Consider the following 57671-nt stretch of genomic DNA (forward strand, 5'->3'; position numbering starts at 1 on the left):
CATGGACGGCAAGATGCTGAATGAACTTTCTCAAGAAGAGCTTTCTCATGTGGTGGAGGATGTGTATGTATTTGCCCGCGTTTCCCCTGAACATAAACTAAAAATCGTAAAAGCCTATCAGGAGAACGGGCATATTGTGGCGATGACGGGAGACGGTGTCAATGATGCTCCTGCCATTAAACAAGCTGATATCGGCGTCTCTATGGGCATTACCGGGACAGATGTGGCCAAAGAAGCATCATCTCTTGTTCTCGTAGATGATAATTTTGCGACGATTAAATCAGCGATAAAAGAAGGCAGGAACATCTACGAAAATATCAGGAAGTTTATCAGATACCTGTTGGCGTCTAACGTCGGAGAAATCCTTGTCATGCTGTTTGCGATGCTGCTCGCCCTTCCTTTACCGCTCGTTCCGATTCAGATTTTGTGGGTCAACTTGGTGACGGACGGGTTGCCGGCAATGGCGCTCGGCATGGATCAGCCGGAAGGAGACGTCATGAAGCGCAAGCCCCGTCATCCGAAAGAAGGGGTATTTGCCCGCAAGCTAGGATGGAAGGTCGTTTCCAGAGGATTTTTAATCGGAGTTGCCACTATTTTAGCGTTTATCATTGTGTACCACCGCAATCCGGAAAACTTGGCTTATGCCCAGACGATCGCGTTTGCCACATTGGTGCTCGCTCAGCTTATTCACGTGTTTGACTGCCGCAGCGAAACTTCTGTTTTCTCTAGAAATCCGTTTCAAAACCTGTATTTAATCGGCGCGGTATTGTCATCTATTTTGCTGATGCTTGTAGTAATCTACTATCCGCCGCTTCAGCCGATTTTCCATACTGTAGCCATCACGCCGGGGGACTGGATGCTCGTCATCGGTATGTCCGCCATCCCTACTTTTTTGCTGGCGGGGTCACTTTTAACAAGAAAAAAATAAATTCATATGATATAATCTTAGGGGTAATAGCGTGTCTATTGCCCTTTTATTATGAGAACAGGGAAGAATTGGGTGTTTTAAAATGATACGAAGTATGACAGGCTTCGGCAGTGCAAGCAAAACACAAGACGATCTCTCTGTAAGCGTTGAACTTAAATCTGTGAACTACAGATTTAAAGAAGTGAACGCTCGTTTGCCAAGGCCTTTGCTATATTTTGAAGATAAGCTGAAACAGACCATTCTGCAGCATATTCAGCGCGGAAGAATTGAGCTTTTCGTATCCGTTGACAGCGATATGCTTGTTGAGAAAAGGCTTGAAATTGATTGGCCGCTGCTCGATGAGTTTGTCGCAGCCGCGAGAGATATGAAGAAGCGGTATCAATTGTCTGCAGAGCCCGATGTAATGGATTTCTTTAAGCTTGATCATGTCGTCCAGGTTCATGAAGAACAGACGCAAAATGACAAGCTGGAGGCATTGATCATCGATGCTGCAGAAGAAGCGGTAAAAGGTCTCTGTGAAATGCGTGAAAAAGAGGGGCTGCTCTTAGCGAAAGACTGCCTGATGCATATTGATCAGCTTGAAGAGCTGGTGAGAGAAACTGAATTGCTGGCTGCAGATGTCGTATCTCGTTATCGGGAACGGCTGTACGCCAGAATCAAAGAATGGACTGAAGACGTATTAGACGAGAGCCGGCTTGTAACAGAATGCGCTATTTTTGCAGATCGCTCTGATATCACTGAAGAGATTACAAGACTGAAGAGCCACTTCGCTCAGTTTCGTGATATATTAGCTAGTGGCGGAGCTGTTGGGCGCAAACTCGACTTTCTTGTTCAGGAGCTCAATCGGGAAGCAAATACGATCGGCTCAAAAGCAAATGATCATCAGATCACAAAGCTTGTCGTTGAAATGAAAAGTTCTATTGAAAAAATAAAAGAACAAGTGCAAAATATAGAATAGTGACTGTGCGTATTGTTTACAGACGGTCTTACTAGGCTAAACTAGAGACGTCTATTTTACAGGGGGAACGTAGAAGATGACGATTAAACTGATTAATATCGGATTTGGCAATATCATCTCCGCCAATCGGATGATTTCGATTGTCAGCCCGGAGTCTGCGCCAATCAAACGGATGATTCAGGATGCAAGAGACCGCGGAATGCTAATTGACGCTACATACGGACGAAGAACCCGTGCAGTTGTCGTCATGGATAGTGATCACATTATCTTATCTGCCGTCCAGCCTGAGACAGTTGCACACAGACTTTCTGTTAAAGAAGAAATTATGGATGAAGGGCAGGGGTAATTGCCGCATGAAAGAAAGAGGGTTATTAATCGTTCTCTCAGGTCCCTCAGGAGTTGGTAAAGGAACGGTTCGACAAGCGATCTTTTCGCAGGAAGACACAAAATTTGAATATTCGATTTCAGTAACCACAAGAAGTCCAAGAGAGGGCGAAGTGAACGGAGTCGATTATTTTTTCAAAACAAGAGACGAATTCGAGCAAATGATTGCGGACAACAAGCTGCTTGAATGGGCAGAGTATGTCGGCAATTATTACGGCACGCCAGTCGATTATGTTGAACAGACGCTTCAAGATGGAAAAGACGTCTTTTTAGAAATTGAAGTTCAAGGGGCTCTTCAAGTGAGAAATGCTTTCCCGGAAGGCCTGTTTATTTTCCTTGCGCCTCCAAGCCTTTCTGAACTGAAAAACAGAATCGTGACACGAGGCACAGAAACAGACGCTCTGATTGAAAATCGAATGAAAGCCGCAAAAGCTGAGATCGAAATGATGGATGCTTATGACTATGTCGTTGAAAACGATAATGTCGAAACGGCTTGCGATAAAATCAAAGCAATCGTTCTTGCTGAACATTTGAAGCGTGAACGCGTTGCACCAAGATATAAGAAAATGCTGGAGGTTGAATAATCAATGTTAGATCCGTCAATTGATTCTTTAATGAATAAATTAGATTCAAAATATACGCTCGTGACTGTTTCTGCGAGACGCGCCCGTGAAATGCAAATCAAAAAAGACCAAATGATTGAACATACGATTTCACACAAATATGTAGGCAAAGCTTTAGAAGAAATTGATGCAGGCCTGCTTTCGTTTGAAAAGGAAGACCGCGAATAGTAGCACAAGTAGCAACCTATATCATGTAGGTTGTTATTTTTTTCCGTGCGGTTTTGTAAAGTGCAGAGGGGGAGAATTCATTGCTAAACAATCGAAATGTGTTACTTTGCGTGAGCGGAGGCATCGCAGTTTATAAAGCCTGTGCGTTAACGAGCAAGCTGGTTCAGGCAGGAGCAAATGTCAAAGTGATTATGACTGAATCCGCTTGCCGATTCGTTTCACCGCTGACATTTCAGGCATTGAGCCGCCACGAAGTCTATACAGATACATTTAAAGAACAAAATCCAAGCGTTATTTCTCATATTGATGCCGCAGACTGGGCCGACTTGATTATTGTAGCGCCGGCTACGGCTAATGTGATTGGAAAACTGGCAAACGGCATCGCTGATGATATGCTGACGACAACATTGTTGGCAGCAACGGCTCCCGTTTGGATCGCGCCGGCAATGAACGTTCATATGTATGACCACCCGGCAGTCAAACGAAACATTTCTGTTCTTTATCAGGACGGTTATCGTTTTATTGAGCCAAGTGAGGGCTATTTAGCATGCGGTTACGTAGGAAAAGGCAGATTGGAAGAGCCGGAAAACATCGTAAAGCTGGCCGAAAAACATTTTGCTGAAGAAACATCCGCTCCTTTAGAAGGCAAGCATGTGGTCATTACAGCCGGCCCAACGCGGGAAGCGGTTGATCCTGTCCGGTTTTTTACCAATAAATCGACGGGCAAAATGGGCTACGCACTAGCGGAGGCTGCTGTTCAGCTCGGCGCACGGGTAACCTTAATTTCTGGGCCTGTTTCACTTGATCAGCCTAAAGGCCTTGCTGAGTTTATCCCTGTTCAATCGGCTGCGGATATGCGCGAAGCTGTGCTCTCTGTGTATGACGCAAGCGATATAGTCATTAAAACAGCTGCAGTAGCCGATTTTACGCCGAAAACAGTATTTGACCATAAAATAAAAAAACAAGACGGCGGCATGACCTTAGAACTGAAAAGAACAGTCGATATTTTGAAAGAATTGGGCGAGAAAAAGAAAGAGCAGATTTTGGTTGGATTTGCCGCCGAAACACAAGACATTGAACACTATGCACGTAAAAAGCTCGCCGCTAAAAACCTTGATTTGATTGTGGCAAATGATGTGAAGGCAAATGGGGCCGGTTTTGGTGCTGATACGAATATCGTGACAATCTTTTTCAAAGACGGGCATAAACGCGAACTTCCGATCATGTCTAAGCTCGATGTTTCTTTTGAAATCCTTCAGGAGATCGCAGCCCTCTCAAAACAAACCGGAGAGCGCTCATGAATTTTGCAGAAGTCATTGTTGATGTCAGCACCAAAAATATAGACAGGCCTTTTGATTATAAAATCCCAGACCATCTCAAGGGCATGATCAAAACGGGGATGCGGGTCATTGTTCCGTTTGGCCCCCGTAAGATTCAAGGGTTTGTGACAGCAGTCAAAGAAGCATCTGACCTATCGGGAAAATCTGTCAAGGAAGTAGAGGATTTATTAGATCTTACACCTGTTCTGACAGAGGAGCTTATGGATCTGTCATCATGGCTGTCAGACAAAACGCTGTCTTTTAAAATAACGGCGCTTCAAGCAATGCTGCCTGCCGCCTTAAAGGCGAAATATGAAAAAGAATTAAAAATTGCACACGGCGCCGATCTTCCGCCGCAAGTGGAACGGCTGTTTTCTGAAACAAAGACGCTGTTGTATTCAGATATACCCGATCATGAGACGCTGAAACTGATTCAAAGGCATGTTCAAAAAGGGGACATTGACGTGACGTATAAAGTCGCGCAAAAAACCAATAAAAAAATGGTCAGGCATATTCAGGCAAATGCGAGTAAAGAAGAGCTTGCTAAGCAGGCTGAGGGATTGTCCCGCCAAGCAGCAAAACAGCAGGCGATTCTTCACTTTCTCATCTCTGAGCCGGAAGGTGTGAAAATTCCTGCGGCAGAATTGTGCAAAAGAACGGACACGAGCTCTGCAACCATCAAAACCCTTATCCAAAAAGGGCTTTTGAAGGAAAGCTATGAAGAGGTTTACAGAGATCCCTATCAGGACAAAATGTTCAAAAAAACAGAGCCCCTGCCGCTGACAGACGAACAGAGGGCTGCCTTCGAGCCTATACGCGAGACATTGGACAGCGATGAGCATAAAGTGTTCCTCCTTCACGGCGTGACAGGAAGCGGAAAAACGGAAATTTATCTGCAATCAATTGAAAAAGTACTGGCGAAAGGAAAAGAAGCCATCGTCCTCGTACCGGAAATATCGCTGACGCCGCAAATGGTCAACCGCTTCAAGGGCCGCTTCGGCTCCCAGGTGGCAGTCATGCACAGCGGTTTATCCACAGGAGAAAAATATGACGAGTGGCGTAAAATCCACCGGAAGGAAGTACGGCTTGTCGTCGGTGCCAGATCCGCCATTTTTGCTCCGTTTGAAAGTCTCGGAATGATAATCATCGATGAAGAGCACGAGTCTTCCTATAAACAGGAAGAAATGCCGCGCTATCATGCGAAAGAGGTGGCAATCAAGCGGGCTGAGCATCACAGCTGCCCGGTTGTATTAGGGAGTGCTACGCCGACATTAGAGTCATATGCAAGAGCTCAAAAGGGCGTATACGAGCTTCTTTCACTGAAGCACCGTGTTAACCATCGGGTGATGCCTGAGGTTTCGCTTGTCGATATGAGAGAGGAGCTTAGAAACGGCAATCGCTCGATGTTTTCAGTTGAATTGATGGAAAAGCTTGAAGAAACGATTGCCAAGGGTGAGCAGGCGGTGCTGTTTTTAAATAAGAGGGGCTATTCTTCCTTTGTGATGTGCAGGGATTGCGGCTATGTCCCGCAATGCCCGCACTGCGACATTTCCATGACGTATCATCGTTACGGCCAAAGGCTGAAATGCCATTATTGCGGACATGAAGAGCCTGTTCCGCACACTTGTCCTGAATGCGCAAGCGAGCATATCCGCTTTTTCGGAACGGGAACACAGCGAGTGGAAGAAGAGCTGACAAAGGTGCTGCCAAGTGCGAGAGTGATTCGGATGGATGTTGACACGACATCACGGAAAGGCGCTCATGAAAAATTACTGTCAGCTTTCGGAGAAGGAAAAGCGGATATTCTTCTCGGAACGCAAATGATCGCGAAAGGGCTTGATTTTCCTAATGTCACGCTTGTCGGAGTGTTAAGTGCTGATACAACACTTCATATTCCTGATTTCAGAGCGGCTGAAAAAACATTTCAGCTGTTAACGCAAGTCAGCGGCCGGGCAGGCAGGCATGAAAAGCCCGGCCATGTCATCATTCAAACGTATACACCGTCTCATTACAGTATCCAGCTGACGAAAACACACGATTATGAAACGTTCTATCAGCATGAAATGGCGCACAGGAGAGAGCAATCCTATCCGCCATACTACTATTTGGCTCTTGTGACTGTTTCTCATGAGGAAGTGGCGAAAACAGCGGTTACAGCTGAAAAAATCGCTCATTTTTTGAAAGCAAACTGCGGAGCTGACACGAAAATTCTCGGACCAAGCGCGTCGCCGATAGCCAGGATCAAAGATAGATATCGCTATCAATGCGTGATAAAATACAAACAGGAAACCCAGTTATCCGCTTTATTGAAGAAGATACTGGAACATTATAAACGCGAAATTGAACAAAAACATGTAATGATTTCAATTGATATGAATCCTTATATGATGATGTAAGATCTCACGTCTTGGAGGGTAACAAATTGGCAGTAAAAAAGGTCGTCACACATCCTGCGGAGGTTTTGGAAACACCTGCGGAAACCGTGACTGTTTTTGATAAAAAGCTAAAAAAACTGCTTGATGATATGTACGACACCATGCTTGAAATGGATGGTGTCGGACTGGCAGCGCCGCAAATCGGCATTTTAAAAAGAGCGGCCGTTGTAGACATCGGGGATGACAGAGGGAGAATTGATCTCGTTAATCCTGAAATTTTAGAAAAAAGCGGCGAGCAAACCGGAATTGAAGGATGCTTGAGCTTTCCTGGCGTCTATGGTGATGTCACACGTGCCGATTATGTCAAAGTGCGTGCGTTTAACCGTCAGGGAAAACCGTTCATTCTGGAAGCGCGAGGCTTTTTAGCAAGAGCCGTGCAGCATGAAATGGACCACTTAGACGGTGTGTTGTTTACATCTAAAATAAGTAAATACTATACAGAAGATGAACTAGCGGATATGGAAGGATGATTTGATGACGAGAATCGTATTTATGGGAACGCCAGATTTTTCAGTTCCTGTTTTAAGAACCCTGATTGAGGACGGATATGAGGTAGTGGGGGTCGTCACACAGCCGGACCGTCCGAAGGGCAGAAAAAAAGTACTGACACCTCCTCCGGTCAAGGAAGAGGCATTGCGCCACGGCATCCCGGTTCTTCAGCCGGAAAAAGTTAGATTGACAGAAGAAATTGAGAAAGTGCTGGCATTAAAGCCTGATCTTATTGTAACGGCGGCATTCGGACAAATTTTGCCTAAAGAGCTTCTCGACAGTCCAAAATACGGCTGCATTAACGTTCACGCATCCCTTTTGCCGGAACTGCGCGGCGGTGCTCCGATCCATTATTCCATTCTGCAGGGAAAGAAGAAAACCGGGGTTACCATTATGTATATGGTAGAAAAATTGGATGCCGGAGACATGATCTCAAAAGTGGAAGTGGATATTGAAGAAACCGACAATGTCGGAACACTGCACGATAAATTAAGCGCGGCTGGCGCGAAGCTGTTGTCTGAAACGGTTCCAAACGTCATTGCCGGCAGCATTTCACCTGAAAAGCAGGATGAAGAGAAAGCGACGTACGCGCCTAACATTAAAAGAGAGCAAGAGCTGCTCGATTGGTCCAGAACGGGCGAAGAGCTTTACAACCAGGTCCGCGGCTTAAATCCTTGGCCTGTTGCCTATACGACGCTTAATGGACAAAATTTGAAAGTGTGGGAATCGAAAAAAACACCCGCACGAACAACAGCTGAGCCAGGCACAGTCGTTGCGGTTGAAAAGGAAGGGATTATCGTTGCCACAGGTAACGAGACGGCTCTGTTATTAACCGAACTCCAGCCGGCAGGCAAAAAACGAATGAAAGGCGAAGACTTTGTGCGAGGCGCTCATGTTGAAGCCGGTGATGTGTTAGGAGTAAACAATGAAAAAAACTAGTGTTCGTGACATCGCCCTTGAGGCGCTGATCAAATTAGAACAAAACCAGGCATACAGCAACCTGCTGCTGAAATCGGTCATTAAATCAAATGAACTGAGTGATCAGGACAGAGGGCTTTTGACTGAACTTGTCTATGGTACATTACAAAATAAGATCGCGCTTGATTATATGCTTAAACCGTTTATCAATAAGCCTCAAAAGGTAAAGCCGTGGGTGATTCAGCTTCTTCGCCTATCCTTATATCAAATGGAGTATTTAGAGAAGATTCCAGACAGGGCAGCCATCCATGAAGCGGTTGAGATTGCTAAAATCCGCGGACACAAAGGCATTGCTTCATTTGTCAACGGCGTGCTCCGTTCTATTCAGCGCGAAGGTGTTCCATCTTTTGACTCGATCGAAGATCCTGTACGCCGGCTGGCGACAGAAACAAGCCATCCGGAATGGCTTGTGAAAGAGTGGGCGGATGCGTATGGATTTGAAGCTGCGGAAAAGATTTGCCGCATCCATCTCATTCCGCCGAAGCAGACGCTGCGTGTCAATGAAATGAAAGTAGACAGAGCTGAGCTGCTTGACCAAATGGCTGCTGAGGGAATCGAAGTTGAAAAAGGCGACCTCGCTGAAGATGCTGTGAAGCTCTTAAAGGGAACAATTGCCGGAACTCATTTCTTCCAAAACGGCGAAGTTTCCATCCAGGATGAGAGCTCCATGCTCGTCGCCCGCGCCCTTGACCCTAAGTCAGATGAAACAGTGCTTGACGCGTGTGCGGCGCCTGGCGGAAAGTCGGCTCATATCGCAGAATTAATGAAGAACAAGGGGAGCGTTACGTCGCTTGATCTTCACAAACATAAAGTGAAGCTAATCAAAGAAGCGGCAGACCGGCTTGGCCTGACAATCATTCATGCGGAAACAATGGATGCGAGAAAAGCGGGGGAAACGTTTGAAAACGAACAGTTTGACCGGATATTGGTTGATGCCCCATGCTCAGGCTTCGGTGTTATCAGAAGAAAGCCGGACATGAAATACACGAAAAAGCCTGTCGACAGTGCGCGGCTTGCTGAAATCCAGCTGTCGATTTTAAGGGAAATCGCTCCATTAGTAAAAAAAGGTGGCACTCTTGTCTACAGTACGTGTACAATGGACCGGACAGAAAATGATGAAGTAATACATGCGTTTATACAAGAACATCCTGATTTTGAACCCGATTTGTCTCTTGAAAAGCGGCTGCCTGAAAAGGTGAGACCCTTTGTTCGGGATGGAAGGCTTCAAATCCTTCCTCATTATTTCGGAACAGATGGTTTCTTTATTTGCAGCATGAGAAAGAAGGGATAAGCAATGGCAGAACTTAATAAAACAAAAGTAAGAAAAGAATTGCGGACAGAGCGTCCGTCTATTTATTCTTTTGAATTAGATGAAATTAAACAATGGCTGACAGACAACGGAGAGAAACCGTTCCGTGCGGCTCAGATCTTTGAATGGCTATATGAAAAACGCGTATCTTCTTTTGAAGAAATGACAAACCTCTCAAAGGATCTGCGTGAGAAATTAAACACTCACTTTGTGTTAACAACGCTGAAAACGGCTGTTAAACAAACCTCTCAAGACGGTACGATGAAGTTTTTGTTTGAGCTTCATGACGGTTATACCATCGAAACCGTTTTAATGAGACACGAGTATGGCAATTCTGTATGTGTAACGACACAAGTCGGCTGCCGTATTGGCTGTACATTCTGCGCGTCAACGCTTGGAGGCTTAAAACGAAACCTTGAAGCGGGGGAAATTGTCGCTCAAGTAGTCAAAGTGCAAAAAGCTCTTGATGAAACGGATGAACGCGTCAGCTCTGTCGTGATCATGGGAATCGGCGAACCTTTTGATAACTTTAACGAAATGCTCGCTTTCTTGAAAATCATTAACCATGACAAGGGCCTGAATATCGGTGCTCGCCATATTACGGTCTCTACGAGTGGAATCATCCCGAAAATTTACGAATTTGCTGATCAGCAAATGCAGATTAACTTTGCAATTTCTCTGCACGCGCCGAACACAGAAATCAGAAGCCGTTTGATGCCGATTAACAGAGCATATAAACTGCCTGATCTAATGGAAGCCGTTAAATATTATATTAATAAAACAGGACGCCGTATCAGCTTTGAATACGGGCTGTTCGGAGGCGTAAACGACCAGGTGGAACACGCTGAAGAGCTTGCCGACTTGCTGGAAGGAGTCAAATGCCACGTGAACTTGATTCCGGTAAACTACGTGCCTGAACGGGACTATGTGCGCACACCGCGTGATCAGATTTTTGCTTTTGAAAAAACGCTGAAATCCCGCGGAGTAAATGTCACAATCCGAAGAGAGCAAGGACATGACATTGACGCAGCCTGCGGTCAGCTTCGCGCAAAGGAGCGTCAAGACGAGACGAGGTGATGAGGGTTGTTAACAGCCTTAAAAACAGATACAGGAAAAATCCGCCAGCATAATGAAGATGATGCGGGGATATTCAAGGGGAAAGATGAATTTGTATTAGCGGTTGTCGCTGATGGCATGGGCGGCCATCTTGCTGGAGATGTTGCGAGCAAGATGGCTGTGAAAGCCATGGGGGAGAAATGGAATGAAGCAGAAACGATTCCAACTGCGCCCTCGGATTGTGAAAAATGGCTCATTGAACAGATTCTTTCGGTAAACAGCAAAATATACGATCACGCTCAAGCCCACGAAGAATGCCAAGGCATGGGGACGACGATTGTATGTGCGCTTTTTACGGGAAAAACGGTTTCTGTTGCCCATATCGGAGACAGCAGATGCTATTTGCTTCAGGACGATGATTTCGTTCAAGTGACAGAAGACCATTCGCTTGTAAATGAACTGGTTCGCACTGGAGAGATTTCCAGAGAAGACGCTGAACATCATCCGCGAAAAAATGTGTTGACGAAGGCGCTTGGAACAGACCAGTCAGTCAGCATTGACACCCGTTCCTTTGATATAGAACCCGGAGACAAACTGCTTCTATGTTCTGACGGACTGACGAATAAAGTGGAAGGCACTGAGTTAAAAGACATCCTGCAAAGCGATTCAGCTCCTCAGGAAAAAGTAAACCTGCTTGTGGACAAAGCCAACCAGAATGGCGGGGAAGACAACATTACAGCAGTTTTGCTTGAGCTTGCTTTACATGTTGAAGAGGGTGAAGATCAGTGCTAATCGGCAAGCGGATCAGCGGGCGTTACCAAATTCTCCGCGTTATAGGCGGCGGGGGAATGGCCAACGTCTATTTAGCTGAGGATATCATTCTAGACCGTGAAGTCGCAATTAAAATCCTGCGGTTTGACTATGTAAATGACAATGAATTTATCAGGCGTTTCCGCAGAGAAGCCCAATCCGCATCAAGCCTCGATCACCCGAATATTGTCAGCATTTACGATTTGGGCGAGGAAGATGATATTTATTATATTGTCATGGAATACGTTGAAGGCATGACGCTTAAAGAATACATAACAGCAAATGGGCCGCTTCACCCTAAAGAAGCGCTGAACATCATGGAGCAAATTGTCTCAGCCATCGCTCATGCCCATCAAAACCAGATTGTTCACAGAGACATCAAGCCGCATAACATTTTGATTGATCATATGGGAAATATCAAAGTAACGGATTTTGGAATTGCGACGGCACTAAGTTCGACCACAATCACCCATACCAATTCAGTTCTGGGCTCGGTCCATTACTTATCACCTGAACAGGCCCGAGGCGGCTTAGCCACAAAAAAATCGGATATTTATGCGCTTGGAATCGTTCTATTTGAGCTTTTAACCGGCCGCATTCCGTTTGATGGAGAGTCAGCAGTCAGTATCGCCTTGAAGCATCTTCAAGCGGAAACTCCTTCGACAAAAAGGTGGAATCCATCAGTCCCCCAAAGCGTTGAAAACATCATACTCAAGGCAACTGCCAAAGATCCTTTTCATCGCTACGAAACGGCTGAAGACATGGAAGCAGACATAAAAACAGCTTTTGATGCCGACAGACTCAATGAAAAGAGATTTACGATTCAAGAAGATGAAGAAATGACAAAAGCGATACCTATCATTAAAGATGAAGAACTCGCTAAAGCTGCTGGCGAAAAAGAAGCTGAAGTGACAACCGCACAAGAAAACAAAACAAAGAAGAACGGCAAAAGAAAAAAGTGGCCGTGGGTTTTGCTCACGATATGCCTCGTTTTTATCACAGCTGGAATTCTTGCTGTCACTGTTTTTCCGTCGCTTTTCATGCCTAAGGATGTCAAAATACCTGATGTCTCCGGAATGGAATACGAAAAAGCCGCAGGGCTCTTGGAAAAAGAAGGTTTACAGGTTGATTCCGAGGTGTTGGAAATCTCAGATGAAAAAATTGAAGAGGGCCTGATGGTAAAAACGGACCCTAAAGCGGATACCACAGTCAAAGAAGGCGCCACGGTCACTCTTTATAAGAGCACCGGAAAAGCAAAAACGGAGATCGGTGATGTGACAGGCCAAACGGTCGACCAGGCAAAAAAAGCGTTGAAGGAGCAAGGGTTTAAACATGTAACGGTAAATGAAGTGAATGACGAGAAAAATGCGGGCACTGTCATAGACCAAAATCCTTCAGCAGGGACTGAGCTTGTCCCGAGTGAAGATCAAGTCAAACTTACAGTCAGTATCGGACCCGAAGACATTACGCTTAGAGACTTGAAAACCTACAGTAAAGAAGCAGCGTCTGGATATCTGGAAGACAACGGATTGAAGCTTGTAGAAAAAGAAGCATACTCAGATGATGTTCCAGAAGGACAGGTTGTCAAACAAAAACCAGCAGCAGGTACGGCAGTAAAGCCGGGAAACGAAGTTGAAGTGACATTCTCTCTCGGACCAGAGAAAAAACCTGCGAAAACAGTGAAAGAAAAGGTCAAGATCCCCTACGAACCAGAAAATGAAGGGGACGAGCTTCAAGTGCAAATCGCGGTTGACGATGCGGATCACAGCATCTCTGACACTTACGAAGAATTTAAGATAAAAGAGCCGACTGAACGAACGATCGAACTAAAGATTGAACCCGGCCAAAAAGGGTACTATCAAGTAATGGTAAACAATAAAGTTGTCAGCTACAAAACCATTGAGTATCCGAAAGATGAATAACAAGGAGGGAAAATATGCCTGAGGGCAAAATTATTAAGGCGCTAAGCGGCTTTTACTATGTACTGGATGAATCAGAGGATTCAGATAAAGTAATACAATGCAGAGGAAGAGGCATTTTCAGAAAAAACAAAATTACCCCTCTTGTCGGTGATTACGTTGTGTATCAAGCTGAAAATGACAAAGAAGGATATCTAATGGAAATTAAAGAAAGAACCAACGAGCTTATCAGGCCGCCAATTTGCAACGTTGATCAAGCGGTCCTGGTTTTCTCAGCGGTTCAGCCTTCTTTCAGCACGGCATTGCTCGACCGCTTCCTGGTTCTCGTTGAGGCCAATGATATTCAGCCGATTATATGCATTACTAAAATGGATCTGATTGAAGATCAAGATACAGAAGAAACGATACAAGCCTATGCAGAAGACTATCGGAATATTGGTTATGACGTATACCTTACCTCCTCTAAGGACCAAGACAGTTTAGCGGACATCATCCCGCATTTCCATGATAAAACAACGGTATTTGCCGGTCAGTCCGGTGTTGGAAAATCCTCGCTTCTCAACGCGATCAGTCCGGAGCTCGGATTGAGAACAAACGAGATTTCCGAGCATTTGGGCCGCGGGAAACACACAACCCGCCACGTGGAGCTGATTCACACGTCCGGAGGCTTGGTTGCAGATACACCGGGATTCAGCTCGCTTGAATTTACAGACATTGAGGAAGAAGAGCTGGGCTATACCTTCCCTGATATCAGAGAAAAAAGCTCTTCATGCAAATTTAGAGGCTGTTTACATCTGAAAGAGCCGAAGTGTGCGGTGAAACAAGCTGTTGAAGACGGGGAATTAAAGCAGTATCGCTATGACCATTATGTTGAATTTATGACGGAGATTAAAGACAGAAAGCCGAGGTATTAGCATAATGATAAAGGTTGCACCATCTATTCTTTCCGCTGATTTTGCCGCTTTAGGCAATGAGATTAAAGATGTAGAAAAAGGCGGAGCCGATTGTATTCATATTGATGTTATGGACGGCCATTTTGTCCCGAATATCACAATCGGTCCGCTGATTGTAGAAGCAGTCCGGCCGGTAACGGATCTGCCGCTTGATGTCCATTTAATGATAGAAGAGCCGGATCGTTATATCCCGGCTTTTGCGAAAGCAGGCGCAGATATCCTGTCTGTGCATGCTGAGGCATGTCCGCACCTGCACCGTACCATCCAGCTCATTAAAGAGCAAGGAGTGAAGGCCGGAGTAGTTCTAAACCCGCATACCCCTGTACAAGTCATCGAGCATGTTTTCGACGATCTCGATCTTGTTCTTTTAATGACGGTGAACCCGGGCTTCGGCGGGCAGAAATTTATTCATTCAGTCCTTCCTAAAATAAAAGAGGTTAAGCGAATGGCGGATGAAAAAGGAAAAAAAGATCTGTTAATTGAAGTAGACGGCGGCGTCAACAAAGAAACCGCTCCGCTCGTCATTGAAGCGGGCGCAAATTTACTCGTTGCCGGTTCAGCTGTTTATGGCCAGTCTGACCGCAAAAAAGCAATTTCTGAAATCAGAGGAAGTAAATAAGCAGCTTTAGAAAAGAGCTGGGCATACAATAGCCTAAGCTCTTTTTCCTGTATGCAGAGAAAGGAATCAGAGATGAAAAAAATTAATATCGTTGCGGGAGGCCCGAAAAATCTCATTCCCGATCTAACCGGCTATACGGAGGAACACACGCTTTGGATCGGTGTTGACAAAGGCACCGTCACTCTCTTAGATGCCGGGATCATTCCTGTTGAAGCCTTCGGAGATTTTGACAGCATAACAGAGCAAGAACGCCGGCGAATAGAAAAAGCCGCTCCCGCCCTTCATGTGTATCAAGCAGAAAAAGATCAAACAGATTTAGACCTCGCCCTTGATTGGGCGCTGGAAAAGCAGCCGGATATTATTCAGATTTTCGGCATTACAGGCGGCAGAGCTGATCATTTTTTAGGAAACATTCAGCTTCTGTATAGAGGTGTAAAAACGAACATAAAAATTAGGCTGATAGACAAACAAAATCATATTCAAATGTTCCCTCCTGGTGAATATGATATTGAGAAGGATGAAAATAAGCGATATATCTCCTTCATACCGTTTTCCGAAGACATACATGAGCTGACCCTGACCGGTTTTAAATATCCTCTAAATAATTGTCATATTACGCTCGGTTCAACACTATGTATTAGTAACGAACTCATTCATTCACGAGGTACTTTTTCGTTTGCAAAAGGCATATTAATAATGATAAGAAGCACGGATTAAGCATGTGCTTTCATTCAATTGCTGAAAACAATGAACAAGGCGGTTACGGGACGTTATAGGAGGGGACAAAAAATGAAATTTTACACCATTAAATTGCCGAAGTTTTTAGGAGGAATTGTCCGGGCGATGCTGGGCTCATTTAGAAAAGATTAATGCCCAGGGGTTCAAAGCCCTCTTTCACCACATAAAAACGCCTGCCACATATCGGGGCAGGCGTTCATTTTGTTATACACGCTCAACTTTACCGGATTTCAAAGCTCGAGCAGATACATATACTTTTTTAGGTTTTCCGTTCACAAGGATACGAACCTTTTGAAGATTCGCGCCCCAAGTGCGCTTAGAAGCGTTCATTGCGTGAGAACGGTTATTCCCAGCTGTTGTTTTTTTACCTGTGATAACGCATTTACGTGCCATTTGTTTCCCTCCTCACTTGCACAAAACATCTACTTTTTAACATTCATATAATCTTAGATGCTTTCGATATGGATACTTTAAATAATTTACCACAGCTAAAAAACGTTTGCAACTATTGTTTCATCATCTTTCAAGAAAATTCACTTGACATCTTGCGGAAACAGCAGCGCTATAGTATATGTAGAGGTACGGCCAGCGATTATTGCCTGGTCTTTTCATAATGGAAACCATATAGTAGAATAGCTGTAACTCTATGCATTCGAAGGAGGAACTAGTGTGTCCATTGAATTAAGAACGAAGTACGGACAGATTGATATATCTAATGAAGTCATTGCGATGGTTGCAGGAGGCGCGGCGGTTGACTGTTACGGCATTGTCGGCATGGCCTCTAAAAACCAGATTAAAGACGGACTGACTGAAATCCTTCGGAAAGAGAATTTCAGCAGGGGTGTCCAAGTTCGCCAAGAAGGAGAACAGATACATATCGACATGTATATCATTGTCAGCTACGGCACGAAAATTTCTGAAGTGGCACATAATGTCCAAACAAAAGTAAAGTACACAGTAAATCAAACCATCGGACTGGCAGTGGATTCTGTCAATATTTATGTCCAAGGCGTACGAGTGACGAACCCGTAGTTAGGAGGAGTAGGATTGTCTATCAGAACATTAGACGGCAGAACCTTTGCCGAGATGATTCTTGCGGGAGCGCAGAATCTGTCTCAAAACGCCAGTGCAGTTGATGCACTGAACGTGTTTCCGGTGCCGGACGGTGATACGGGAACAAATATGAACCTGTCGATGACTTCCGGAGCAAGAGAAGTTGAACAAATGGATACGGATGATATCGGGAAGGTGGGCTCCGCGTTATCTAAAGGGCTGCTCATGGGAGCACGCGGAAATTCAGGAGTTATCCTATCCCAATTGTTCCGCGGATTTAGCAAAAGCATTGAAACGAAAAAAGAAATTAATGCACTTGAGTTTGCCGCTGCGCTGCAAGCAGGTGTAGACATGGCGTATAAAGCTGTCATGAAACCTGTAGAGGGCACCATTTTAACAGTTGCAAAAGACGCTGCAAAAAAAGCAATGATCTTAGCAGAAAAAGAAACCGATATCACTGCGCTGATGACTGCAGTGACAGAAGAAGCAGAGGCGTCTTTAAACCGCACCCCTGAATTGCTACCTGTCCTAAAGGAAGTAGGAGTTGTCGATAGCGGGGGCAAAGGCCTGCTCTGTGTGTATGAAGGTTTCCTTGCTTCATTAAAAGGTGAAACTGTACCTCAGAAAGCAGTTCTTCCGTCACTTGACGACATGGTCAGCGCAGAGCATCACAAGAGCGCGCAAAGCATGATGAATACCGAAGATATTGAATTTGGATTCTGTACCGAAGTGATGGTTAGGCTTGATCAGACAAAAAGAGAGTTCGACGAAGGTACGTTCAGGCAAGACCTCAGCCAGTTCGGAGATTCTCTGCTTGTGATTGCGGATGAATCGCTGGCGAAGGTTCATATTCATGCTGAAGAGCCGGGAAACGTGTTAAACTACGCCCAGCATTACGGTGAATTGATCAAAATAAAAATAGAAAATATGAGAGAACAGCATACCTCTATCATCAGTCAAGAAAGCAAACCTGCAGACAACGAAACACCGCCGGCAAAACAGCCGTATGGCATTGTGACTGTGGCGATGGGAGAAGGAATTTCAGACCTGTTCAAAAGCATTGGCGCTTCTGTTGTGATCGAAGGCGGCCAGACCATGAACCCAAGCACTGAGGATATTGTTGATGCCGTGAAGTCTGTAAATGCAGATACGGTATTTATCCTGCCTAACAACTCCAACATTATCATGGCTGCTAACCAAGCGGCCAGTGTAGTGGATGAACAGGTTTTTGTCATTCCTGCTAAAACGGTTCCGCAAGGGATGTCAGCCCTGCTGGCTTTTAACCCGGATCAAGAAGCTGAAGCGAACGAGGCCAATATGCTAAGTGCCATTCAGCAAGTAAAAAGCGGACAGGTGACATTCTCAGTCAGAGATACTCATATTGACGGTAAAGATATTAAAAAAGGCGACTTTATGGGCATTCTGAATGGAACGATTATCGGCACTTCTGAAAATCAGCTGTCAGCCGCGAAAATGCTGCTGTCAGAAATGATCGGAGAAGATGATGAAATCGTGACCATTCTATATGGTGAGGATGCGTCTCAGGAAGAAGCTGAGCAGCTTGAAGCGTTTCTCAGTGAAAAGTACGAGGAGATTGAGGTTGAGATCCACAATGGGAAACAGCCTCTGTATTCGTATATAGTTTCTGCAGAATAGAAGGGCAATTTGCCCTTCTATTCTTATGTCTGCTTTTAAGTGCGGCAGCGCTGTAACGCGCCCGCTTGCCATTTTATATCTGATCAATTAGTCTAGAAGCAAAGCGCTAATAAGCTCTGGTTCATAAGGAGGAATAGCATGAAATACAGAAGCGTTTTTGATATTATCGGCCCGGTTATGATCGGTCCGTCCAGCTCTCATACAGCGGGAGCTGCCAGAATCGGGAGAGTGGCCAGAAGTTTATTTGGCAGAGAGCCTGAGCGCATCATTGTATCTTTTTACGGCTCGTTTGCGGAAACGTATAAGGGCCACGGCACAGATGTCGCGATTATCGGCGGATTGCTTGATTTTGATACATTCGATGAACGGATTAAAACCGCTATACAAATTGCAGAAGCTAAAGGAATTGATATAGAGTTTCGGGTAGAAGACGCAGTCCCGGTCCATCCGAACACAGCAAAAATCACCATTTCTGATGAAAAGGGTGAGCTGGAACTGACGGGTATTTCGATTGGCGGAGGAAAGATTGAAATCACAGAATTGAATGGTTTTGAGCTCCGGCTGTCAGGAAATCATCCGGCCATATTAGTTGTTCATAATGACAAATTTGGCACAATTGCCGGTGTTGCCAATGTTCTGGCGAAATTTTCAATCAACGTAGGACATATGGAAGTAGCCCGGAAAGATATCGGCCAGCTTGCGCTGATGACAATAGAGGTCGATCAAAATATTGACGACCATATTCTCGACGAGCTGTCGAAGCTGCCGAATATTATTCAAGTGACAAAGATTGCTGACTAGCGAAAGGGTCAGGAGGAGCCAGTTATGTTTCGTAATGTAAAAGAATTAATTGAGATTACTAAAGAAAAACAAATATTGATCTCTGATGTGATGATAGCTCAAGAGATGGAAGTAACAGAAAAAACAAAAGAGGACATTTTTCAGCAGATGGATCATAACCTGTCTGTTATGGAAGCGGCGGTTCAGAAAGGACTCGAGGGAGTTACGAGCCAAACGGGCTTAACAGGCGGAGATGCCGTTAAATTGCAGGCCTATATTCGATCAGGAAAAAGCCTGTCTGGCCCGCTGATTTTAGATGCTGTATCGAAAGCCGTTGCAACAAATGAAGTAAATGCAGCCATGGGAACCATCTGTGCGACACCGACTGCAGGTTCTGCCGGTGTGGTGCCCGGTACGTTATTTGCTGTAAAAGAAAAGCTGAATCCAACAAGAGAACAAATGATCCGCTTTTTGTTTACAGCCGGGGCTTTTGGATTTGTCGTGGCCAATAACGCAAGTATTTCCGGCGCCGCCGGAGGATGTCAGGCAGAGGTTGGATCAGCTTCAGGCATGGCGGCTGCGGCTATTGTTGAAATGGCAGGAGGAACACCCGAACAAAGCGCGGAGGCCATGGCCATTACATTAAAAAATATGCTAGGCCTCGTGTGCGACCCTGTTGCAGGGCTTGTTGAGGTGCCTTGCGTGAAACGGAATGCGATGGGCGCGTCAAATGCGATGATTGCCGCTGATATGGCATTGGCGGGCATTACAAGCCGTATTCCATGTGATGAGGTTATCGATGCCATGTATAAAATTGGCCAAACGATGCCAACTGCACTTAGAGAAACAGGCCAGGGCGGTTTAGCGGCGACACCGACAGGAAGAGAATTAGAGAAAAAAATTTTCGGAGGAGCGCTAGGTTCACGTGAAACAACATCAGCAAACTAGTATAGCTAACATTAAGGGTATTGGGCCGGAAACAGAAAAAACATTACACGAACTCGGTATTAATGACATTTCTGATCTTCTGAATTATTTCCCTTATCGCTATGATGACTACGAGCTGAGGGATTTAGAAGAAGTAAAGCATGATGAAAGAGTCACAGTCGAAGGGAAGGTTCATTCAGAGCCTTCTCTTACCTATTACGGAAAAAAACGAAACAGGCTGACATTCAGGCTTCTGGTCGGCCACTATTTAATCACTGCCGTATGTTTTAACCGGCCCTATTTGAAGAAGAAGCTTTCGCTTGGCTCTGTGGTGACGGTTTCAGGTAAATGGGATAAGCACCGCCAAACCATCTCTGTTCAGGAGTTGAAAAACGGGCCGCATCAAGAAGACAAAAGCATTGAACCAGTGTATTCTGTGAAAGAAAATGTTACCGTCAAAATGATGAGGCGCTTTATTCAGCAGGCGCTGACTCAATATGCAGACTCACTTCCTGATCCTCTACCGGAAAAGCTAAGAAAAAGCTATAAACTGCCTGACTATTATCAAGCGTTAAAAGCAATGCACCAGCCTGAAACAAGGGAAGCATTAAAGCTTGCCAGACGGCGGTTTGTTTATGAAGAATTTTTGTTGTTTCAGTTGAAAATGCAGGCGTTCCGAAAGGCGGAAAGAGAGCAGACACAAGGGATACGGCAGCGTTTTTCAAACGAAGAACTCATGAGATTTATCAAAAGCCTCCCGTTTCCCCTCACAAACGCCCAGTCACGCGTTCTTCGCGAAATAACAGCAGACATGTCTTCTCCATACAGAATGAACCGTCTTCTTCAAGGGGACGTTGGATCAGGAAAAACGGCAGTCGCCGCCATTGCACTGTATGCCGCGATCCTATCCGGATACCAAGGAGCGCTCATGGTGCCGACAGAAATTCTGGCCGAGCAGCATGCTGATTCGCTCGTTTCGCTATTTGAAAAATGGGACGTCAGCGTTGCTCTTTTGACAAGCTCTGTTAAAGGGAAGCGGCGAAAAGAACTGCTTGAGCGTCTTGCGGCGGGTGAGATTGATATTCTTGTAGGAACCCACGCTTTAATCCAAGACGAGGTGGAGTTTAAGGCGCTGAGTCTCGTTATTACAGATGAACAGCACAGATTTGGAGTTGAGCAGCGCAAAAAGCTTCGGAACAAAGGGCAGGATCCCGATGTTCTCTTTATGACAGCCACTCCAATCCCAAGAACATTAGCGATCACAGTGTTCGGTGAAATGGATGTATCTGTCATTGATGAGATGCCGGCTGGACGAAAGCGAATTGAAACCTATTGGGTAAAACATGACATGCTGGATCGTATTTTGGCATTTGTCGAAAAAGAATTAAAGCAAGGCAGGCAGGCTTATATCATCTGTCCGCTGATTGAAGAATCAGACAAGCTTGATGTGCAAAACGCCATTGACGTGTACAATATGCTTTCTGATATTTTTCGGGGAAAATGGAATGTCGGCCTTATGCATGGGAAGCTACATTCCGATGAAAAAGACCAGGTCATGAGAGAATTCAGCGCAAATCACTGTCAAATTCTCGTATCAACTACTGTTGTTGAGGTTGGCGTGAATGTTCCGAATGCAACGATTATGGTGATTTATGACGCCGACCGTTTCGGACTATCACAGCTTCACCAGCTGCGTGGCCGTGTTGGACGGGGTGAGCATCAATCTTTCTGTATTCTGATGGCTGATCCAAAATCAGAAACAGGGAAAGAACGGATGAGGATCATGTCGGAGACCAATGACGGTTTCGAGCTGTCTGAAAAGGATCTGGAACTGAGAGGTCCCGGTGATTTCTTCGGAAAAAAACAAAGCGGAATGCCGGAATTTAAAGTGGCGGACATGGTTCATGATTACAGAGCGCTTGAAACGGCAAGGCAGGATGCTGCGAATCTTGTGGCTTCTGACGCGTTCTGGAAGGAGCCGGAATACGCTGTGTTAAGAGATGAATTGCTGAAGAGCGGAGTAATGGACGGGGAAAAATTAAGCTGAGTATCAGAAGTTTTTGGTGTTCAGCCAGAAACAATCGTTGCATTCCAATCTATGAAATTATATACTACTATTAGTACCTAGTCTTAATTGTCCGGATGGTGTTTAGATATGAGAAGAAATAAGAGAGAACGCCAGGAATTACTTCAGCAGACGATTCAAGCAACCCCCTTTATTACAGATGAAGAATTAGCGGGTAAATTCGGGGTGAGCATCCAGACGATACGTTTGGACCGCTTAGAGCTTTCCATACCTGAACTGAGAGAAAGAATTAAGAACGTGGCAGAGAAAACACTTGAGGACGAAGTGAAGTCCCTGTCACTTGATGAAGTTATCGGAGAAATTATTGACCTTGAGCTGGATGATCAGGCGATATCCATTTTAGAAATAAAACAGGAGCACGTGTTCAGCCGGAATCAGATTGCGAGAGGCCACCATTTATTTGCACAGGCGAATTCTTTGGCCGTTGCAGTCATTGATGACGAGCTGGCGCTGACTGCAAGTGCAGACATCCGCTTTACAAGACAGGTAAAGCAGGGAGAACGTGTCGTAGCAAAAGCGAAAGTGACGGCTGTCGAAAAAGAAAAAGGAAGAACGGTTGTCGAAGTGAACAGCTACGTTGGCGAAGAAATTGTTTTTTCTGGACGCTTTGACATGTATCGTTCAAAACATTCATAAAGGTGGAGCATGCATGAGAATAGCTGTAGATGCAATGGGAGGAGACCACGCTCCCAAAGCTGTTATTGACGGAGTTATAAAAGGTATAGAGGCATTTGATGATCTCCATATCACACTTGTCGGTGACAAAACAACGATAGAATCACATTTAACAACTACATCAGATCGCATCACGGTGCTGCACGCAGATGAAGTGATTGAGCCTACGGATGAACCGGTCCGTGCCGTGCGAAGAAAAAAGAACTCATCTATGGTTCTTATGGCGCAGGAGGTTGCGGAAAACAGAGCTGACGCCTGCATTTCAGCAGGAAATACCGGTGCATTAATGACAGCCGGTCTCTTTATTGTCGGAAGAATTAAAGGAATTGACCGTCCGGCGCTTGCCCCGACACTTCCGACTGTTTCGGGAGATGGATTTCTTCTCCTTGATGTCGGCGCCAATGTCGATGCCAAACCGGAGCACCTCGTTCAATATGCCATCATGGGTTCTGTTTATTCTCAGCAAGTGCGCGGTGTCACTTCACCGAGAGTCGGACTTTTAAATGTCGGAACAGAAGATAAAAAAGGAAACGAACTGACGAAGCAGACGTTTCAAATTTTAAAAGAAACAGCAAACATCAATTTTATTGGAAACGTGGAAGCGCGAGACCTTTTAGATGATGTGGCGGATGTTGTAGTAACAGACGGCTTTACCGGGAATGTTACACTCAAAACGCTGGAAGGCTCTGCGTTGTCAATTTTTAAAATGATGAGAGACGTAATGACGTCTACTTTGACATCCAAGCTTGCAGCAGCTGTGCTGAAACCAAAATTGAAAGAAATGAAAATAAAAATGGAGTATTCGAATTATGGCGGAGCAAGTCTTTTTGGCTTAAAAGCGCCTGTGATCAAGGCGCACGGCTCTTCAGATTCAAATGCTGTATTCCATGCGATTCGGCAAGCAAGAGAGATGGTCAGCCAAAATGTGGCTGCTCTCATTCAGGAAGAAGTGAAAGAAGAAAAAACAGATGAGTAGTCTGGAGGTTTTTACATCATGAGTAAGATTGCATTTTTATTCCCGGGTCAGGGATCACAATTTATCGGCATGGGAAAAGAGCTTTATGAGCAGGTGCCTGCTGCAAAGCGTCTGTTTGATGAAGCCGATGAAACGTTGGAAACAAAACTCAGCTCGCTTATTTTTGAGGGGGATGCTGAAGAATTAACACTTACATACAATGCGCAGCCTGCTTTGCTTACGACAAGCATCGCTGTCCTTGAGAAATTTAAAGAATCTGGCATTACACCTGATTTCACAGCAGGACACAGCCTTGGTGAATATTCTGCACTGGTTGCGGCTGGCGCTCTGTCTTTCAAAGATGCTGTTTATACCGTCAGAAAGCGCGGAGAGTTTATGAATGAAGCGGTGCCGGCTGGCGAAGGAGCAATGGCTGCGATTCTCGGCATGGATGCTGAAGCATTAAAGCAAGTAACCGATAAAGTCACAGAGGAAGGCAACCTTGTACAGCTTGCGAATCTCAACTGTCCTGGCCAAATCGTCATTTCCGGAACAGCTAAAGGGGTTGAGCTTGCATCTGAACTGGCAAAAGAGAACGGTGCAAAACGCGCAATTCCGCTTGAAGTAAGCGGTCCGTTCCATTCCGAACTGATGAAACCGGCTGCTGAAAAGCTGAAAGAGGTATTGGACGCCTGTGACATAAAAGACGCTGATGTTCCGGTCATCTCAAATGTTTCTGCTGACGTGATGACTGAAAAAGCAGATATCAAAGAAAAACTTATTGAGCAGCTTTACTCTCCGGTTCGTTTTGAGGAAAGCATTAACAAGCTAATTGCAGAGGGTGTTACGACTTTTATTGAAATCGGTCCCGGAAAAGTGCTTTCAGGCCTTGTGAAAAAAGTGAATAGACGGTTAAAAACAATTGCTGTATCAGATCCGGAAACGATCGAGCTGGCAATTCAAACGCTTAAGGAGGAGAATGATAATGCTTAATGATAAAACGGCTATTGTCACTGGCGCATCCCGCGGAATCGGCCGCTCAATCGCCCTTGATCTGGCAAAAAGCGGAGCAAATGTTGTCGTGAACTACTCCGGCAATGAAGCGAAAGCAAATGAAGTGGTAGATGAAATCAAATCAATGGGCAGAAACGCAATTGCTGTCAAAGCGGATGTATCAAATCCCGAAGATGTACAAAACATGATAAAAGAAACGCTGTCTGTTTTTTCTACAATTGACATTCTGGTTAATAATGCGGGAATTACAAGAGACAATCTCATCATGAGAATGAAAGAAGACGAATGGGATGACGTTATTAACATTAACCTGAAGGGTGTTTTCAACTGCACGAAAGCTGTTACAAGACAAATGATGAAACAGCGTTCAGGCCGGATTATTAACGTATCGTCTATCGTCGGCGTCAGCGGAAACCCTGGACAGGCCAACTATGTGGCTGCAAAAGCCGGCGTCATCGGTTTAACCAAGTCTTCTGCTAAAGAGCTCGCCAGCCGAAATATTACGGTAAACGCAATAGCGCCAGGATTTATCTCAACTGATATGACAGATAAACTTGCAAAAGACGTTCAAGACGAAATGCTGAAACAAATTCCGCTCGCGCGCTTTGGTGAACCTAGCGATGTCAGCAGTGTTGTCACGTTCCTAGCTTCAGAGGGAGCCCGTTATATGACAGGCCAAACGCTTCATATTGACGGCGGAATGGTGATGTAAGTTTTTTCTCGAAAATTTCATCATAGTTTCTCTAGTTTTTTAAAAACGAATCCACTATAATACTTGAGGGGAGGTGAATTGCTATGGCAGACACATTAGAGCGTGTAACGAAAATCATCGTAGATCGCCTTGGCGTTGATGAAGCAGACGTCAAACTTGAAGCTTCTTTCAAGGAAGACTTAGGTGCTGATTCCCTAGATGTAGTTGAGCTTGTTATGGAACTTGAAGACGAGTTTGATATGGAGATTTCTGACGAAGATGCTGAAAAGATTGCAACAGTCGGCGACGCTGTGAACTACATACAAAACCAGCAATAAGCTGATGCTAAAAGTCCCGCCGAAACGCGGGGCTTTAGCCCTTTATTCGTGCAGTTATTACAGCATGCCGCTTTTACGCGCGCTGTATCCGGTTTAGTCAGAGAAGCGCGGTGAACCTGATGTGCCTATGGAGGTTACTATGTCAAAACACTCACATTATAAAGATAAAAAAAAGTTCTATAAAAAAGTAGAACAATTTAAAGAGTTTCAAGAACGGATTTCGGTTCACTTTCAAAATGAAAAGCTTTTGTATCAAGCATTTACACATTCATCTTATGTGAATGAGCATCGGAAAAAGCCGTATGAAGATAATGAAAGGCTTGAATTTTTAGGTGACGCTGTTTTGGAACTGACGATCTCCAGATTCTTATTTGCCAAATACCCGGCTATGAGTGAAGGAGATTTGACGAAATTGAGAGCCGCAATTGTTTGCGAACCGTCTCTCGTTTCATTGGCTCACGAGCTGTCATTCGGCGATCTTGTCCTGTTGGGTAAAGGCGAGGAAATGACAGGCGGAAGAAAGCGTCCTGCTCTATTGGCGGATGTTTTTGAGGCATTTATCGGAGCCTTGTATCTTGACCAGGGATTAGAGCCGGTCGAAAGTTTCTTAAAAGTTTATGTGTTCCCTAAAATTAACGATGGTGCTTTTTCTCATGTGATGGATTTCAAAAGCCAGCTGCAGGAATACGTGCAGCGGGACGGCAAAGGCTCTCTGGAGTATAAAATTTCCAACGAAAAAGGACCTGCGCACAACCGTGAATTTGAAGCCATCGTATCTCTAAAAGGTGAACCACTCGGAGTCGGAAACGGCCGTTCAAAGAAAGAAGCCGAACAGCACGCTGCTCAGGAAGCTTTAGCTAAATTGCAAAAACACCATACGAAACAATAAAATCCCCCTTATGACTCAGGGGGATTTCAGTATGTATGCCGTCTTATTTCACCAATGTTTATGATAGAATTGAAATACTTATTACATAAGGAGGATCGCTATGTTCCTCAAACGTTTAGACGTTATAGGATTTAAATCATTTGCAGAACGGATTTCCGTAGACTTCGTTAAAGGCGTGACAGCGGTTGTCGGGCCGAACGGAAGCGGAAAAAGCAACATCACGGATGCCATTCGCTGGGTTCTCGGCGAACAATCGGCACGCTCTCTTCGCGGCGGAAAAATGGAAGACATCATTTTTGCCGGGAGTGATTCAAGAAAGCGATTAAATCTAGCTGAAGTTACGCTTACTCTTGATAATGATGATCATTTCTTGCCAATTGACTTCCACGAGGTGAGTGTCACAAGACGTGTGTACAGATCAGGTGAGAGTGAGTTTCTGATTAACAATCAGCCGTGCCGCTTGAAGGATATTATTGATTTATTTATGGATTCTGGCCTTGGTAAAGAAGCATTTTCTATTATCAGCCAAGGGAAAGTGGAAGAGATCCTGAGCAGCAAAGCGGAGGATCGCCGCAGTATCTTTGAAGAAGCGGCCGGGGTGCTTAAATATAAAACGAGAAAGAAAAAAGCAGAAAATAAACTGTTTGAGACACAGGACAATCTAAATCGGGTAGAAGATATATTACATGAGCTTGAAGGACAGGTTGAACCTCTTAAAATTCAAGCTTCAATAGCGAAAGACTACCTTGAGAAAAAGAAAGAGCTGGAGCATGTTGAAATTGCGCTGACTGCCTATGATATCGAAGAGCTGCATGGTAAATGGTCGACTCTTAAAGAGAAAGTGCAGATGGCAAAAGAAGAAGAGCTTGCTGAATCGTCTGCTATTTCTGCGAAAGAAGCAAAGATTGAGGATACAAGGGACAAAATACAAGCGCTTGATGAGTCAGTAGATGAGCTCCAGCAAGTTTTACTGGTAACTAGTGAAGAGCTGGAAAAGCTTGAAGGCCGTAAAGAAGTCCTGAAAGAACGAAAGAAAAACGCTGTACAAAACCAAGAACAGCTTGAAGAAGCTATCGTTCAGTTCCAGCAAAAAGAAACGGCTCTGAAAGAAGAGCTATCGAAGCAGGAAGCTGTCTTCGAAACGCTTCAGGCTGAGGTGAAGCAGTTAAGGGCGCAAGTAAAAGAAAAACAGCAGGCTCTCAGTCTTCACAATGAAAATGTCGAAGAGAAAATCGAGCAGCTGAAAAGTGATTATTTTGAGCTGTTAAACAGCCAGGCTTCGATACGCAACGAACTCCAGCTTCTTGATGACCAGATGTCTCAATCCGCTGTCACATTGCAAAGACTTGCGGACAACAATGAAAAGCACTTGCAGGAACGGCGTGATATTTCTGCGCGTAAAGCCGCATGTGAAACGGAATTTGCTCGAATTGAGCAGGAGATTCACAGTCAAGTCGGTGCATATCGTGATATGCAGACAAAATATGAGCAGAAAAAGCGCCAATACGAAAAAAATGAATCCGCTCTGTATCAGGCATACCAATACGTTCAGCAAGCGAGATCAAAAAAGGACATGCTTGAGACGATGCAGGGAGATTTCTCCGGCTTTTATCAAGGTGTTAAAGAAGTGCTGAAAGCGAAAAAGCGCCTTGGTGGAATTCGCGGAGCGGTTCTTGAGCTGATTTCTACAGAACGGAAGTATGAAACGGCCATTGAAATAGCGCTCGGCGCTTCTGCTCAGCATGTCGTGACCGACGATGAACAATCTGCCCGAAAAGCGATTCAATATTTAAAGCAGAATTCCTTCGGCCGGGCGACGTTTCTGCCTCTTTCTGTTATTAGAGACCGCCAGCTTCAAAGCCGTGACGTGGAAACAGCCGCCCGGCATTCATCATTTCTCGGGGTTGCCAGTGAACTTGTCACATTTGATCTTGCGTATCGAAGCGTCATCCAGAATCTTCTTGGAACCGTTCTGATCACAGAGGACTTAAAGGGTGCAAACGAGCTTGCGAAGCTTCTCGGGCACCGGTACCGCATCGTAACCCTTGAGGGAGATGTTGTGAACCCCGGTGGTTCAATGACGGGCGGCGCGGTTAAAAAGAAAAATAACTCCCTCCTTGGAAGAAGCCGGGAGCTAGAAGATGTGACGAAACGGCTCGCTGAAATGGAAGAGAAAACAGCACTGCTTGAACAAGAGGTCAAAACCCTTAAGCAATCCATTCAGGATATGGAGAAAAAACTGGCTGACTTAAGAGAAACCGGGGAAGGCTTAAGGTTAAAGCAGCAGGATGTGAAAGGCCAGCTGTACGAACTTCAAGTTGCCGAGAAAAATATCAATACCCATTTAGAGCTCTATGACCAAGAAAAATCTGCTCTGTCAGAAAGCGATGAAGAGAAAAAAGCGCGCAAACGCAAGCTTGAAGAAGAGCTCTCTGCCGTTTCTGAAAAGATGAAACAGCTTGAAGAGGACATAGACAAACTGACAAAACAAAAACAAACGCAATCCTCAACGAAAGAGTCTCTCTCCAACGAGCTGACTGAGCTGAAGATCGCTGCGGCCAAAAAAGAGCAGGCATGCAAGGGGGAAGAGGACAACCTTGCCAGATTAAAGAAAGAGCTCACTGAAACAGAGCTTGCGTTAAAAGAAGCAAAAGAAGACTTAAGCTTCTTAACGTCAGAGATGTCATCTAGCACCAGCGGCGAAGAAAAGCTGGAAGAAGCAGCAAAACATAAATTGAATGACAAAACGAAAACGATCGAACTGATTGCATTAAGGCGCGATCAGCGCATCAAGCTTCAGCATGGGCTTGATACGTATGAGCGTGAGCTGAAAGAAATGAAACGCCTGTATAAACAAAAAACAACGCTCTTAAAAGACGAAGAAGTCAAACTCGGACGGATGGAAGTCGAGCTTGATAATTTACTCCAATACTTACGGGAGGAATACAGCTTGTCCTTTGAGGGGGCAAAAGAGAAATATCAGCTTGAAACTGATCCAGAGGAAGCCAGAAAGCGCGTGAAGCTGATTAAACTCGCAATTGAAGAGCTGGGTACCGTGAACCTCGGAAGCATAGATGAGTTTGAGAGGGTCAACGAACGGTACAAGTTTCTGTCGGAACAAAAAGAAGATTTAACAGAAGCGAAAAATACCTTGTTCCAAGTGATTGAAGAAATGGATGAAGAAATGACGAAGCGCTTTAACGACACATTCGTCCAAATCCGCTCACACTTTGATCAAGTTTTCCGCTCCTTATTCGGAGGAGGGCGAGCTGAACTGAGGCTCACCGATCCTAACGATCTGCTTCATTCAGGAGTCGAGATTATCGCTCAGCCGCCGGGGAAAAAGCTGCAAAACTTAAACCTCCTGTCAGGCGGAGAGCGTGCGCTTACTGCTATAGCGCTCTTATTCTCAATCCTAAAGGTTCGTCCAGTGCCGTTTTGCGTCCTTGATGAAGTAGAGGCTGCGCTCGACGAAGCGAATGTGTTCCGGTTTGCGCAGTATTTAAAAAAATACAGCAGTGATACCCAGTTTATTGTGATTACCCACAGAAAAGGAACGATGGAGGAAGCGGATGTGCTTTATGGCGTAACCATGCAGGAATCCGGTGTTTCCAAGGTAATCTCCGTTAAGCTGGAAGAAACAAAAGAATTCGTTCAGTAACGAGGAAAGAGGTTAAAAGATGAGCTTTTTTAAAAAATTAAAAGAGAAAATCACAAAACAGACAGATTCCGTATCTGAAAAGTTTAAGGATGGACTTGAAAAAACAAGAAACTCCTTTCAAAACAAAGTGAATGATCTTGTATCCCGTTACCGTAAAGTGGATGAGGATTTCTTTGAAGAGCTTGAAGAGGTTCTTATCAGCGCGGATGTCGGTTTTACAACCGTTATGGAATTAATAGATGAGCTGAAAAAAGAAGTCAAACGCAGAAATATTCAAGATCCAAAGGAAGTCCAGTCAGTGATTTCTGAGAAACTGGTCGAGATTTATAACAGCGGAGATGAGCAAATTTCAGAACTGAACATCCAGGATGGGCGTTTAAACGTAATCCTTCTGGTAGGTGTAAACGGCGTCGGGAAAACAACAACGATCGGAAAGCTTGCTCATAAAATGAAACAAGAAGGAAAATCTGTCGTACTTGCCGCCGGAGACACTTTTAGAGCGGGAGCCATTGAACAGCTGGAAGTATGGGGAGAGCGTACAGGAGTGCCTGTCATTAAGCAGACGGCAGGAAGCGATCCGGCGGCTGTCATCTACGATGCTGTTCATGCTGCGAAAGCAAGAAATGCCGATATATTAATTTGTGATACGGCAGGTCGTCTCCAAAACAAAGTAAATCTCATGAAAGAGCTTGAAAAAGTAAAACGTGTTATCGAAAGAGAAGTTCCTGAAGCTCCGCATGAGGTGCTGCTTGCCCTTGATGCCACGACCGGCCAAAATGCAATGGCTCAGGCAAAAGAGTTCTCTAAAGCAACAAATGTTACCGGCATTGCCTTAACGAAGCTTGACGGTACGGCAAAGGGCGGTATCGTCCTTGCGATTCGCAACGAGCTTCACATCCCGGTTAAACTAGTCGGTTTAGGAGAAAAAGTTGATGATCTTCAGGAATTTGATCCAGAATCCTATGTGTACGGACTCTTTTCAGATTTAGTGGAAAAAGCCGACGATTAAGAAAAAGGCCCCTACATCTTGGGGCCTTTTCTTTTTTATCTTCTTACTTGATAGGCGAAATGATAAAGACTGTTATCAGTGGATACCAGTCTTGATTCACCTGAAAAAACTCTGAATGGGATGATGTCATAGTAATGAACAGAAACAGATGTGTAATACGTGTAATACCCAGCAGCTGGCCCCAAATACATTGGAACCTCAAATGTTCCGTTTGCATCAGTTGTTCCTGAAGCAGTTTGTGTTGTGTTTCCGACCTTCGTGTCCGCTTCAAATCTTACGGGCGCGTTTGGCACTGGCTGTCCGTTTTGGTCGAGTAATTTGCCGCTTACTGTAATATTGTACTTGACTCGCCAATATTGACCTTGTCCGTAATTGATTTTACCGTATACCCCTCCATCTGTGCTGATATTTGTGATTGAGGCCTTATAAGGTGCCTCAGCAGCGTCTGCTTGCTGTGCCGGGAAACCTATTGTAAACAGGGCTGCCAGACATAACATAAACAATAAACCGATTTTTTTCATAAAAATCCTCCTTAAAATAGGGTTCATATACAATATCGGAATAAATTGGATGATATTTAGCGTATTTTGGAAAAAGTTAATCGCCGCTTTGACAAGATAAAAACTTGACAGTGTCAATAAAACCGTGTAAACTAAGTTATCGTAAAGGGATTTGACTTAACAAAGGGGAGAGCTCAAATGTCACTCGAAAAGACAACGAGAATGAATTATCTGTTTGATTTTTATCAGTCGTTGTTGACGTCAAAACAGAAGAGCTATATGTCGCTTTATTATTTGGACGATTTCTCCCTAGGCGAAATAGCCGAAGAATATGAGGTTTCAAGACAAGCTGTTTATGATAACATCAAACGAACAGAAGCGATGCTTGAACAATATGAAGAAAAGCTGCTCCTTTTGAAAAAGTTTCAGGAGCGTAAAGAGATGTTTAATAAGCTGAAGGAGCTTGCTTCCGGTTCAAAAGAAGAGGAAGAAATTACAGCTCTGATTGAAGCGCTTGAGAAATTAGATTAGGAGGCGGCAAACTATGGCATTTGAAGGATTAGCCGACCGACTGCAGCAGACGATTTCTAAAATCCGCGGAAAAGGGAAAGTCAGCGAACAAGATGTAAAAGATATGATGCGTGAGGTTCGTCTTGCGCTGCTTGAGGCTGACGTTAACTTTAAAGTAGTCAAAGATTTTGTCAAAAAAGTAAGTGAACGCGCTGTAGGCCAAGACGTCATGAAAAGTCTGACGCCCGGCCAGCAGGTCATTAAAGTTGTTAAAGAGGAACTGACTGAGCTGATGGGCGGCGAAGAGAGCAAAATCGCCGTCGCAAAAAGGCCGCCGACTGTTATTATGATGGTCGGTCTCCAAGGTGCCGGTAAAACGACAACAAGCGGTAAGCTTGCGAATCTGCTGCGCAAAAAGCATAATCGCAAACCGATGCTGGTTGCTGCCGATATTTACCGCCCAGCCGCAATTAAGCAGCTGGAAACACTCGGCAAACAGCTTGATATGCCTGTTTTCTCTCTTGGCGATCAGGTCAGTCCTGTAGAAATAGCTAAACAGGCTATTGAGAAAGCCAAGGAAGAACATTATGACTATGTCATTTTGGATACGGCAGGCCGCTTGCATATCGACCATGAACTGATGGATGAACTGACCAACGTCAAAGAAATCGCGAATCCGGAAGAAATTTTCCTGGTTGTCGATTCAATGACCGGTCAGGACGCTGTGAATGTTGCCAAAAGCTTTAATGAACAGCTCGGTTTAACCGGTGTTGTGTTAACTAAGCTGGATGGAGACACACGCGGCGGGGCTGCGCTTTCTATTCGCGCTGTCACAAACACGCCAATTAAGTTCGCAGGTTTGGGCGAAAAGCTTGATGCGTTAGAGCCGTTCCATCCTGAACGCATGGCATCAAGGATTCTCGGCATGGGCGACGTGCTGACATTGATTGAAAAAGCACAGGCCAGCGTTGATGAAGACAAAGCCAAAGAGCTGGAACAAAAAATGAGAACGATGAGCTTCACATTGGACGATTTTCTGGAGCAGCTCGGGCAAGTCAGAAACATGGGGCCGCTTGATGAGCTTCTGCAAATGATGCCGGGTGCAGGTAAAATGAAAGGCCTGAAAAACATCCAAGTTGATGAAAAACAGCTGAATCATGTGGAAGCAATCATCAAATCAATGACTGTTCTTGAAAAAGAACAGCCGGATATTATCAATGCCAGCCGGCGGAAGCGGATTGCAAAAGGAAGCGGGACATCCGTACAGGAAGTCAACCGTCTGCTTAAGCAGTTTGATGAAATGAAAAAAATGATGAAGCAGATGACAAACATGTCAAAAGGCAAGAAAAAAGGGTTTAAGCTACCTTTTATGTAATCGGTTATACATGATAAAACCGTTGTTAAGAAAAAACACTTTACAAACACTTTTATCATTGTTAATATACTATCTTGTTGAAATATTTTCGGAGGTGCTAGTAAAATGGCAGTAAAAATTCGTTTAAAACGTATGGGAGCAAAAAAATCTCCTTTCTATCGTATTGTTGTAGCAGATTCTCGTTCACCACGTGACGGCCGTTTCATCGAAACAGTCGGAACTTACAACCCGGTTGCAAAACCAGCGGAAGTAAAAATTGACGAAGAGCTTGCTCTTAAATGGCTTCAAACTGGAGCGAAACCATCTGATACAGTTCGCAACTTGTTCTCTAGCCAAGGAATCATGGAAAAATTCCACAACGCTAAACAAGGCAAGTAATGACTGATCAACACTTGGAAGATTTGATTGTCCACATTGTGACGCCGCTTGTTGATCATCCAGATGACATTCGCGTCATAAGAGAAGAAACCGATCAAAAGATTGCGCTGCGCTTATCTGTCCATAAGTCAGATACCGGTAAAGTTATCGGAAAGCAAGGCCGGACTGCAAAAGCGATTCGAACAGCTGTATTTGCAGCTGGCGCACAGTCTTCTAAGAAAGTTCAATTTGAAATATTTGACTAAAAGGGAGAGGGCCGGCACCTCCCCTTTTTTTACACGCAAAAAAAGGGTAAACTGATAGAAGCTTAGGCAAAATAGAAAAGCCTGGGCGAGAAAAAGTTTTAAAAGCGGGGAGCTTGGTGCGATGCAAATTATTCACCGTGTAGCCGTTATGCAAGTCTTAACCGAGCGCAGTAAAGAAAAGCTTTTAGCTTCTTTTGTCGAAAAGAAACAAATGCTTGAACGAGAATGCAGCCAGCTCTATTTTCAGCTTAGAAAACATGAGAAAGAACAGCAAAACCCTGATATGATTGAACAATTTAAAAAGGCAATAGAAAAGCGAAAAGATGATATAAAAATCATCGATTTTCAAATTGCTCAAGTACATACATTGCCGCTTGGCAGTGAGTTGAAAGAAAAGGAAGTCGATGCGCTGCTGACGATTGAAGCCGGGGATGACTGGCATGAGAAAACAGCAGCGAACACCATCGTCATAAAAGACGGAAAAGTAATTGAAATTCGCCAGAGGTGATCATATGACAAAGCGATGGTTTAATGTAGGCAAAATCGTAAATACCCACGGAATCAAAGGCGAAGTGCGGGTGATTTCAAAAACAGATTTTGCCGAAGAACGATACAAGCCGGGAAACACGCTGTATTTGTTTATGGACGGCCGTAACGAACCAGTGGAGGTAACGGTAAACACACATAGACTGCATAAGCAATTTCATCTCCTGCAGTTTAAAGAAAGACAAAACCTAAATGAAGTAGAAGAGCTGAAAAACGCAATCATTAAAGTTCCTGAAGAAGAATTAGGAGAGCTGAATGAGGGTGAATTTTATTTCCACGAAATTATTGGGTGTGAAGTATTTACTGAAGAAGGCGAACTCATCGGAAAGGTCAAAGAAATTTTGACGCCTGGAGCCAATGACGTTTGGGTCATCGGAAGAAAAGGAAAAAAAGACGCACTCATTCCTTACATTGAATCAGTGGTCAAACATATCGATGTCAGGGAAAAGAAAATTGAGATTGAACTCATGGAAGGGTTAATAGACGAATGAAAATCGACTTTTTGACGCTGTTTCCCGAAATGTTTGAAGGCGTGCTCGGCTCATCAATTCTTCAAAAAGCCCAGGAAAAAGATGCGGTGCAGTTTCAAGTCGTAAATTTCCGGGAGTACTCTGATAACAAGCACAATACTGTTGATGATTATCCTTATGGCGGCGGGGCAGGCATGGTTCTCAAGCCTCAGCCTGTTTTTGACGCGGTCGAGGACCTGACATCAAAGGCAGCCGCTGCTCCGCGTATTATCCTCGTATGCCCGCAAGGTGAGCGTTTTACCCAAAAAAAAGCCGAACAATTAGCAAAGGAAGAGCATTTGCTGTTCATTTGCGGCCACTATGAAGGCTATGATGAACGCATTCGCGAGCACTTGGTAACGGATGAAATATCAATTGGCGATTTTGTTCTGACCGGCGGTGAGCTCCCTGCAATGATGATCGCAGACAGTGTGGTCAGACTGCTTCCGGGTGTACTGGGTAAAGAGGCTTCCCATATTGAGGATTCCTTCAGCACCGGACTTTTAGAGCACCCGCATTATACAAGACCGGCAGATTACAAAGGTTTAAAAGTGCCTGAAACACTCTTGTCAGGAAACCATGCAAAAATTGAAGAATGGCGGAATAAAGAATCGATCAGAAGGACCTACCTAAGACGTCCGGATCTGTTGAAAGACTACCCGCTTACAGAGCAGCAAAGAAAGTGGATTTCTGAATGGGAAAAAGAATAGATTTTATTGCATAGGCTATGAAATTGTGATAAGATACTACTTGTGGCTTAAGCGGGCTTATCCGCTGTAAGCTTGAAAACGATGTTCCGCTGTGCCGGTTTTTGTGGCCAAGAGCATCTGTTGGAAGGAGTTGAAAACGATGCAAAAACTAATTGAAGATATCACAAAAGAACAGCTTCGTACTGATCTTCCTGCGTTCCGTCCTGGTGACACTTTACGTGTACACGTTAAAGTTGTTGAGGGTAACCGTGAGCGTATCCAGATCTTTGAAGGTGTTGTGATTAAGCGTCGTGGTGGTGGAATCAGCGAAACGTTCACAGTTCGTAAGATTTCTTACGGTGTTGGCGTTGAACGTACTTTCCCTGTACACACACCAAAAATCGCGAAAATCGAAGTTGTACGTTACGGTAAAGTACGCCGTGCTAAACTTTACTATCTGCGTGAACTTCGCGGAAAAGCGGCTCGTATTAAAGAGATCAGACGATAATGATAACGAACGAAAAGAGCTTGTTACCTGTAACAAGCTCTTTTTTTATACAGAATTTGAAAATGCCGGACAGGCATCGTAAAATACATAAAGGACAACAATGAATCATGCATACTGAAGATAAAGGCGGTGTTCGTGTCACATGACAATTCAATGGTTCCCGGGCCATATGGCAAAAGCAAGAAGGGAAGTAACCGAAAAATTAAAATTAATCGATATCGTATATGAATTGGTAGATGCCAGAATTCCAATGTCATCAAGAAACCCAATGATTGAAGATATTCTAAAAAACAAGCCGCGAATTATGCTGTTAAACAAGGCTGACAAAGCAGATGCGGCAGTTACACAGCAGTGGAAAGAGCACTTTGAGAAGCAGGGGATCCGCTCTCTGTCTATTAATTCTGTAAATGGACAAGGGTTAAATCAAATTGTGCCTGCATCAAAAGAGATCCTCCAAGAAAAATTTGACCGGATGCGTGCGAAAGGTGTGAAGCCGAGAGCGATTCGCGCTTTGATTATCGGCATTCCAAACGTCGGAAAATCAACGCTCATCAACCGGCTTGCAAAGAAAAACATAGCAAAAACGGGAGACAGACCTGGTATTACGACTTCTCAACAGTGGGTCAAAGTTGGGAAAGAATTAGAGCTATTAGATACACCGGGAATTTTGTGGCCTAAATTTGAGGATGAGCTTGTCGGTTTGAGACTGGCAGTCACCGGGGCTATTAAAGACTCGATTATCAATTTGCAGGACGTGGCCGTGTTTGGTCTTCGTTTTCTCGAAGAACATTACCCAGAACGGCTTAAAGAGCGTTATGGCCTTGATGAGATACCAGAGGACATTGCCGAGTTGTTTGATGCAATAGGTGAAAAGCGGGGCTGTCTCATGAGCGGTGGGCTTATTAACTATGATAAGACGACTGAAGTCATCATTCGCGATATTCGCACTGAAAAGTTCGGCAGGCTGTCATTTGAACAGCCGACGATGTAAAGGCGCGCAGAAATGCGGGTCTTTATTTTTTCTTGGCTGAACCGATACATACAGTAAGGGAGAAGAGAAAGTGAATACATTAACCGTAAAGGACATTAAAGACCGTTTGCAGGAAGTGAAGGATGCACAAGACCCATTTATTGCCCAATGCGAAAACGACCCGAGAAAAAGCGTTCAAACGCTTGTAGAGCAATGGCTTAAAAAGCAAGCGAAAGAAAAAGCGCTGAAAGAACAATGGGTGAATATGACTTCCTATGAAAGGCTGGCAAGAAACAAAGGATTTCGCTTGATTGCAGGTGTTGACGAGGTCGGCCGGGGGCCATTGGCAGGACCAGTTGTCGCCAGCGCAGTCATCCTTCCAGAGGAATGTGAAATACTTGGGCTGACAGACTCCAAAAAGCTTTCAGAGAAAAAACGCGAGGAATATTACGAGCTTATTATGAAGGAAGCACTGGCGGTCGGGATAGGAATTGTAGAAGCTACTGTGATTGATGAGATCAATATATATGAAGCTTCAAAAATGGCAATGGTGAAAGCGATACAGGATTTGTCGGATACACCTGATTATTTGCTTGTTGACGCAATGACACTTCCGCTCGACACGGCTCAGGCGTCAATTATAAAAGGAGATGCCAAAAGCGTGTCTATTGCGGCAGGTGCGTGTATCGCAAAAGTGACGAGGGACCGAATGATGAGCGCTTATGCCGAAACGTATCCCATGTACGGCTTTGAAAAAAATAAAGGCTATGGGACAAAAGAACATTTGGAAGCTCTTGCTGCATACGGCCCAACTGAATTGCACCGCAAAACTTTCGCTCCTGTTCAATCTTTCAGATAAATCACCATGGACAAGGAGGCACCTTTTTAAAATGAACATACGAAATGATGTGCAAAAGGCGCTGCAGCACCTTTTCGGGCGTACAGCCGTCCCGCAGGAAACATCAAAAGTAAACGAAGCGCTAAACGGGGAGAAGCGTCTCCTCTTAGGAAAAGTGCTTCGTTTACTAGGAGATCAGCATGCCCTGATCCAAGTCGGCAATCAAACTGTTCAGGGAAAACTTGAAACCCAGCTTCGTCCTCAGGCATACTATTGGTTTTCCTACGAAAAAAAAACGGCAGAACAAACAGGCCGTCTTCAGGTCGTTCAAAGCTTTGATCAAAATCCTAAAACCATTCAGGATGCAGCTGGCAAGCTTTTAAAAGCCATGTCAGTGAAGACGTCAAACGCAGCTCTCATGATGACAGGAGCGATGCTGAAGAGCAAAACACCCGTAACAGAAAATGATATCAAAACAGCTGTCCGCTGGATGGACACGCTGCCTTCGCAAGACACAAAAAAAGCAGTTGAAACGGTTCTCTTCGCTTTAAAGCGTGATCTTCCCATTCACTCCGAGATTTTGAATGGTGTTCACGCTGTGAAATCGCCTGTTCCGTTGCATCAGCACGTATCCCAGCTGCTTCGGGCAATCGACCAAAACCCTCAGCAGAGCCAAATGATATCAAAGCTAAAGGAAGCAGTTACGGTGCTTTTAAATAGTGAAATCGATGTCCATGCAGAACGGCTGATTGATAAGCTTATTTCTTTAACCGACAATACGAAAGCACCTTCTCCGGCGAATACAGCTGGAAGCAGGGAGCTTAGCACACCAGCTGGCTCCCCCGGAAAAGCCAGCCTGCCGATTGCAAATCACACAGCAGAACAGAGAAGCATACAAGAAGAGCCTGTTAAAACAGCAGCAGACATTCCAATTAAAGAAGCCCGCCAGCTGCTGGTGAAGCTGACGGAATCTGCTGAAAAAAACAGTCTCCAAATTGTGAAAGAAGCAGCAAATTGGATTAAAGCGGCTGCTTCATCGGGTGATAGTAAGTCACTTGCAGCTTCAGCTGTTTTACAGGCGGCACAAGTCACAGACCAGGAAGCCGAAGTCTTTTTAAAGGCTGTTCAGCAGACAGCACCCCATTTGGCGGATAAGGCAGATGTTCTTTCTTTCTTATCCAAAGTGAAAACGGCAATCGGCGCAAGGGACGAGGTTGCGTTCATTAAAGCGTTTGAACAAGGAAGCGCAGTCACATCTGGCGAAATGCAATCCATCAAGCTGGCTCTTTCTGCTTTAAGAGCATCGCATGAGGTAGCCGAACCAGTCAAACAAGAAGCCGATCAGCTTTTTCATAAATTAAATGGCCAGCTTTTCATGCAGCAGGACCATCCGTCATACAGCCAAATTGTAATGTCATTTCCGATGTTTTCGAAGTCAGGGGTTCAGGACATGACTGTTCTGTTTAAAGGAAAGAAGGAAGCAGATGGAAAGCTTGATCCTTCCCATTGCCGCCTTTTGTTTTTGCTGCAGCTTGATACACTAAAAGAAACCGTCGTTGATTGCTTGGTACAGCAAAAAGTCATGACGATTACAATAGAGACTGATTTCGAGCTGCAGGCTGCGATCGATCCGATGGTGCCCGCGCTTAAACAGGGGCTAAAGGAAATGGGGTACAGCCTTTCAGGGGTAAACGCTAAAAAAAGGGATCACACCGAAGAAAAGGCTTCAATCGATCAATATATAACAAGTATCAGTGATCAGGAAGTGGATGTGAAAATATGAAAGAGCAGACACCGATCAGAAAAGCTGTTGCTCTCCATTATGAAGAACAAAAAGACAAGGCGCCGAGAGTGATTGCCACAGGGAAGGGCCATGTAGCCGACAACATTATCAAAGAAGCGAAAAAAGCAGGGGTGCCGATTCAAGAAGATCGGACCCTTGTCGAATTAATGCGCCATTTGACGGTAGATGATCAAATTCCTGAAGCTCTTTATGAAACGGTAGCCGAGATTTTTTCATTCATTTACAAATTGGACGAAAGCGTAAAAAACAAAAAATAGCTAAAATATTCCCCACCCTCCTTTGAAATTTATGTTTTTAATAAAGTAAAAGTTTGAATGTTTAGAAGGATTAAAAGATTTTGCATCGAACTGTAGACAATTCTTCCAGTATTATTATAGAATGAAAGCGCAGTCTATTTTAGTTTTGTTACATAAGTTAGGAGGATGGGAAATGAATATCCATGAGTACCAGGGAAAAGAAGTCCTCAGAAAATATGGGGTATCTGTTCCTGAAGGTAAAGTGGCTTTTACAGCAGAAGAAGCAGTTGAGAGTGCAAAGAGCTTATCCAGCTCGGTTTATGTCGTAAAGGCTCAAATTCATGCTGGCGGTCGAGGCAAAGCTGGTGGGGTAAAAATAGCAAAATCATTAGACGAAGTAAAAGCGTATGCCGAAGAACTATTAGGGAAGACCCTAGTTACACATCAGACGGGTCCGGACGGCCAAGTAATAAAACGCTTACTTATTGAAGAAGGCTGCGATATTAAAAAAGAATATTACATCGGTCTAGTGCTTGACCGCGCCACTTCAAGAATCGTTTTGATGGCTTCTGAAGAAGGCGGAACGGAAATTGAAGAGGTTGCGGAGAAAACACCGGAAAAAATCAAAAAAGCTGTCATTGATCCGGCTGTTGGCCTTCAAGGCTATCAAGCCAGAGAAATTGCATTCGCTATTAATATTCCAAAAGAGCTCGTGGGAAAAGCTGCTAAATTTATGCTTGGACTATATAAAGCGTTTGTTGAGAAAGACTGCTCAATCGCCGAAATCAATCCGCTTGTTGTTACCGGCGACGGAAATGTGATGGCGCTTGATGCAAAATTGAATTTTGACAGCAATGCGTTGTACCGACAAAAGGACATTATGGAATACAGAGATTTGGATGAAGAAGATCCGAAAGAAATTGAAGCGTCCAAATATGATCTAAGCTACATTTCCCTTGATGGAAATATCGGCTGTATGGTAAACGGCGCGGGACTTGCAATGTCCACGATGGATATTATCAAGCATTATGGAGGAGAACCGGCCAACTTCCTTGATGTGGGCGGCGGTGCAACCGCGGAAAAAGTCACGGAAGCATTTAAAATCATTCTTTCTGATCAAAACGTTAAAGGGATTTTTGTCAACATTTTCGGCGGCATTATGAAATGTGATGTCATCGCAGAAGGGGTTGTTGAAGCGACTAGACAAGTTGGTTTGACATTGCCGCTTGTCGTCCGTCTTGAAGGCACAAACGTGGATCTAGGGAAGAAAATCCTTAGTGAATCAGGATTAAACATTACATCTGCGGAATCAATGGCTGACGGCGCGCAGAAAATCGTATCCTTAGTTTAAGAAAGAATGAAAGGCAGGGGACCAAATAATGAGTGTTTTCATTAATAAAGATACAAGAGTTATTGTGCAAGGGATTACAGGTTCTACCGCTTTATTTCATACGAAGCAGATGCTCGAATACGGCACAAATATCGTTGGCGGTGTAACACCTGGAAAAGGCGGAACTGAAGCGGAAGGTGTTCCTGTATTTAATACAGTGGCTGAAGCAGTTCAAACGACCGGCGCTAACGCGTCTGTTATATATGTGCCCGCACCGTTTGCAGCTGATGCGATTATGGAAGCGGTAGATGCGGAGCTTGATCTCGTGATTTGTATCACAGAACATATCCCGGTTTTGGATATGGTGAAGGTCAAACGCTTCATGGAAGGCAAGAAAACGAGACTGATAGGGCCGAACTGTCCTGGTGTCATTACGCCTGAAGAATGTAAAATCGGCATTATGCCCGGATACATCCATAAAAAGGGTCATGTAGGCGTTGTATCACGTTCAGGAACATTAACATACGAAGCGGTGCACCAGCTCTCAGAAGCGGGTGTAGGGCAATCTACAGCTGTTGGAATCGGCGGCGACCCTGTAAATGGAACAAACTTTATTGACGTTTTAAAAGCGTTTAACGAAGATCCTGACACACACGCAGTCATCATGATTGGCGAAATCGGCGGTACTGCCGAAGAGGAAGCGGCAGAGTGGGTAAAAGCCAACATGACAAAACCGGTAGTCGGTTTTATCGGCGGTAAAACAGCACCTCCTGGGAAGCGCATGGGGCATGCAGGCGCCATTATTTCCGGCGGAAAAGGGACAGCTGATGAAAAAATCAAAACCCTTAATGCATGCGGAATCGAAGTTGCAGAGACACCTTCTGTCATGGGTGAAACCTTAATCAAGGTGCTGAAAGAGAAGAATTTGTTCGAAACTTGTAAAACGCATTAATAAAAAAGGGACAGCCGTCAAGGCTGTTCCTGCTTTTTCTAACAAAAGGAGGTCAATCTATTGGATCAGGCCGCTGCCTGCTTAACGATTTGCAGAATCAATCAATTATTATCCCCATCCCTTCTATTAAAATGGTGGAAAGCCGATCCGTCTATGTCGCTGACATCACCCGTGTTACAAACGGTTACTCGTGATCAAATAAAAGCAGCTGCATTAAAAAACGAAATAGAACAACTTTATCCAAAGCTCCAGCGTGTACTTGCTGCTTATCGTGAGCAAGGCATTAACACCATCCCTATTTCTTCAAACCAATATCCTTTCTGGCTTAAAAGCATTTATGATCCCCCCGCCGTACTGTTTGCAAAAGGTGATATGACTCTTCTTTCGAAAGGGAGAAAAATTGGAATTGTAGGGACAAGAAATCCAACAGCTTATGGGAAACAAGTTGTCAATCATCTTACAAAAGAGATCTGTCGTAAAGGTTGGGTGATTGTCAGCGGACTGGCGTCTGGGATAGACGGAATGTCCCATGCTGCAAGTATTAAGGCGAAGGGGCGGACAATTGGCGTCATTGCAGGCGGATTTCAACACATTTATCCCCGAGAAAACCTTCAGTTAGCAGATCACATGGCTAAACACCATATCCTGCTGTCAGAGCACCCACCTGAAACTAAACCCCAAAAATGGCATTTCCCTATGAGAAACCGTATTATCAGCGGAATAAGTGAAGGCGTTATTGTCGTTCAGGGCAAAGAAAAAAGCGGTTCGCTGATTACTGCCTATCAAGCATTGGAACAAGGGAGAGAGGTATTTGCCGTACCCGGTTCATTATTTGACCCTTACGCCGGAGGGCCTATAAAACTGATCCAGCAGGGGGCTAAAGCCATATGGTCAGCAGAGGATATTTTCGAGGAACTTCCTGAGAGAAACGTTCAATATACGGAACCCTTTTGAATTATCGTTTGACAAACGGTATTGTAATATTTAATAATAGTGAGGATTTAAAGTTGCATATTGTTTTCTATTTAATTAATGACGTTCATGATAAAGAATGAAATGTTGAAAGCCAAATAAAGACAGCTGCAAAAATAAAATTGAAATATCTTGAAAAGAGAGAGAACACCTCTTGAGGGGGATGAAAATGTCTGATTATCTAGTCATCGTGGAATCGCCCGCTAAGGCGAAAACGATTGAACGTTACTTAGGTAAAAAATATAAAGTAAAAGCATCAATGGGACATGTCCGGGATCTTCCAAAAAGTCAAATGGGAGTTGACATAGAACAGAATTTTGAACCGAAATATATTACCATTCGAGGTAAAGGCCCAGTATTAAAAGAGCTGAAAACGGCTGCGAAAAAAGCCAAAAAAGTGTATCTCGCAGCCGACCCCGACAGAGAAGGGGAAGCGATTGCATGGCATTTGGCACACAGTCTTGATTTAGATCTCAACTCTGACTGCCGTGTGGTGTTTAACGAAATTACAAAAGACGCTATTAAGGAATCGTTTAAGCATCCCCGCATGATCAATATGGATTTAGTGGATGCACAGCAAGCGAGACGTATTTTAGACAGGCTTGTCGGATATAAAATCAGTCCAATCTTATGGAAAAAAGTCAAAAAAGGGCTTAGCGCAGGACGCGTGCAATCCGTTGCCCTCCGTTTGATTATTGACCGTGAAAAAGAGATTAACGACTTTAAGCCTGAGGAATATTGGACAATTGACGGTACGTTCTTAAAAGGTCAAGAAACCTTTGAAGCGAGCTTTTTCGGGAAAAACGGCAAAAAACTTCCTTTAAATAGTGAAGCTGATGTAAAAGAGATTCTTTCTCAGCTCAAAGGGAATCAATATACAGTTGAAAAAGTAACCAAAAAGGAACGCAAACGTAATCCTGCTTTGCCTTTTACCACTTCTACCCTGCAGCAGGAAGCGGCTCGCAAGCTCAATTTCAGAGCGAAGAAAACGATGATGATTGCACAGCAATTATATGAAGGAATTGATTTAGGAAGAGAAGGAACGGTTGGTCTGATCACGTATATGAGAACGGATTCAACCCGTATTTCAAATACGGCTGTTGATGAAGCAGCTGCATTTATTGATCAGACATATGGAAAAGAGTTCCTAGGCGGAAAACGGAAGCCTGCGAAAAAGAATGAAAATGCCCAGGATGCCCACGAAGCAATTCGACCGACATCAGTTCTTAGAAAACCAAGTGAATTAAAAGCAGTCCTCGGCAGAGACCAAATGAGACTGTATAAATTAATTTGGGAGCGTTTTGTTGCCAGCCAAATGGCACCGGCTGTTCTCGATACAATGAGTGTCGACCTGACAAACAACGGTTTGACATTTCGTGCAAATGGAAGTAAAGTCAAGTTTTCCGGGTTTATGAAGGTGTATGTTGAAGGAAAAGACGATCAAATGGAAGAAAAAGACCGGATGCTGCCTGACTTACAAGAAGGCGACACGGTATTATCAAAAGATATAGAACCTGAGCAGCATTTTACCCAGCCGCCTCCGCGATATACTGAGGCCCGGCTCGTTAAAACCCTTGAAGAACGCGGTATCGGCCGTCCATCCACATATGCTCCGACACTTGATACTATTCAGCGGCGCGGCTACGTGGCATTGGATAATAAACGTTTCGTTCCGACCGAATTAGGTCAGATCGTTCTTGACTTGATCATGGAGTTTTTCCCTGAGATCATTAACGTTGAGTTTACAGCTAAAATGGAGAGAGATCTTGATCATGTTGAAGAAGGAAATACCGAATGGGTCAAGATTATCGATAATTTCTACACCGATTTTGAAAAACGGGTCAAAAAAGCCGAATCGGAAATGAAGGAAGTTGAGATTGAACCAGAGTATGCTGGAGAGGATTGTGAATTGTGCAGTTCTCCAATGGTATATAAAATGGGACGGTACGGTAAATTCTTAGCTTGCTCCAACTTCCCTGACTGCCGGAACACGAAACCGATTGTGAAACAAATCGGTGTGAAGTGCCCGAGCTGCGGAGAAGGAAACATTGTTGAGCGAAAATCGAAAAAGAAACGGGTGTTTTACGGCTGTGACCGTTATCCGGACTGTGAATTCGTATCATGGGACAAACCAATTGAACGAAAATGCCCGAAATGCGGCAAAATGCTCGTCGAGAAAAAACTCAAAAAAGGCATACAAGTCCAATGTGTGGAATGCGATTATAAGGAAGAACCACAGAAGTAGCGGTGAGCAGGGTCTTGCTCACCTTCTTTGTGTGTTAAAAGAAGGCCTTGAATAATAAACTAGGAGATGTGAAAGATGAATCAACAAACAGTGAATGTAATCGGAGCCGGACTCGCAGGAAGTGAAGCGGCATGGCAGCTTGCCAAACGGGGGATTCAAGTCAAATTGTATGAAATGCGGCCAGTTAAACAAACGCCTGCGCACCATACAGATAAATTTGCAGAGCTTGTCTGCAGCAACTCTCTTCGCTCTAATACACTTGCTAACGCTGTCGGTGTATTAAAGGAAGAAATGCGTGCGCTTGATTCAGCCATTATCGCGGCGGCTGACGAATGTTCGGTGCCTGCCGGAGGCGCTCTTGCAGTAGACCGGCATGAATTTGCCGCAAGTGTGACAAATCGGGTGAAAAATCATCCAAACGTAACCGTTATTAATGAAGAAATGACTGAAATTCCTGAAGGCCCTACTATCATCGCAACGGGTCCGTTAACATCTGAATCGCTGTCCGCCCAGCTGAAGGAGCTGACTGGAGAGGACTATTTATATTTTTATGACGCAGCGGCGCCAATTGTAGAAAAAGACAGCCTTGATATGGATAAAGTATACCTGAAATCCCGTTATGATAAAGGTGAAGCAGCATATTTGAACTGCCCGATGACAGAAGAAGAGTTTGACCGTTTTCATGAAGCATTAACATCAGCAGAAACAGTGCCGTTAAAAGAATTTGAAAAAGAGATTTTCTTTGAAGGCTGCATGCCGATTGAAGTCATGGCAAAACGGGGTAAGAAAACAATGCTTTTCGGTCCGATGAAACCGGTTGGTCTAGAGCATCCTGTTACAGGAAAACGCCCTTATGCCGTCGTTCAGCTCAGACAGGATGATGCTGCGGGAACACTTTATAATATTGTAGGATTCCAGACTCATTTAAAATGGGGAGACCAAAAGGAAGTTCTCAAGTTGATTCCAGGACTTGAAAATGTAGAAATCGTCAGATATGGCGTGATGCACAGAAACACATTTATTAACTCTCCTAGCCTGTTAAAGCCGACTTATCAATTTAAAAACCGCAGTGATCTGTTCTTTGCAGGCCAAATGACGGGAGTAGAAGGATATGTGGAATCAGCTGCCTCAGGACTTGTAGCAGGCATTAATGCGGCGAAGCTTGTATTGGGAGAAGAGCTTGTTATTTTCCCTCAGGAAACAGCAATTGGCAGTATGGCACATTATATTACAACAACAAACCAGAAGAACTTCCAGCCGATGAATGCAAACTTTGGGCTTTTAAAAGAATTGCCAGTTAAAATTAAAAATAAAAAAGAACGAAATGAACAATACGCGAACCGTGCGATTGAAACAATTCAAACAATTTCGAAAACAATATAGGTATTGATTGCAACCTGAGCGCGATTTGTGATACCATTTAAAAGCCCTTCCTAGGGAGGTTTTAGGCATGGAGAATGTTAAGAATTTCGTAAAGTTATTCGTTGAATATTTACAAATTGAAAAAAATTATTCACAATATACTATTGTGAATTATGTGGATTCAATTGAAGAATTCGAGACTTTCCTGCGCGTTCAAGGTATAAATGGATTTGAAGAAGCTGCATATCAAGATACTAGGATTTTTTTGACAGAAGCCTATGAAAAAGGTTTATCGAGAAGAACAATAAGCAAAAAGATATCTGCATTAAGAAGCTTTTATAAGTTTCTGATGCGGGAAAAGCTTATTGAAGAAAATCCGTTTCAGCTTGTTCATCTGCCAAAACAGGAGAAACGGATACCGAAGTTTCTATATCAAAAAGAGCTTGAGGAGCTGTTTGAAGTTTCAGATATAAGCCAGCCGGCCGGAATGAGGGATCAAGCGCTGTTAGAGCTGCTCTATGCCACCGGAATGAGGGTCAGTGAATGCTGTTCCATAACTATTAACGACGTTGATTTATTTATGGACACTGTGCTTGTTCACGGTAAAGGCAAGAAGCAGCGCTATATCCCCTTTGGGTCTTATGCCCGCGAAGCGTTGAAGGTATACATGAATAGCGGAAGACAGTGCTTGCTGATGAAGGCAAAAGAACCTCATGATCTATTATTCGTAAATCAAAGAGGCGGACCGCTTACAGCCCGTGGCATCAGACATATTTTAAGCGGGCTTGTTCAAAAAGCGTCAAGCACTTTACATATCCATCCGCATATGCTTCGACATACGTTCGCCACGCATCTGTTAAATGAAGGAGCGGATTTGAGAAGCGTTCAAGAACTGCTCGGGCATTCCAATCTGTCTTCTACACAGATATACACGCATGTTTCGAAGGAAATGTTGAGAAACACATATATGTCTCACCATCCAAGAGCATTTAAGAAAAATTAAAGGAGGCCCTTTATGTCATCTTTTCATGCGACCACAATATTTGCCGTACAGCATAAAGGACGAAGCGCTATGTCCGGAGACGGCCAAGTAACATTTGGTCAGGCTGTTGTCATGAAACACACGGCACGGAAAGTGAGAAAACTGTTTAACGGCAAAGTTCTTGCTGGCTTTGCGGGATCTGTTGCAGACGCTTTCACTTTATTCGAAAAGTTTGAAGCTAAGCTTGAAGAATATAACGGCAACTTAAAACGTGCGGCTGTTGAGCTTGCGAAGGAATGGCGCAGCGATAAAGTGCTAAGAAAGCTCGAAGCCATGCTGATTGTTATGAATCAGGATACTTTGCTTCTCGTATCGGGAACAGGCGAGGTGATCGAACCAGATGACGGCATTCTCGCGATTGGATCAGGAGGCAATTACGCTTTGGCAGCGGGAAGAGCATTGAAAAAGCATGCCGGTGAAAGCATGTCCGCAAGTGAGATTGCCAGAGCCGCGTTAGAAACAGCAGGCGAAATTTGTGTTTACACGAACGATCAAATCATACTGGAAGAGCTTGAATAGAAAGGACTTGAGGCGCATGGAAAAAAAACCGTTAACTCCTAGACAGATTGTAGATCGGTTAGACCAATATATTGTCGGTCAGCAAAATGCGAAAAAAGCTGTCGCCGTGGCATTAAGAAACCGCTATAGAAGAAGTCTTCTGGATGAAAAGCTGAAGGACGAGGTCGTTCCGAAAAACATTTTAATGATGGGTCCTACCGGCGTCGGGAAAACTGAAATTGCCAGACGAATTGCCAAGCTTTCAGGTGCGCCATTTATCAAAATTGAAGCTACTAAATTTACCGAAGTCGGCTATGTAGGCAGAGATGTTGAATCAATGGTCAGAGATCTTGTGGAGACTTCTGTTCGGCTTATCAAAGAAGAGAAAATGAATGAAGTAAAGGAACAGGCAGAAGAAAATGCAAACAAACGCATTGTTCGTCTGTTAGTTCCTGGGAAGAAAAAACAATCTGGCGTTAAAAATCCGTTTGAAATGTTTTTTGGAGGCAGCCAGCCGAATGGTGAAGATGAGGCGGAGAGCCAGGAAGAAGCAAACATCGAAGAAAAAAGAAAACGAATGGCGCATCAGCTGGCTTTAGGAGAGCTCGAAGACTACTATGTAACAGTAGAAGTCGAAGAACAGCAGCCTTCTATGTTTGACATGCTGCAGGGCTCGGGTATGGAGCAGATGGGTATGAACATGCAGGATGCGCTGAGCGGATTAATGCCAAAGAAAAAGAAACGGCGCAAAATGACAGTCAGAGAAGCCAGAAAAGTCCTGACGAATGAAGAAGCAAGCAAACTCATCGATATGGATGAAGTCAGCCAGGAAGCTGTTCAGAGAGCAGAAGAGAGCGGGATTATCTTTATCGATGAGATTGATAAAATCGCAAAGAACGGCGGTGCATCTTCTTCTGCCGATGTTTCAAGAGAAGGCGTTCAGCGGGATATCCTGCCGATTGTTGAGGGTTCTACTGTTGTCACAAAATATGGTTCTGTAAAAACAGACCATGTATTATTTATTGCAGCAGGAGCGTTTCATATGGCCAAACCGTCTGATTTGATTCCTGAGCTGCAGGGGCGTTTCCCGATTCGTGTAGAACTGAACAAACTCACGGTAGACGACTTCGTGAGAATTTTGGTTGAGCCGGATAATGCGCTGCTGAAACAATATCAGGCATTATTGCAGACAGAAGGTATATCTCTTGAATTTTCTGACGAAGCTATTCATAAGATTGCTGAAGTTGCTTATCATGTGAACCAGGACACAGATAATATCGGTGCGAGACGCCTTCATACAATACTTGAACGCCTATTAGAAGATTTGTCGTTTGAAGCTCCAGATGTAACGATGGAGAAAATAACGATTACACCACAGTATGTCGAAGAAAAGCTCGGAACGATAGCCAAAAACAAAGATTTAAGTCAATTTATATTGTGAAAAATTTAATATGAGGAATGTTTAGGAGGATTATTTATTATGGCTTTATTACAAAAAACAAGAATTATTAACTCCATGCTGCAAGCTGCGGCAGGGAAACCGGTAAACTTCAAGGAAATGGCGGAGACGCTGCGGGATGTAATTGATTCCAATATTTTCGTTGTAAGCCGCAGAGGGAAACTCCTTGGGTATTCTATTAACCAGCAAATTGAAAATGATCGTATGAAAAAAATGCTTGAGGATCGTCAATTCCCTGAAGAATATACGAAAAATCTGTTTAATGTCCCTGAAACATCTTCTAACTTGGATATTAATAGTGAATATACTGCTTTTCCTGTTGAGAACAGAGACCTGTTCCAAGCTGGTTTAACAACAATTGTGCCGATCATCGGAGGCGGGGAAAGATTAGGAACACTTATTCTTTCACGTTTACAAGATCAATTCAATGACGATGACTTAATTCTAGCTGAATACGGCGCAACAGTTGTCGGAATGGAAATCCTAAGAGAAAAAGCAGAAGAAATTGAAGAGGAAGCAAGAAGCAAAGCTGTCGTACAAATGGCTATCAGCTCGCTTTCTTACAGTGAGCTTGAAGCAATTGAGCACATTTTTGAGGAGCTTGACGGAAACGAAGGTCTTCTTGTTGCAAGTAAAATCGCTGACCGTGTCGGCATTACCCGTTCTGTTATTGTGAACGCACTCAGAAAGCTGGAGAGCGCCGGTGTTATCGAGTCTAGATCATTAGGAATGAAAGGTACTTATATCAAGGTGCTAAACAACAAATTCCTAATTGAATTAGAAAATCTAAAATCTCATTAATCACAAAAAGAACCCTTTTTGAGGGTTCTTTTTTTATTTCAAATAAAGGAAATCAATAAGCTTTATTTCCTGGGTTGAAAGTCTTTCTATGTAATAATTTTAATAAATTTTGCATTTTTCTTCAAAAAGTTTCAAAAATGCCGAAAAGAAAGGAGAAAAAACAGAAATTCTGCTATTTTCAGGCTTATATCAAGGCGAGAAATGTAGTTCTAACAATCTAGGACTTTATACCTAGTTACAAAATAGATAATTGTGAGGACATTTTTTTACACGAACTTCATAGACTTTATGCCTGTTATTTCTTACAATAAGCATATAGTTTTACAATTCTCGACAAGGATATTGAGGGTGAAAAAAACTGAAATGGAGGTAAGTGGATTTGAGCTTATTTTCTGGAACGATACAAAATCTTGAAAATGCCTTGAGCAGAGCGGATATTAAGCAAAAAGTCATAACTAATAATATCGCCAATATAGATACACCGAACTATAAGGCAAAAAAAGTCTCTTTCCAAAATTTATTAGATCAAGAATCCTCGCGTCTTGAAGCGATAAAAACAGACTATCGTCATGTTGATTTTTCTGATACTGATTCGAATTATTCAATTGTTGCGAGCGGAGATACATCGTATCAGCAAAACGGAAACAATGTTGATGTTGACAAAGAGATGACAGAATTGGCGCAAAATCAAATCAACTATCAAGCTTTGGTTGAAAGAATGAACGGTAAATTTAATTCGCTGAAGACCGTATTAACAGGAGGAAAATAATGACAGCTTTTCATAGCTTAAATGTTTCAGCATCGGCTTTAACAGCTCAGCGAGTCAGAATGGACGTTGTATCATCTAACTTAGCAAATATGGATACGACAAGAGCTAAGCAGGTGAATGGAGAGTGGGTGCCTTACAGAAGAAAAATGGTCTCCCTTCAGTCAAAAGGTGAATCGTTCTCTTCCATTCTCAATTCTCAAATGAGCGGAAGCGGGAATGCTGGAAACGGTGTGAAGGTTTCAAAAATTACAGAGGATGATTCGGATTTTAATCTTGTCTATGATCCGACAGACCCTGATGCAAACGCTGATGGATATGTACAAAAGCCTAATGTTGATCCATTAAAGGAAATGGTTGATCTTGTCAGCAGCACCAGATCATATGAGGCGAATGTCACGGCGATGAATGCCACAAAGGGAATGCTGATGAAGGCGTTAGAAATCGGAAAGTAGGTGAATGAATGTGATTAATGCAATTTCTCCTTTTCAGGTTCAAAATACTCAAAACACTCAAAATGCAACAAATCAAGTAAACAATAGCCAAAAAACAGATTCTTCAAATCAAACAAGCTTTTCGGAGCTTTTAAAAAACTCTATTAGTTCGTTAAATGAGTCCCAAGTAGCTTCTGACAACATGACTAATGCCTTGGCTGCAGGAAAAGATGTAAATCTTGATGAGGTCATGATCGCTGCTCAAAAAGCTAGCATCTCTCTAACTGCAGCAACAGAGTTCCGCAATAAAGCTGTGGAAGCTTATCAGGAGATTATGAGAATGCAAATGTAGGGGGTCTGACGATTTAGAGAAAGAGTGGAATGACCGGGGGTTAACATGAATCGTACTCTAATGCAAATGAAAAACAAAACGAGTGAGTTTTGGAAAAATAGATCTAAATTACAAAAGATTTTAATGGTTAGTGCTTTAGCGGCAATTATTATTATTGGAATTATTATTAGTGTTTTTGCTTCAAATTCTAAAATGGCGCCGCTGTACAAAGATTTGTCTGCCGAAGAAGCAGGACAAATCAAAGAAGAATTGGATGCAAAAAAAGTGCCAAACGAACTTTCGAATGGCGGTACAGTGATTAGTGTTCCGGAGGATCAGGTTGATTCTTTGAAAGTGCAGATGGCTGCAGAAGGACTTCCTAAAACCGGATCAATTGATTATTCATTTTTTGGACAGAATGCCGGCTTTGGTTTGACAGACAATGAGTTTGATATGGTGAAAGTAAAAGCTACACAGACAGAACTGTCAAACTTGATCAATGAAATGGACGGTATTAAAAGTTCAAAAGTAATGATTAATCTCCCGAAAGACGCGGTGTTTGTCGGTGAAGAGCAATCTGCAGCATCTGCATCAATCGTTTTGCAGATTCAACCAGGTTATACACTTGATCAAAGCCAGATCAACGGATTATATCATCTGGTATCTAAAAGCGTGCCGAATCTAAAAGAAGATAACATCGTCATCATGGATCAAAATTCTACATACTACGACAAATCAGACAGCGATGCAGGGTCCTACGCGGATAGTTATTCTTCTCAGCAAGGAATTAAGTCTCAAGTTGAAAAAGACATTCAAAAACATGTACAGTCACTTCTTGGTACGATGATGGGCCAAGATAAAGTCGTTGTCTCCGTTACAGCAGACATTGATTTCACAAAAGAAAATCGGACAGAAGACATTGTCGAACCTGTGGATAAAGAAAACATGGAAGGCATTGCAGTCAGCGCTGAAAAGGTATCTGAAACATATCAGGGCGACGGTGCAGCCAACGGCGGAACTGCCGGAACCGGTGAGGAAGATGTAACAAATTATAAGGCTGACGGTGAAAATACCGATAGCGGGAACTACGAAAAAAACAGCAACAAAATCAATTACGAGGTTAACCGAATTCATAAAGAAATCGCCGAAAGTCCTTATAAGGTCAGAGATTTAGGGATTCAAGTAATGGTAGAGCCGCCTGATGCCAAAAACACAGCGTCGCTATCAACTGAAAGACAGGATGATATACAAAAAATCCTTTCAACTGTAGTCAGAACATCTTTGGATAAAGATGAAACGCAAAACCAGAATTTATCTGATGCTGATATCAATAATAAGATTGTTGTCTCCGTTCAGCCATTCGACGGAAAAGTCAATTTGGATACAAATACGGAAAATTCCTCAGGTATCCCGCTGTGGGCATATATTGTAGGCGGTGTTTTAATCGCAGCGATCATTGTTCTGATCATTATGCTTATCAGAAAGAAACGGGCGCAAGAGGATGAATTTGAGGAATATGAGTATGAGGTTCCTCAAGAACCAATCAATTTGCCTGATATCAACGAAGAGGAAAATGAAACAGCGGAATCAGTCAGACGAAAACAGCTTGAAAAGATGGCGAAAGACAAGCCGGAAGATTTTGCAAAACTGCTGAGAAGCTGGCTGGCCGAGGATTAGGAGGAATTAGAAATGGCGAGACGTGATCAAGATAAGCTTACAGGAAAACAAAAAGCAGCCATTCTCATGATTTCCTTGGGGTTAGATGTGTCAGCTTCTGTCTATAAGCACTTAACCGATGAAGAAATTGAAAGGCTTACTCTGGAAATATCAGGTGTTCGAAGCGTCGATCATCAAAAAAAGGATGAAATCATAGAAGAATTTCATAATATAGCCATTGCGCAAGATTATATTTCTCAAGGCGGTTTAAGCTATGCAAGACAAGTTCTGGAAAAGGCGCTTGGAGAGGATAAGGCGGAGAACATTCTAAACAGGCTGACTTCTTCTTTGCAGGTTAAACCATTTGATTTTGCCAGAAAAGCGGAGCCTGAACAAATTTTGAATTTTATCCAGCAAGAGCATCCGCAGACGATGGCGTTAATCTTGTCTTATTTAGATCCTGTGCAGGCCGGGCAAATTTTATCCGAGCTGAATCCTGAAGTACAGGCTGAGGTTGCGAGAAGAATCGCGGTCATGGATAGAACGTCTCCAGAAATAATTAATGAGGTAGAACGGATTCTGGAACAAAAATTATCTTCTGCATTTACTCAGGATTATACACAAACAGGCGGAATTGAAGCTGTTGTGGAAGTGTTAAACGGGGTAGACAGAGGGACAGAGAAGACGATCTTGGATTCATTGGAAATTCAGGATCCCGATCTTGCTGAAGAGATTAAAAAGCGGATGTTTGTCTTCGAAGATATTGTCACACTTGATAACCGTGCCATTCAGAGAGTCATTCGCGATGTTGAGAACGACGATTTGCTCCTTTCATTAAAGGTTGCAAGCGAGGAAGTCAAAGAAATTGTATTCAACAATATGTCACAGCGTATGGTTGAAACCTTCAAAGAAGAAATGGAATTTATGGGCCCTGTACGCTTGAAAGATGTGGAAGAAGCTCAATCGAGAATTGTAAGCATCGTCAGAAAGCTTGAAGAAGCCGGTGAAATTGTGATAGCAAGAGGCGGAGGGGATGATATTATTGTCTAATATCATTAAACAAGAATCATCTATTTCTCCACAAAAGGAAAAAAGAAAACTTTCTATACAAGAGGTGCGTATTGATCATTCTCACCTTTTGCAGGCTGAAGAGAACCCGGAGGCGCTTATGGCTCGAGTGAAAGAGGAAGCTGACCGGATTTCTGAGCAGGCAAACAGTCATATAGAAAATATTCGCCGTCAAATTGAACAGGAGAAAAACGATTGGGCGGCTGAAAAACAGAAGCTTATTGAAGAAGCAAAAACCGAGGGCTTTGAACAAGGAGTAGCCTTGGGCAAAGCTGAGGCAATGAAACAGTATGCCGAACTGATCGGCCAAGCGAACAGTATAACTGAAATGTCCAGAAAAGCTGTTGAGGACAAGCTTGAAGACGCAAATGAAGAAATCGTTGAGCTTGCCGTTGCCCTAGCAAAAAAAGTTTGGCAGCAAAAGTCTGATGATAAAGAGGCTTTCCTCCTGCTTGTACAACAGGTTATAAACGAAGTGAAGGAATATGACGATATATCAATTTATGTTGATCCATATTACTATGAGACAATCTTTCAGCAAAAAGATGAAATTCAGCAGCTTCTTTATAAAGAATGCCGGCTTGGCATATATGCTGATGAAAAAGCTCAAAAAGGAACCTGTTATATTGAAACTCCTTTTGGCAGGGTAGATGCGAGTGTTGACACACAATTGATGCAATTGAAAGATAAACTTCTGACAGCGCTGGAAGCGGGTGCAGCTGAATGAAGACACAGAGTCTGATAGATTGTATAGAAATGACAGACTCGTATAAACGGTACGGAAAAGTCAAGCGGGTAATCGGCCTGATGATTGAATCAAAAGGACCTGCAAGCTCAATTGGCGACGTGTGCCTGATTTATGCAAAAGGACAATCTGGGAAAGTCATTAAAGCTGAGGTAGTCGGCTTCCAGGAAGAAAATATTTTGCTTATGCCTTATTTAGAGGCTGCGAGCATTGCACCTGGCAGCATTGTAGAAGCTACTGGGGAATCACTTCGAGTTAAAGTTGGAGCCGGACTGATCGGACAAGTCATCGATGCTTTTGGAGAACCGCTTGACGGAAAGCTTCTGCCGAAAGGGCTTTCGCCTGTATCGACTGAGCAATCACCGCCCAACCCGATGAAACGGCCGCCCATCCGTGAAAAGATGGGTGTTGGAGTCAGATCAATTGACAGCTTGCTGACAGTCGGTAAAGGCCAGCGGATTGGAATTTTTGCAGGAAGCGGTGTCGGAAAAAGCACCTTAATGGGGATGATCGCCAAGCAGACAGAGGCTGACTTAAACGTCATTGCACTTGTCGGAGAACGCGGACGAGAGGTTCGGGAGTTTATTGAAAAAGATCTTGGGAAAGAGGGGCTGAAACGATCGATTGTAGTCGTTGCCACCTCAGACCAGCCAGCATTAATGAGATTGAAAGCGGCATATACAGCGACTGCAATTGCTGAGTATTTCCGAGATAAAGGCCAAAATGTCATGTTTATGATGGATTCTGTTACAAGGGTGGCAATGGCGCAGCGAGAGATTGGACTGGCTGCAGGAGAGCCTCCAACGACAAAAGGCTATACACCTTCAGTGTTCGCTATTTTACCTCGTTTACTAGAACGAACGGGTGCAAACGAGCACGGAACCATTACGGCATTTTATACAGTGTTGGTAGACGGGGATGACATGAATGAGCCGATTGCCGATACTGTACGCGGAATTTTAGACGGACATATTGTGTTGGACAGGGCGCTTGCCAATAAAGGCCAGTTTCCTGCAGTTAACGTACTAAAAAGCATCAGCAGGGTGATGTCAAACATATCAACAAAACAGCACCTGGATGCGGCAAATAAATTCCGTGAACTTTTATCGACATATCAAAATTCGGAAGATCTCATTAATATCGGAGCTTATAAAAGAGGATCCTCAAGAGAAATTGATGAAGCGATACAATTTTATCCGCAGCTTATTCAATTTTTAAAGCAGGAAACAGACGAATCGGCTTTATTGGAAGAAAGCATTGCTGCATTAACTAGTTTGACAGGAAATGAGGAATAAACGTGGCTTATCAATTTAGATTCCAAAAGCTGCTGGAACTAAAAGAAAATGAAAAAGACCAATCCTTATCCGAGTATCAGCAATCAGTTTCTGAATTTGAAAACGTTGCTGAAAAATTATATGAGAATATGAGCAAAAAAGAATTGCTGGAACAAAATAAGGAAAAGAAATTAAAAAGCGGCATGAG

Annotated in this window: 61 protein-coding genes (2 of these 61 only partly in view); 59 read left to right on the forward strand and 2 right to left on the reverse strand. The window is 43.8% G+C overall.

The window, feature by feature from the left end; translation table 11 throughout:
* The 17 genes from MHH79_RS08435 to spoVM all read left to right on the forward strand — a co-directional run.
* A protein-coding gene (locus MHH79_RS08435; RefSeq protein ID WP_014476772.1) for a calcium-translocating P-type ATPase, SERCA-type crosses the window boundary here: on the forward strand, window positions 1-928 show its final stretch. It extends 1745 nt beyond the left edge of the window; the window shows 928 of its 2673 coding nt (coding positions 1746-2673); its start codon lies beyond the left edge, outside the window; its stop codon occupies window positions 926-928.
* Window positions 929-1010: 82 nt separating this feature from the next.
* A complete protein-coding gene (locus MHH79_RS08440) occupies window positions 1011-1886 on the forward strand; it encodes a YicC/YloC family endoribonuclease (RefSeq protein WP_009967215.1) in 876 nt (291 codons plus the stop codon).
* Between the two features lie 76 nt (window positions 1887-1962).
* A complete protein-coding gene (gene remA / locus MHH79_RS08445; RefSeq protein ID WP_003154355.1) occupies window positions 1963-2232 on the forward strand; it encodes an extracellular matrix/biofilm regulator RemA in 270 nt (89 codons plus the stop codon).
* Between the two features lie 7 nt (window positions 2233-2239).
* Window positions 2240-2854 carry a guanylate kinase gene (gmk, locus tag MHH79_RS08450; RefSeq protein ID WP_003232083.1) on the forward strand — a complete coding sequence of 205 codons (615 nt, stop codon included), beginning with the start codon at window positions 2240-2242 and terminating at the stop codon, window positions 2852-2854.
* A 3-nt stretch (window positions 2855-2857) separates the two neighbouring features.
* Window positions 2858-3061, forward strand: a complete 204-nt coding sequence (rpoZ, locus tag MHH79_RS08455) for a DNA-directed RNA polymerase subunit omega (protein ID WP_003221520.1) — start codon at window positions 2858-2860, stop codon at window positions 3059-3061.
* Between the two features lie 80 nt (window positions 3062-3141).
* Window positions 3142-4362 carry a bifunctional phosphopantothenoylcysteine decarboxylase/phosphopantothenate--cysteine ligase CoaBC gene (gene coaBC / locus MHH79_RS08460; RefSeq protein ID WP_251217897.1) on the forward strand — a complete coding sequence of 407 codons (1221 nt, stop codon included), beginning with the start codon at window positions 3142-3144 and terminating at the stop codon, window positions 4360-4362.
* Window positions 4359-6776, forward strand: a complete 2418-nt coding sequence (priA, locus tag MHH79_RS08465) for a primosomal protein N' (RefSeq protein WP_251217898.1) — start codon at window positions 4359-4361, stop codon at window positions 6774-6776. The genes coaBC and priA overlap by 4 nt, the downstream gene beginning before the upstream one ends.
* A 26-nt stretch (window positions 6777-6802) precedes the next feature.
* The gene (gene def / locus MHH79_RS08470; RefSeq protein WP_015383630.1) at window positions 6803-7285 is read left to right on the forward strand and encodes a peptide deformylase; all 483 of its coding nucleotides are present in this window, start codon (window positions 6803-6805) and stop codon (window positions 7283-7285) included.
* Window positions 7286-7289: 4 nt separating this feature from the next.
* Window positions 7290-8243: a methionyl-tRNA formyltransferase gene (fmt, locus tag MHH79_RS08475; protein ID WP_181219145.1), complete on the forward strand. Its 954-nt coding sequence runs from the start codon at window positions 7290-7292 to the stop codon at window positions 8241-8243.
* Window positions 8230-9573: a 16S rRNA (cytosine(967)-C(5))-methyltransferase RsmB gene (gene rsmB / locus MHH79_RS08480; RefSeq protein WP_340035087.1), complete on the forward strand. Its 1344-nt coding sequence runs from the start codon at window positions 8230-8232 to the stop codon at window positions 9571-9573. Before fmt ends, rsmB begins: the two co-directional genes overlap by 14 nt.
* 3 nt (window positions 9574-9576) lie before the next feature.
* Complete coding sequence (rlmN, locus tag MHH79_RS08485; RefSeq protein WP_014476780.1) at window positions 9577-10668, forward strand: 23S rRNA (adenine(2503)-C(2))-methyltransferase RlmN; 1092 nt, start codon at window positions 9577-9579, stop codon at window positions 10666-10668.
* A 6-nt stretch (window positions 10669-10674) separates the two neighbouring features.
* The gene (gene prpC / locus MHH79_RS08490) at window positions 10675-11439 is read left to right on the forward strand and encodes a protein-serine/threonine phosphatase PrpC (RefSeq protein WP_015383633.1); all 765 of its coding nucleotides are present in this window, start codon (window positions 10675-10677) and stop codon (window positions 11437-11439) included.
* The gene (gene prkC, locus MHH79_RS08495; protein ID WP_251217899.1) at window positions 11433-13379 is read left to right on the forward strand and encodes a serine/threonine protein kinase PrkC; all 1947 of its coding nucleotides are present in this window, start codon (window positions 11433-11435) and stop codon (window positions 13377-13379) included. Before prpC ends, prkC begins: the two co-directional genes overlap by 7 nt.
* A gap of 14 nt (window positions 13380-13393) precedes the next feature.
* Window positions 13394-14290: a ribosome small subunit-dependent GTPase A gene (gene rsgA / locus MHH79_RS08500; RefSeq protein WP_181219149.1), complete on the forward strand. Its 897-nt coding sequence runs from the start codon at window positions 13394-13396 to the stop codon at window positions 14288-14290.
* Between the two features lie 4 nt (window positions 14291-14294).
* Window positions 14295-14948: a ribulose-phosphate 3-epimerase gene (gene rpe, locus MHH79_RS08505; RefSeq protein ID WP_003232058.1), complete on the forward strand. Its 654-nt coding sequence runs from the start codon at window positions 14295-14297 to the stop codon at window positions 14946-14948.
* Window positions 14949-15020: 72 nt separating this feature from the next.
* A complete protein-coding gene (locus MHH79_RS08510) occupies window positions 15021-15665 on the forward strand; it encodes a thiamine diphosphokinase (protein WP_251217901.1) in 645 nt (214 codons plus the stop codon).
* Window positions 15666-15737: 72 nt separating this feature from the next.
* On the forward strand, window positions 15738-15818 hold the full coding sequence (gene spoVM, locus MHH79_RS08515) for a stage V sporulation protein SpoVM (protein WP_003221545.1): 81 nt from the start codon (window positions 15738-15740) through the stop codon (window positions 15816-15818).
* A gap of 72 nt (window positions 15819-15890) precedes the next feature.
* Here the strand turns inward: spoVM and rpmB are convergent, their stop codons facing one another.
* Window positions 15891-16079 carry a 50S ribosomal protein L28 gene (gene rpmB / locus MHH79_RS08520; protein ID WP_003221548.1) on the reverse strand — a complete coding sequence of 63 codons (189 nt, stop codon included), beginning with the start codon at window positions 16077-16079 and terminating at the stop codon, window positions 15891-15893.
* Window positions 16080-16355: 276 nt separating this feature from the next.
* On the opposite strand from rpmB, the gene MHH79_RS08525 reads away from it, so the two are divergent.
* From MHH79_RS08525 to ftsY, 13 genes are all read left to right on the forward strand, one after another.
* Complete coding sequence (locus MHH79_RS08525; protein ID WP_003232054.1) at window positions 16356-16718, forward strand: Asp23/Gls24 family envelope stress response protein; 363 nt, start codon at window positions 16356-16358, stop codon at window positions 16716-16718.
* 15 nt (window positions 16719-16733) lie between these two features.
* Entirely contained in the window at window positions 16734-18395 is a 1662-nt protein-coding gene (locus MHH79_RS08530) for a DAK2 domain-containing protein (protein ID WP_208556462.1), read from the forward strand.
* Between the two features lie 138 nt (window positions 18396-18533).
* Entirely contained in the window at window positions 18534-19196 is a 663-nt protein-coding gene (gene sdaAB / locus MHH79_RS08535; protein ID WP_003232050.1) for an L-serine ammonia-lyase, iron-sulfur-dependent subunit beta, read from the forward strand.
* Window positions 19197-19220: 24 nt separating this feature from the next.
* Window positions 19221-20123 carry an L-serine ammonia-lyase, iron-sulfur-dependent, subunit alpha gene (sdaAA, locus tag MHH79_RS08540; RefSeq protein ID WP_003232049.1) on the forward strand — a complete coding sequence of 301 codons (903 nt, stop codon included), beginning with the start codon at window positions 19221-19223 and terminating at the stop codon, window positions 20121-20123.
* Complete coding sequence (gene recG, locus MHH79_RS08545; protein WP_309529604.1) at window positions 20101-22149, forward strand: ATP-dependent DNA helicase RecG; 2049 nt, start codon at window positions 20101-20103, stop codon at window positions 22147-22149. Before sdaAA ends, recG begins: the two co-directional genes overlap by 23 nt.
* Window positions 22150-22257: 108 nt before the next feature.
* Complete coding sequence (fapR, locus tag MHH79_RS08550) at window positions 22258-22824, forward strand: transcription factor FapR (RefSeq protein WP_003232044.1); 567 nt, start codon at window positions 22258-22260, stop codon at window positions 22822-22824.
* A gap of 13 nt (window positions 22825-22837) precedes the next feature.
* Window positions 22838-23839 carry a phosphate acyltransferase PlsX gene (gene plsX, locus MHH79_RS08555; RefSeq protein WP_160243921.1) on the forward strand — a complete coding sequence of 334 codons (1002 nt, stop codon included), beginning with the start codon at window positions 22838-22840 and terminating at the stop codon, window positions 23837-23839.
* An 18-nt stretch (window positions 23840-23857) separates the two neighbouring features.
* A complete protein-coding gene (gene fabD, locus MHH79_RS08560; protein ID WP_003245314.1) occupies window positions 23858-24811 on the forward strand; it encodes an ACP S-malonyltransferase in 954 nt (317 codons plus the stop codon).
* Complete coding sequence (gene fabG, locus MHH79_RS08565; RefSeq protein ID WP_014476789.1) at window positions 24804-25544, forward strand: 3-oxoacyl-[acyl-carrier-protein] reductase; 741 nt, start codon at window positions 24804-24806, stop codon at window positions 25542-25544. Before fabD ends, fabG begins: the two co-directional genes overlap by 8 nt.
* 83 nt (window positions 25545-25627) lie before the next feature.
* Window positions 25628-25861, forward strand: coding sequence for an acyl carrier protein (acpP, locus tag MHH79_RS08570; protein WP_003154310.1), 234 nt, complete (start codon window positions 25628-25630; stop codon window positions 25859-25861).
* A gap of 139 nt (window positions 25862-26000) precedes the next feature.
* Window positions 26001-26750 (forward strand): ribonuclease III, encoded by a 750-nt coding sequence (rncS, locus tag MHH79_RS08575; RefSeq protein WP_003232030.1) that lies wholly within the window; start codon window positions 26001-26003, stop codon window positions 26748-26750.
* Window positions 26751-26850: 100 nt separating this feature from the next.
* On the forward strand, window positions 26851-30411 hold the full coding sequence (gene smc / locus MHH79_RS08580) for a chromosome segregation protein SMC (protein ID WP_340035088.1): 3561 nt from the start codon (window positions 26851-26853) through the stop codon (window positions 30409-30411).
* 19 nt (window positions 30412-30430) lie between these two features.
* On the forward strand, window positions 30431-31420 hold the full coding sequence (ftsY, locus tag MHH79_RS08585; protein ID WP_015383647.1) for a signal recognition particle-docking protein FtsY: 990 nt from the start codon (window positions 30431-30433) through the stop codon (window positions 31418-31420).
* Window positions 31421-31455: 35 nt separating this feature from the next.
* Here the strand turns inward: ftsY and MHH79_RS08590 are convergent, their stop codons facing one another.
* A complete protein-coding gene (locus tag MHH79_RS08590) occupies window positions 31456-31941 on the reverse strand; it encodes an Ig-like domain-containing protein (protein ID WP_003245834.1) in 486 nt (161 codons plus the stop codon).
* 177 nt (window positions 31942-32118) lie between these two features.
* On the opposite strand from MHH79_RS08590, the gene MHH79_RS08595 reads away from it, so the two are divergent.
* The 29 genes from MHH79_RS08595 to fliJ all read left to right on the forward strand — a co-directional run.
* Entirely contained in the window at window positions 32119-32451 is a 333-nt protein-coding gene (locus tag MHH79_RS08595; protein WP_003238590.1) for a putative DNA-binding protein, read from the forward strand.
* 13 nt (window positions 32452-32464) lie between these two features.
* Entirely contained in the window at window positions 32465-33805 is a 1341-nt protein-coding gene (gene ffh / locus MHH79_RS08600; RefSeq protein ID WP_014113771.1) for a signal recognition particle protein, read from the forward strand.
* 105 nt (window positions 33806-33910) lie between these two features.
* Entirely contained in the window at window positions 33911-34183 is a 273-nt protein-coding gene (gene rpsP / locus MHH79_RS08605) for a 30S ribosomal protein S16 (protein WP_003220815.1), read from the forward strand.
* Window positions 34183-34428: a KH domain-containing protein gene (locus MHH79_RS08610; RefSeq protein ID WP_014476792.1), complete on the forward strand. Its 246-nt coding sequence runs from the start codon at window positions 34183-34185 to the stop codon at window positions 34426-34428. The genes rpsP and MHH79_RS08610 overlap by 1 nt, the downstream gene beginning before the upstream one ends.
* A 121-nt stretch (window positions 34429-34549) precedes the next feature.
* Complete coding sequence (locus MHH79_RS08615; RefSeq protein WP_340035089.1) at window positions 34550-34936, forward strand: YlqD family protein; 387 nt, start codon at window positions 34550-34552, stop codon at window positions 34934-34936.
* Between the two features lie 4 nt (window positions 34937-34940).
* Window positions 34941-35465 (forward strand): ribosome maturation factor RimM, encoded by a 525-nt coding sequence (rimM, locus tag MHH79_RS08620; RefSeq protein WP_003232013.1) that lies wholly within the window; start codon window positions 34941-34943, stop codon window positions 35463-35465.
* On the forward strand, window positions 35462-36193 hold the full coding sequence (gene trmD / locus MHH79_RS08625) for a tRNA (guanosine(37)-N1)-methyltransferase TrmD (RefSeq protein ID WP_003232011.1): 732 nt from the start codon (window positions 35462-35464) through the stop codon (window positions 36191-36193). Before rimM ends, trmD begins: the two co-directional genes overlap by 4 nt.
* A 139-nt stretch (window positions 36194-36332) precedes the next feature.
* A complete protein-coding gene (gene rplS / locus MHH79_RS08630) occupies window positions 36333-36680 on the forward strand; it encodes a 50S ribosomal protein L19 (protein ID WP_003220825.1) in 348 nt (115 codons plus the stop codon).
* A 142-nt stretch (window positions 36681-36822) separates the two neighbouring features.
* Window positions 36823-37671, forward strand: a complete 849-nt coding sequence (gene ylqF / locus MHH79_RS08635; protein ID WP_003232007.1) for a ribosome biogenesis GTPase YlqF — start codon at window positions 36823-36825, stop codon at window positions 37669-37671.
* Between the two features lie 70 nt (window positions 37672-37741).
* Complete coding sequence (gene rnhB, locus MHH79_RS08640; protein ID WP_003245658.1) at window positions 37742-38509, forward strand: ribonuclease HII; 768 nt, start codon at window positions 37742-37744, stop codon at window positions 38507-38509.
* Window positions 38510-38540: 31 nt separating this feature from the next.
* Window positions 38541-40271 carry a hypothetical protein gene (locus tag MHH79_RS08645; RefSeq protein ID WP_063335348.1) on the forward strand — a complete coding sequence of 577 codons (1731 nt, stop codon included), beginning with the start codon at window positions 38541-38543 and terminating at the stop codon, window positions 40269-40271.
* Window positions 40268-40549, forward strand: coding sequence for a FlhB-like flagellar biosynthesis protein (locus MHH79_RS08650; protein ID WP_063335349.1), 282 nt, complete (start codon window positions 40268-40270; stop codon window positions 40547-40549). The genes MHH79_RS08645 and MHH79_RS08650 overlap by 4 nt, the downstream gene beginning before the upstream one ends.
* Window positions 40550-40721: 172 nt before the next feature.
* Window positions 40722-41879: an ADP-forming succinate--CoA ligase subunit beta gene (gene sucC / locus MHH79_RS08655; RefSeq protein WP_003244732.1), complete on the forward strand. Its 1158-nt coding sequence runs from the start codon at window positions 40722-40724 to the stop codon at window positions 41877-41879.
* A gap of 28 nt (window positions 41880-41907) precedes the next feature.
* Complete coding sequence (sucD, locus tag MHH79_RS08660; RefSeq protein WP_003238566.1) at window positions 41908-42810, forward strand: succinate--CoA ligase subunit alpha; 903 nt, start codon at window positions 41908-41910, stop codon at window positions 42808-42810.
* A 60-nt stretch (window positions 42811-42870) separates the two neighbouring features.
* Window positions 42871-43764 carry a DNA-processing protein DprA gene (gene dprA / locus MHH79_RS08665; protein ID WP_063335350.1) on the forward strand — a complete coding sequence of 298 codons (894 nt, stop codon included), beginning with the start codon at window positions 42871-42873 and terminating at the stop codon, window positions 43762-43764.
* A gap of 187 nt (window positions 43765-43951) precedes the next feature.
* Complete coding sequence (gene topA / locus MHH79_RS08670) at window positions 43952-46027, forward strand: type I DNA topoisomerase (protein WP_003245599.1); 2076 nt, start codon at window positions 43952-43954, stop codon at window positions 46025-46027.
* A 75-nt stretch (window positions 46028-46102) separates the two neighbouring features.
* Window positions 46103-47410, forward strand: coding sequence for an FADH(2)-oxidizing methylenetetrahydrofolate--tRNA-(uracil(54)-C(5))-methyltransferase TrmFO (trmFO, locus tag MHH79_RS08675; RefSeq protein WP_063335351.1), 1308 nt, complete (start codon window positions 46103-46105; stop codon window positions 47408-47410).
* A 67-nt stretch (window positions 47411-47477) separates the two neighbouring features.
* A complete protein-coding gene (xerC, locus tag MHH79_RS08680; protein ID WP_003231988.1) occupies window positions 47478-48392 on the forward strand; it encodes a tyrosine recombinase XerC in 915 nt (304 codons plus the stop codon).
* A 12-nt stretch (window positions 48393-48404) separates the two neighbouring features.
* The gene (clpQ, locus tag MHH79_RS08685) at window positions 48405-48950 is read left to right on the forward strand and encodes an ATP-dependent protease subunit ClpQ (RefSeq protein ID WP_003238555.1); all 546 of its coding nucleotides are present in this window, start codon (window positions 48405-48407) and stop codon (window positions 48948-48950) included.
* 7 nt (window positions 48951-48957) lie between these two features.
* Entirely contained in the window at window positions 48958-50370 is a 1413-nt protein-coding gene (gene hslU / locus MHH79_RS08690; protein ID WP_255220399.1) for an HslU--HslV peptidase ATPase subunit, read from the forward strand.
* Window positions 50371-50409: 39 nt separating this feature from the next.
* Window positions 50410-51189 carry a GTP-sensing pleiotropic transcriptional regulator CodY gene (gene codY, locus MHH79_RS08695; RefSeq protein ID WP_003220850.1) on the forward strand — a complete coding sequence of 260 codons (780 nt, stop codon included), beginning with the start codon at window positions 50410-50412 and terminating at the stop codon, window positions 51187-51189.
* A 379-nt stretch (window positions 51190-51568) separates the two neighbouring features.
* Window positions 51569-51958 carry a flagellar basal body rod protein FlgB gene (gene flgB, locus MHH79_RS08700; RefSeq protein WP_003245656.1) on the forward strand — a complete coding sequence of 130 codons (390 nt, stop codon included), beginning with the start codon at window positions 51569-51571 and terminating at the stop codon, window positions 51956-51958.
* On the forward strand, window positions 51958-52410 hold the full coding sequence (flgC, locus tag MHH79_RS08705) for a flagellar basal body rod protein FlgC (RefSeq protein ID WP_014479779.1): 453 nt from the start codon (window positions 51958-51960) through the stop codon (window positions 52408-52410). The genes flgB and flgC overlap by 1 nt, the downstream gene beginning before the upstream one ends.
* 10 nt (window positions 52411-52420) lie before the next feature.
* Window positions 52421-52741, forward strand: a complete 321-nt coding sequence (fliE, locus tag MHH79_RS08710; RefSeq protein ID WP_003238544.1) for a flagellar hook-basal body complex protein FliE — start codon at window positions 52421-52423, stop codon at window positions 52739-52741.
* Between the two features lie 45 nt (window positions 52742-52786).
* Window positions 52787-54397: a flagellar basal-body MS-ring/collar protein FliF gene (gene fliF / locus MHH79_RS08715; RefSeq protein WP_015483223.1), complete on the forward strand. Its 1611-nt coding sequence runs from the start codon at window positions 52787-52789 to the stop codon at window positions 54395-54397.
* Window positions 54398-54409: 12 nt separating this feature from the next.
* Entirely contained in the window at window positions 54410-55426 is a 1017-nt protein-coding gene (gene fliG, locus MHH79_RS08720; RefSeq protein ID WP_003231981.1) for a flagellar motor switch protein FliG, read from the forward strand.
* Window positions 55419-56171 carry a flagellar assembly protein FliH gene (gene fliH, locus MHH79_RS08725; protein ID WP_024572494.1) on the forward strand — a complete coding sequence of 251 codons (753 nt, stop codon included), beginning with the start codon at window positions 55419-55421 and terminating at the stop codon, window positions 56169-56171. The genes fliG and fliH overlap by 8 nt, the downstream gene beginning before the upstream one ends.
* On the forward strand, window positions 56168-57484 hold the full coding sequence (gene fliI / locus MHH79_RS08730; RefSeq protein ID WP_063335355.1) for a flagellar protein export ATPase FliI: 1317 nt from the start codon (window positions 56168-56170) through the stop codon (window positions 57482-57484). The genes fliH and fliI overlap by 4 nt, the downstream gene beginning before the upstream one ends.
* A 2-nt stretch (window positions 57485-57486) precedes the next feature.
* Window positions 57487-57671, forward strand: the 5' end (the start) of a protein-coding gene (gene fliJ, locus MHH79_RS08735) for a flagellar export protein FliJ (RefSeq protein ID WP_003231977.1). 259 nt of this gene lie beyond the right edge of the window; 185 of the gene's 444 nt are visible here — the first part of the coding sequence; the start codon lies at window positions 57487-57489; the stop codon falls past the right edge of the window.

The sequence above is a fragment of the Bacillus sp. FSL K6-0993 genome, assembly GCF_037977205.1.
GTDB classification, from domain to species: domain Bacteria; phylum Bacillota; class Bacilli; order Bacillales; family Bacillaceae; genus Bacillus; species Bacillus subtilis.

Excerpts from the sequence above, each read along its gene's own strand:
- rsmB (WP_340035087.1), top strand. The coding sequence starts at position 8,230 with ATGAAAAAAACTAGTGTTCGTGACATCGCCCTTGAGGCGCTGATCAAA.
- ffh (WP_014113771.1), top strand. The coding sequence starts at position 32,465 with ATGGCATTTGAAGGATTAGCCGACCGACTGCAGCAGACGATTTCTAAA.
- MHH79_RS08615 (WP_340035089.1), top strand. The coding sequence starts at position 34,550 with ATGCAAATTATTCACCGTGTAGCCGTTATGCAAGTCTTAACCGAGCGC.
- smc (WP_340035088.1), top strand. The coding sequence starts at position 26,851 with ATGTTCCTCAAACGTTTAGACGTTATAGGATTTAAATCATTTGCAGAA.
- remA (WP_003154355.1), top strand. The coding sequence starts at position 1,963 with ATGACGATTAAACTGATTAATATCGGATTTGGCAATATCATCTCCGCC.
- fabD (WP_003245314.1), top strand. The coding sequence starts at position 23,858 with ATGAGTAAGATTGCATTTTTATTCCCGGGTCAGGGATCACAATTTATC.
- rsgA (WP_181219149.1), top strand. The coding sequence starts at position 13,394 with ATGCCTGAGGGCAAAATTATTAAGGCGCTAAGCGGCTTTTACTATGTA.
- gmk (WP_003232083.1), top strand. The coding sequence starts at position 2,240 with ATGAAAGAAAGAGGGTTATTAATCGTTCTCTCAGGTCCCTCAGGAGTT.
- flgC (WP_014479779.1), top strand. The coding sequence starts at position 51,958 with ATGACAGCTTTTCATAGCTTAAATGTTTCAGCATCGGCTTTAACAGCT.
- rpsP (WP_003220815.1), top strand. The coding sequence starts at position 33,911 with ATGGCAGTAAAAATTCGTTTAAAACGTATGGGAGCAAAAAAATCTCCT.
- sucC (WP_003244732.1), top strand. The coding sequence starts at position 40,722 with ATGAATATCCATGAGTACCAGGGAAAAGAAGTCCTCAGAAAATATGGG.
- rimM (WP_003232013.1), top strand. The coding sequence starts at position 34,941 with ATGACAAAGCGATGGTTTAATGTAGGCAAAATCGTAAATACCCACGGA.
- MHH79_RS08650 (WP_063335349.1), top strand. The coding sequence starts at position 40,268 with ATGAAAGAGCAGACACCGATCAGAAAAGCTGTTGCTCTCCATTATGAA.
- MHH79_RS08590 (WP_003245834.1), bottom strand. The coding sequence starts at position 31,941 with ATGAAAAAAATCGGTTTATTGTTTATGTTATGTCTGGCAGCCCTGTTT.
- xerC (WP_003231988.1), top strand. The coding sequence starts at position 47,478 with ATGGAGAATGTTAAGAATTTCGTAAAGTTATTCGTTGAATATTTACAA.
- MHH79_RS08440 (WP_009967215.1), top strand. The coding sequence starts at position 1,011 with ATGATACGAAGTATGACAGGCTTCGGCAGTGCAAGCAAAACACAAGAC.
- MHH79_RS08510 (WP_251217901.1), top strand. The coding sequence starts at position 15,021 with ATGAAAAAAATTAATATCGTTGCGGGAGGCCCGAAAAATCTCATTCCC.
- priA (WP_251217898.1), top strand. The coding sequence starts at position 4,359 with ATGAATTTTGCAGAAGTCATTGTTGATGTCAGCACCAAAAATATAGAC.
- ylqF (WP_003232007.1), top strand. The coding sequence starts at position 36,823 with ATGACAATTCAATGGTTCCCGGGCCATATGGCAAAAGCAAGAAGGGAA.
- MHH79_RS08610 (WP_014476792.1), top strand. The coding sequence starts at position 34,183 with ATGACTGATCAACACTTGGAAGATTTGATTGTCCACATTGTGACGCCG.
- plsX (WP_160243921.1), top strand. The coding sequence starts at position 22,838 with ATGAGAATAGCTGTAGATGCAATGGGAGGAGACCACGCTCCCAAAGCT.
- fabG (WP_014476789.1), top strand. The coding sequence starts at position 24,804 with ATGCTTAATGATAAAACGGCTATTGTCACTGGCGCATCCCGCGGAATC.
- acpP (WP_003154310.1), top strand. The coding sequence starts at position 25,628 with ATGGCAGACACATTAGAGCGTGTAACGAAAATCATCGTAGATCGCCTT.
- fapR (WP_003232044.1), top strand. The coding sequence starts at position 22,258 with ATGAGAAGAAATAAGAGAGAACGCCAGGAATTACTTCAGCAGACGATT.
- clpQ (WP_003238555.1), top strand. The coding sequence starts at position 48,405 with ATGTCATCTTTTCATGCGACCACAATATTTGCCGTACAGCATAAAGGA.
- MHH79_RS08595 (WP_003238590.1), top strand. The coding sequence starts at position 32,119 with ATGTCACTCGAAAAGACAACGAGAATGAATTATCTGTTTGATTTTTAT.
- MHH79_RS08645 (WP_063335348.1), top strand. The coding sequence starts at position 38,541 with ATGAACATACGAAATGATGTGCAAAAGGCGCTGCAGCACCTTTTCGGG.
- codY (WP_003220850.1), top strand. The coding sequence starts at position 50,410 with ATGGCTTTATTACAAAAAACAAGAATTATTAACTCCATGCTGCAAGCT.
- fmt (WP_181219145.1), top strand. The coding sequence starts at position 7,290 with ATGACGAGAATCGTATTTATGGGAACGCCAGATTTTTCAGTTCCTGTT.
- trmD (WP_003232011.1), top strand. The coding sequence starts at position 35,462 with ATGAAAATCGACTTTTTGACGCTGTTTCCCGAAATGTTTGAAGGCGTG.
- fliI (WP_063335355.1), top strand. The coding sequence starts at position 56,168 with ATGAAGACACAGAGTCTGATAGATTGTATAGAAATGACAGACTCGTAT.
- topA (WP_003245599.1), top strand. The coding sequence starts at position 43,952 with ATGTCTGATTATCTAGTCATCGTGGAATCGCCCGCTAAGGCGAAAACG.
- sdaAB (WP_003232050.1), top strand. The coding sequence starts at position 18,534 with ATGAAATACAGAAGCGTTTTTGATATTATCGGCCCGGTTATGATCGGT.
- rlmN (WP_014476780.1), top strand. The coding sequence starts at position 9,577 with ATGGCAGAACTTAATAAAACAAAAGTAAGAAAAGAATTGCGGACAGAG.
- rpe (WP_003232058.1), top strand. The coding sequence starts at position 14,295 with ATGATAAAGGTTGCACCATCTATTCTTTCCGCTGATTTTGCCGCTTTA.
- rpoZ (WP_003221520.1), top strand. The coding sequence starts at position 2,858 with ATGTTAGATCCGTCAATTGATTCTTTAATGAATAAATTAGATTCAAAA.
- rpmB (WP_003221548.1), bottom strand. The coding sequence starts at position 16,079 with ATGGCACGTAAATGCGTTATCACAGGTAAAAAAACAACAGCTGGGAAT.
- sdaAA (WP_003232049.1), top strand. The coding sequence starts at position 19,221 with ATGTTTCGTAATGTAAAAGAATTAATTGAGATTACTAAAGAAAAACAA.
- sucD (WP_003238566.1), top strand. The coding sequence starts at position 41,908 with ATGAGTGTTTTCATTAATAAAGATACAAGAGTTATTGTGCAAGGGATT.
- rncS (WP_003232030.1), top strand. The coding sequence starts at position 26,001 with ATGTCAAAACACTCACATTATAAAGATAAAAAAAAGTTCTATAAAAAA.
- rplS (WP_003220825.1), top strand. The coding sequence starts at position 36,333 with ATGCAAAAACTAATTGAAGATATCACAAAAGAACAGCTTCGTACTGAT.
- fliF (WP_015483223.1), top strand. The coding sequence starts at position 52,787 with ATGAATCGTACTCTAATGCAAATGAAAAACAAAACGAGTGAGTTTTGG.
- fliG (WP_003231981.1), top strand. The coding sequence starts at position 54,410 with ATGGCGAGACGTGATCAAGATAAGCTTACAGGAAAACAAAAAGCAGCC.
- ftsY (WP_015383647.1), top strand. The coding sequence starts at position 30,431 with ATGAGCTTTTTTAAAAAATTAAAAGAGAAAATCACAAAACAGACAGAT.
- trmFO (WP_063335351.1), top strand. The coding sequence starts at position 46,103 with ATGAATCAACAAACAGTGAATGTAATCGGAGCCGGACTCGCAGGAAGT.
- spoVM (WP_003221545.1), top strand. The coding sequence starts at position 15,738 with ATGAAATTTTACACCATTAAATTGCCGAAGTTTTTAGGAGGAATTGTC.